58 protein-coding genes (2 of these 58 only partly in view) are annotated in these 54,134 nt (G+C 64.7%); 33 read left to right on the top strand and 25 right to left on the bottom strand.

Annotated features, from left to right (window positions below; all coding sequences use genetic code 11):
* Positions 1-316, top strand: partial view of a CHASE2 domain-containing protein gene (locus tag BTN82_RS27860; protein ID WP_075122281.1) — the final stretch only. It extends 2,000 nt beyond the left edge of the window; only the last 316 of its 2,316 coding nucleotides appear in the window; the start codon falls outside the window, past its left edge; its stop codon occupies positions 314-316.
* A 170-nt stretch (positions 317-486) separates the two neighbouring features.
* Here the strand turns inward: BTN82_RS27860 and BTN82_RS27855 are convergent, their stop codons facing one another.
* From BTN82_RS27855 to glyQ, 4 genes are all read right to left on the bottom strand, one after another.
* Positions 487-1,257, bottom strand: coding sequence for a lysophospholipid acyltransferase family protein (locus BTN82_RS27855; RefSeq protein ID WP_075122234.1), 771 nt, complete (start codon positions 1,255-1,257; stop codon positions 487-489).
* 84 nt (positions 1,258-1,341) lie between these two features.
* Positions 1,342-1,881: a D-glycero-beta-D-manno-heptose 1,7-bisphosphate 7-phosphatase gene (gene gmhB, locus BTN82_RS27850; RefSeq protein WP_186828462.1), complete on the bottom strand. Its 540-nt coding sequence runs from the start codon at positions 1,879-1,881 to the stop codon at positions 1,342-1,344.
* Positions 1,882-1,894: 13 nt separating this feature from the next.
* Entirely contained in the window at positions 1,895-3,949 is a 2,055-nt protein-coding gene (gene glyS, locus BTN82_RS27845) for a glycine--tRNA ligase subunit beta (RefSeq protein ID WP_075122232.1), read from the bottom strand.
* Entirely contained in the window at positions 3,946-4,899 is a 954-nt protein-coding gene (glyQ, locus tag BTN82_RS27840) for a glycine--tRNA ligase subunit alpha (protein WP_062824136.1), read from the bottom strand. The genes glyS and glyQ overlap by 4 nt, the downstream gene beginning before the upstream one ends.
* Positions 4,900-4,980: 81 nt before the next feature.
* Here glyQ and BTN82_RS27835 point away from each other — a divergent pair, with 81 nt between their 5' ends.
* The 3 genes from BTN82_RS27835 to BTN82_RS27825 all read left to right on the top strand — a co-directional run bounded on the left by BTN82_RS27835 (position 4,981) and on the right by BTN82_RS27825 (position 6,787).
* Positions 4,981-5,544 (top strand): DNA-3-methyladenine glycosylase I, encoded by a 564-nt coding sequence (locus tag BTN82_RS27835; RefSeq protein WP_075122231.1) that lies wholly within the window; start codon positions 4,981-4,983, stop codon positions 5,542-5,544.
* Between the two features lie 44 nt (positions 5,545-5,588).
* Positions 5,589-6,476, top strand: coding sequence for a lysophospholipid acyltransferase (locus tag BTN82_RS27830; RefSeq protein ID WP_075122230.1), 888 nt, complete (start codon positions 5,589-5,591; stop codon positions 6,474-6,476).
* Positions 6,477-6,547: 71 nt separating this feature from the next.
* On the top strand, positions 6,548-6,787 hold the full coding sequence (locus BTN82_RS27825) for a pilus assembly protein PilZ (protein WP_075122229.1): 240 nt from the start codon (positions 6,548-6,550) through the stop codon (positions 6,785-6,787).
* Positions 6,788-6,925: 138 nt separating this feature from the next.
* On the opposite strand, the gene BTN82_RS27820 is transcribed toward BTN82_RS27825, so the two are convergent.
* The 5 genes from BTN82_RS27820 to def all read right to left on the bottom strand — a co-directional run bounded on the left by BTN82_RS27820 (position 6,926) and on the right by def (position 11,635).
* The gene (locus BTN82_RS27820) at positions 6,926-7,243 is read right to left on the bottom strand and encodes a tetratricopeptide repeat protein (protein WP_075122228.1); all 318 of its coding nucleotides are present in this window, start codon (positions 7,241-7,243) and stop codon (positions 6,926-6,928) included.
* 136 nt (positions 7,244-7,379) lie between these two features.
* Positions 7,380-8,753 (bottom strand): Trk system potassium transporter TrkA, encoded by a 1,374-nt coding sequence (trkA, locus tag BTN82_RS27815; protein ID WP_075122227.1) that lies wholly within the window; start codon positions 8,751-8,753, stop codon positions 7,380-7,382.
* Positions 8,754-8,777: 24 nt separating this feature from the next.
* The gene (gene rsmB / locus BTN82_RS27810; RefSeq protein ID WP_075122226.1) at positions 8,778-10,103 is read right to left on the bottom strand and encodes a 16S rRNA (cytosine(967)-C(5))-methyltransferase RsmB; all 1,326 of its coding nucleotides are present in this window, start codon (positions 10,101-10,103) and stop codon (positions 8,778-8,780) included.
* Positions 10,100-11,059, bottom strand: coding sequence for a methionyl-tRNA formyltransferase (fmt, locus tag BTN82_RS27805; protein WP_075122225.1), 960 nt, complete (start codon positions 11,057-11,059; stop codon positions 10,100-10,102). Before fmt ends, rsmB begins: the two co-directional genes overlap by 4 nt.
* 69 nt (positions 11,060-11,128) lie before the next feature.
* Entirely contained in the window at positions 11,129-11,635 is a 507-nt protein-coding gene (gene def / locus BTN82_RS27800; RefSeq protein ID WP_075122224.1) for a peptide deformylase, read from the bottom strand.
* Positions 11,636-11,788: 153 nt separating this feature from the next.
* Here def and BTN82_RS27795 point away from each other — a divergent pair, with 153 nt between their 5' ends.
* The 3 genes from BTN82_RS27795 to BTN82_RS27785 all read left to right on the top strand — a co-directional run bounded on the left by BTN82_RS27795 (position 11,789) and on the right by BTN82_RS27785 (position 14,613).
* A complete protein-coding gene (locus BTN82_RS27795) occupies positions 11,789-12,814 on the top strand; it encodes a LysM peptidoglycan-binding domain-containing protein (RefSeq protein WP_075122223.1) in 1,026 nt (341 codons plus the stop codon).
* Positions 12,815-12,894: 80 nt separating this feature from the next.
* Entirely contained in the window at positions 12,895-14,001 is a 1,107-nt protein-coding gene (gene dprA / locus BTN82_RS27790; protein WP_075122280.1) for a DNA-processing protein DprA, read from the top strand.
* A 54-nt stretch (positions 14,002-14,055) separates the two neighbouring features.
* Entirely contained in the window at positions 14,056-14,613 is a 558-nt protein-coding gene (locus BTN82_RS27785; protein WP_075122222.1) for an L-threonylcarbamoyladenylate synthase, read from the top strand.
* A 93-nt stretch (positions 14,614-14,706) separates the two neighbouring features.
* Here the strand turns inward: BTN82_RS27785 and BTN82_RS27780 are convergent, their stop codons facing one another.
* Positions 14,707-15,684: an NADPH:quinone reductase gene (locus tag BTN82_RS27780; RefSeq protein WP_075122221.1), complete on the bottom strand. Its 978-nt coding sequence runs from the start codon at positions 15,682-15,684 to the stop codon at positions 14,707-14,709.
* Between the two features lie 171 nt (positions 15,685-15,855).
* Here BTN82_RS27780 and hemF point away from each other — a divergent pair, with 171 nt between their 5' ends.
* Together hemF and aroE are read left to right on the top strand one after the other, a co-directional pair.
* Positions 15,856-16,773, top strand: a complete 918-nt coding sequence (gene hemF / locus BTN82_RS27775; protein ID WP_075122220.1) for an oxygen-dependent coproporphyrinogen oxidase — start codon at positions 15,856-15,858, stop codon at positions 16,771-16,773.
* Positions 16,774-16,847: 74 nt separating this feature from the next.
* Complete coding sequence (gene aroE / locus BTN82_RS27770) at positions 16,848-17,669, top strand: shikimate dehydrogenase (protein ID WP_075122219.1); 822 nt, start codon at positions 16,848-16,850, stop codon at positions 17,667-17,669.
* Positions 17,670-17,801: 132 nt separating this feature from the next.
* On the opposite strand, the gene BTN82_RS27765 is transcribed toward aroE, so the two are convergent.
* The 3 genes from BTN82_RS27765 to betC form a co-directional block, all read right to left on the bottom strand.
* The gene (locus BTN82_RS27765; RefSeq protein WP_075122218.1) at positions 17,802-19,370 is read right to left on the bottom strand and encodes a SulP family inorganic anion transporter; all 1,569 of its coding nucleotides are present in this window, start codon (positions 19,368-19,370) and stop codon (positions 17,802-17,804) included.
* A 197-nt stretch (positions 19,371-19,567) separates the two neighbouring features.
* Entirely contained in the window at positions 19,568-20,500 is a 933-nt protein-coding gene (gene choX / locus BTN82_RS27760) for a choline ABC transporter substrate-binding protein (protein WP_075122217.1), read from the bottom strand.
* Between the two features lie 19 nt (positions 20,501-20,519).
* Complete coding sequence (gene betC / locus BTN82_RS27755; RefSeq protein WP_075122216.1) at positions 20,520-22,034, bottom strand: choline-sulfatase; 1,515 nt, start codon at positions 22,032-22,034, stop codon at positions 20,520-20,522.
* Positions 22,035-22,148: 114 nt separating this feature from the next.
* Here betC and BTN82_RS27750 point away from each other — a divergent pair, with 114 nt between their 5' ends.
* Both BTN82_RS27750 and BTN82_RS27745 read left to right on the top strand, forming a co-directional pair.
* A complete protein-coding gene (locus BTN82_RS27750) occupies positions 22,149-23,099 on the top strand; it encodes a choline sulfate utilization transcriptional regulator (protein ID WP_075122215.1) in 951 nt (316 codons plus the stop codon).
* A gap of 97 nt (positions 23,100-23,196) precedes the next feature.
* The gene (locus BTN82_RS27745) at positions 23,197-23,523 is read left to right on the top strand and encodes a DOPA 4,5-dioxygenase family protein (RefSeq protein WP_075122214.1); all 327 of its coding nucleotides are present in this window, start codon (positions 23,197-23,199) and stop codon (positions 23,521-23,523) included.
* Positions 23,524-23,667: 144 nt separating this feature from the next.
* Here BTN82_RS27745 and BTN82_RS27740 read toward each other — a convergent pair whose 3' ends face one another.
* From BTN82_RS27740 to trpB, 3 genes are all read right to left on the bottom strand, one after another.
* Positions 23,668-24,123: an anti-virulence regulator CigR family protein gene (locus BTN82_RS27740; RefSeq protein WP_075122213.1), complete on the bottom strand. Its 456-nt coding sequence runs from the start codon at positions 24,121-24,123 to the stop codon at positions 23,668-23,670.
* 120 nt (positions 24,124-24,243) lie between these two features.
* On the bottom strand, positions 24,244-25,056 hold the full coding sequence (gene trpA, locus BTN82_RS27735; protein ID WP_075122212.1) for a tryptophan synthase subunit alpha: 813 nt from the start codon (positions 25,054-25,056) through the stop codon (positions 24,244-24,246).
* A complete protein-coding gene (gene trpB / locus BTN82_RS27730) occupies positions 25,056-26,291 on the bottom strand; it encodes a tryptophan synthase subunit beta (RefSeq protein WP_075122211.1) in 1,236 nt (411 codons plus the stop codon). The genes trpA and trpB overlap by 1 nt, the downstream gene beginning before the upstream one ends.
* A 119-nt stretch (positions 26,292-26,410) precedes the next feature.
* On the opposite strand from trpB, the gene BTN82_RS27725 reads away from it, so the two are divergent.
* The gene (locus BTN82_RS27725) at positions 26,411-27,304 is read left to right on the top strand and encodes a LysR family transcriptional regulator (RefSeq protein WP_075122210.1); all 894 of its coding nucleotides are present in this window, start codon (positions 26,411-26,413) and stop codon (positions 27,302-27,304) included.
* On the opposite strand, the gene BTN82_RS27720 is transcribed toward BTN82_RS27725, so the two are convergent.
* Positions 27,301-27,627, bottom strand: a complete 327-nt coding sequence (locus tag BTN82_RS27720) for a YqjD family protein (protein ID WP_075122209.1) — start codon at positions 27,625-27,627, stop codon at positions 27,301-27,303. The genes BTN82_RS27725 and BTN82_RS27720 overlap by 4 nt on opposite strands.
* 154 nt (positions 27,628-27,781) lie before the next feature.
* On the opposite strand from BTN82_RS27720, the gene BTN82_RS27715 reads away from it, so the two are divergent.
* Together BTN82_RS27715 and BTN82_RS27710 are read left to right on the top strand one after the other, a co-directional pair.
* Positions 27,782-27,997: a dodecin gene (locus BTN82_RS27715; RefSeq protein ID WP_032857113.1), complete on the top strand. Its 216-nt coding sequence runs from the start codon at positions 27,782-27,784 to the stop codon at positions 27,995-27,997.
* A 129-nt stretch (positions 27,998-28,126) separates the two neighbouring features.
* Positions 28,127-28,351, top strand: a complete 225-nt coding sequence (locus BTN82_RS27710) for a DUF1161 domain-containing protein (RefSeq protein WP_075122208.1) — start codon at positions 28,127-28,129, stop codon at positions 28,349-28,351.
* A 140-nt stretch (positions 28,352-28,491) separates the two neighbouring features.
* Here BTN82_RS27710 and BTN82_RS27705 read toward each other — a convergent pair whose 3' ends face one another.
* Positions 28,492-29,493 (bottom strand): LLM class flavin-dependent oxidoreductase, encoded by a 1,002-nt coding sequence (locus BTN82_RS27705; protein WP_075122207.1) that lies wholly within the window; start codon positions 29,491-29,493, stop codon positions 28,492-28,494.
* Between the two features lie 242 nt (positions 29,494-29,735).
* On the opposite strand from BTN82_RS27705, the gene BTN82_RS27700 reads away from it, so the two are divergent.
* Together BTN82_RS27700 and BTN82_RS27695 are read left to right on the top strand one after the other, a co-directional pair.
* On the top strand, positions 29,736-30,167 hold the full coding sequence (locus BTN82_RS27700; RefSeq protein WP_075122206.1) for an OsmC family protein: 432 nt from the start codon (positions 29,736-29,738) through the stop codon (positions 30,165-30,167).
* A gap of 232 nt (positions 30,168-30,399) precedes the next feature.
* Positions 30,400-30,639, top strand: coding sequence for a DUF1161 domain-containing protein (locus BTN82_RS27695; RefSeq protein ID WP_075122205.1), 240 nt, complete (start codon positions 30,400-30,402; stop codon positions 30,637-30,639).
* Here BTN82_RS27695 and BTN82_RS27690 read toward each other — a convergent pair whose 3' ends face one another.
* Both BTN82_RS27690 and BTN82_RS27685 read right to left on the bottom strand, forming a co-directional pair.
* Positions 30,640-31,059, bottom strand: coding sequence for a hypothetical protein (locus BTN82_RS27690; RefSeq protein ID WP_075122204.1), 420 nt, complete (start codon positions 31,057-31,059; stop codon positions 30,640-30,642). It lies immediately after the preceding gene.
* Positions 31,060-31,100: 41 nt separating this feature from the next.
* The gene (locus BTN82_RS27685) at positions 31,101-31,514 is read right to left on the bottom strand and encodes a hypothetical protein (protein ID WP_007926170.1); all 414 of its coding nucleotides are present in this window, start codon (positions 31,512-31,514) and stop codon (positions 31,101-31,103) included.
* A gap of 59 nt (positions 31,515-31,573) precedes the next feature.
* Between BTN82_RS27685 and BTN82_RS27680 the strand changes: the two genes are divergently transcribed.
* The gene (locus BTN82_RS27680; RefSeq protein ID WP_075122203.1) at positions 31,574-32,653 is read left to right on the top strand and encodes an aminopeptidase; all 1,080 of its coding nucleotides are present in this window, start codon (positions 31,574-31,576) and stop codon (positions 32,651-32,653) included.
* Positions 32,654-32,735: 82 nt separating this feature from the next.
* Here the strand turns inward: BTN82_RS27680 and BTN82_RS27675 are convergent, their stop codons facing one another.
* Positions 32,736-33,386, bottom strand: a complete 651-nt coding sequence (locus BTN82_RS27675) for an HAD family hydrolase (protein ID WP_075122202.1) — start codon at positions 33,384-33,386, stop codon at positions 32,736-32,738.
* Positions 33,387-33,413: 27 nt separating this feature from the next.
* Complete coding sequence (locus BTN82_RS27670; RefSeq protein WP_075122201.1) at positions 33,414-33,959, bottom strand: gamma carbonic anhydrase family protein; 546 nt, start codon at positions 33,957-33,959, stop codon at positions 33,414-33,416.
* A gap of 102 nt (positions 33,960-34,061) precedes the next feature.
* Between BTN82_RS27670 and prlC the strand changes: the two genes are divergently transcribed.
* Positions 34,062-36,113, top strand: coding sequence for an oligopeptidase A (gene prlC / locus BTN82_RS27665; RefSeq protein ID WP_075122200.1), 2,052 nt, complete (start codon positions 34,062-34,064; stop codon positions 36,111-36,113).
* A complete protein-coding gene (locus BTN82_RS27660; RefSeq protein ID WP_075122199.1) occupies positions 36,110-36,397 on the top strand; it encodes a YheV family putative zinc ribbon protein in 288 nt (95 codons plus the stop codon). Before prlC ends, BTN82_RS27660 begins: the two co-directional genes overlap by 4 nt.
* A gap of 43 nt (positions 36,398-36,440) precedes the next feature.
* On the opposite strand, the gene BTN82_RS27655 is transcribed toward BTN82_RS27660, so the two are convergent.
* Positions 36,441-37,097 carry a tyrosine-protein phosphatase gene (locus BTN82_RS27655; protein ID WP_075122198.1) on the bottom strand — a complete coding sequence of 219 codons (657 nt, stop codon included), beginning with the start codon at positions 37,095-37,097 and terminating at the stop codon, positions 36,441-36,443.
* Positions 37,098-37,402: 305 nt separating this feature from the next.
* Between BTN82_RS27655 and BTN82_RS27650 the strand changes: the two genes are divergently transcribed.
* From BTN82_RS27650 to BTN82_RS27625, 6 genes are all read left to right on the top strand, one after another.
* On the top strand, positions 37,403-38,146 hold the full coding sequence (locus tag BTN82_RS27650; RefSeq protein WP_075122197.1) for a gluconate 2-dehydrogenase subunit 3 family protein: 744 nt from the start codon (positions 37,403-37,405) through the stop codon (positions 38,144-38,146).
* Between the two features lie 2 nt (positions 38,147-38,148).
* Positions 38,149-39,933 carry a GMC family oxidoreductase gene (locus tag BTN82_RS27645; protein WP_075122196.1) on the top strand — a complete coding sequence of 595 codons (1,785 nt, stop codon included), beginning with the start codon at positions 38,149-38,151 and terminating at the stop codon, positions 39,931-39,933.
* A 12-nt stretch (positions 39,934-39,945) separates the two neighbouring features.
* Positions 39,946-41,268, top strand: coding sequence for a cytochrome c (locus tag BTN82_RS27640; RefSeq protein WP_075122195.1), 1,323 nt, complete (start codon positions 39,946-39,948; stop codon positions 41,266-41,268).
* A gap of 100 nt (positions 41,269-41,368) precedes the next feature.
* Entirely contained in the window at positions 41,369-42,427 is a 1,059-nt protein-coding gene (locus BTN82_RS27635; protein WP_075122194.1) for a PA0069 family radical SAM protein, read from the top strand.
* A gap of 321 nt (positions 42,428-42,748) precedes the next feature.
* Positions 42,749-43,483 (top strand): carbonic anhydrase, encoded by a 735-nt coding sequence (locus BTN82_RS27630; protein WP_075122193.1) that lies wholly within the window; start codon positions 42,749-42,751, stop codon positions 43,481-43,483.
* A gap of 91 nt (positions 43,484-43,574) precedes the next feature.
* Positions 43,575-45,143: a SulP family inorganic anion transporter gene (locus BTN82_RS27625; RefSeq protein WP_075122192.1), complete on the top strand. Its 1,569-nt coding sequence runs from the start codon at positions 43,575-43,577 to the stop codon at positions 45,141-45,143.
* Positions 45,144-45,273: 130 nt separating this feature from the next.
* On the opposite strand, the gene BTN82_RS27620 is transcribed toward BTN82_RS27625, so the two are convergent.
* Positions 45,274-45,924 (bottom strand): hypothetical protein, encoded by a 651-nt coding sequence (locus BTN82_RS27620; RefSeq protein ID WP_075122191.1) that lies wholly within the window; start codon positions 45,922-45,924, stop codon positions 45,274-45,276.
* Between the two features lie 373 nt (positions 45,925-46,297).
* Between BTN82_RS27620 and coxB the strand changes: the two genes are divergently transcribed.
* The 4 genes from coxB (at position 46,298) to BTN82_RS27600 (ending at position 50,708) form a co-directional block, all read left to right on the top strand.
* A complete protein-coding gene (gene coxB, locus BTN82_RS27615; protein ID WP_075122190.1) occupies positions 46,298-47,425 on the top strand; it encodes a cytochrome c oxidase subunit II in 1,128 nt (375 codons plus the stop codon).
* An 82-nt stretch (positions 47,426-47,507) separates the two neighbouring features.
* Complete coding sequence (gene ctaD, locus BTN82_RS27610; RefSeq protein WP_075122189.1) at positions 47,508-49,103, top strand: cytochrome c oxidase subunit I; 1,596 nt, start codon at positions 47,508-47,510, stop codon at positions 49,101-49,103.
* Between the two features lie 135 nt (positions 49,104-49,238).
* A complete protein-coding gene (locus BTN82_RS27605; protein WP_075122188.1) occupies positions 49,239-49,793 on the top strand; it encodes a cytochrome c oxidase assembly protein in 555 nt (184 codons plus the stop codon).
* A 27-nt stretch (positions 49,794-49,820) separates the two neighbouring features.
* The gene (locus BTN82_RS27600; protein ID WP_075122187.1) at positions 49,821-50,708 is read left to right on the top strand and encodes a cytochrome c oxidase subunit 3; all 888 of its coding nucleotides are present in this window, start codon (positions 49,821-49,823) and stop codon (positions 50,706-50,708) included.
* 9 nt (positions 50,709-50,717) lie between these two features.
* On the opposite strand, the gene BTN82_RS27595 is transcribed toward BTN82_RS27600, so the two are convergent.
* Complete coding sequence (locus BTN82_RS27595) at positions 50,718-50,921, bottom strand: twin transmembrane helix small protein (RefSeq protein ID WP_075122186.1); 204 nt, start codon at positions 50,919-50,921, stop codon at positions 50,718-50,720.
* A 69-nt stretch (positions 50,922-50,990) separates the two neighbouring features.
* Between BTN82_RS27595 and BTN82_RS27590 the strand changes: the two genes are divergently transcribed.
* The 4 genes in view from BTN82_RS27590 to cyoE are tightly spaced (at most 10 nt apart) and all read left to right on the top strand, a layout consistent with a single transcriptional unit that may run on beyond the window.
* Positions 50,991-51,731 carry an SURF1 family protein gene (locus BTN82_RS27590; protein ID WP_075122185.1) on the top strand — a complete coding sequence of 247 codons (741 nt, stop codon included), beginning with the start codon at positions 50,991-50,993 and terminating at the stop codon, positions 51,729-51,731.
* The gene (locus tag BTN82_RS27585; RefSeq protein ID WP_075122184.1) at positions 51,697-52,290 is read left to right on the top strand and encodes a hypothetical protein; all 594 of its coding nucleotides are present in this window, start codon (positions 51,697-51,699) and stop codon (positions 52,288-52,290) included. The genes BTN82_RS27590 and BTN82_RS27585 overlap by 35 nt, the downstream gene beginning before the upstream one ends.
* A 10-nt stretch (positions 52,291-52,300) precedes the next feature.
* Positions 52,301-53,380: a COX15/CtaA family protein gene (locus BTN82_RS27580; protein WP_075122183.1), complete on the top strand. Its 1,080-nt coding sequence runs from the start codon at positions 52,301-52,303 to the stop codon at positions 53,378-53,380.
* On the top strand, positions 53,368-54,134 hold the 5' portion of the coding sequence (gene cyoE, locus BTN82_RS27575) for a heme o synthase (RefSeq protein ID WP_075122182.1). It continues 133 nt past the right edge of the window; the window shows 767 of its 900 coding nt (coding positions 1-767); the start codon lies at positions 53,368-53,370; its stop codon lies off the right edge, out of view. Before BTN82_RS27580 ends, cyoE begins: the two co-directional genes overlap by 13 nt.

Here is a 54,134-nt window from a genome sequence, read left to right as displayed (position 1 = left end):
GGCGTTGTTCAACCTGCTGGAAAACGCCGTCAAGTACAGCCCCGCGGGTTCGACCGTGCGGGTGCAGGTCGCCTGTACGGAGGGTTGGCTGACCTGCGAGATCAGTGACCAGGGCAAAGGCATTGCGGCTGACGATCTGCCGCAGTTGTTCGTGCAGTACCAGCGCTTCGCCTCGGCCCAGGGCAGTGAAGGCCTGGGGCTGGGCTTGTCGATGGTCAAGGCGGTGGTCGACCGGCATGAGGGGCGGATTCTCTGCCGCAGCGTGGTCGGCCAGGGCACCACGTTCAGCCTCCAGTTGCCCCTGCTCGCAGACTGAATATCGGCTCAAAAAAAAGACCGGCCGCAAGGGCCGGTCTTGAGCGTCCGAAAAACTTATGCACGTTTTCCGGACTTTTATGGCTTTATGAAATATGTATATAAATCATAAGGTTGTGAAATCGATATAGCGATTTTCAATAAAACGGTACACAGGTTATCCACAGATCTTCAGCTCGCCAGCTGGTCCGGTTTCACCGCGACCGGAGGCAGCGAACCCATGTCCCGTTGCGCCTGTTCGTTCCAGGCCGCGACCCGGTCGTTGAGCTCGGCGATGGCGCGGGGGCCGGAGCCTTCGGCGTACATCGGCGCGCCGATCATCACAGTGATGGTGCCGGGGTGCCTGATCCAACCCGTCTTTGGCCAGAACTTGCCGGCGTTGTGCGCCACCGGCAGCACCGGCAGATCGGCGTTCACCGCCAGGGCGCTACCGCTGCGGGAGAACTTGCCGATCTGGCCATAGGGCACTCGGGTGCCTTCCGGGAAGATCAGCACCCAGACTTTATCCTTGAGCAGCTCGTCGCCTTTGCTGGCCACTTGCTTGAGCGCGGCCTTGGGGTTGTCGCGGTCGATGGCGATCGGCCGCAGCATGGCCATGGCCCAGCCGAAGAACGGCACGTACAGCAGTTCGCGCTTGAGCACCTGGCTCAGCGGCTCGAAATAGGCCGAGAGAAAGAACGTCTCCCAGGTGCTCTGGTGGTTCGAGACAATCACGCAAGGACGCTCGGGGATGTTTTCTGCCCCCTTCACTTCCACGTGGATGTTCAGGAATACCTTGGTCAGCCACAACGCGCAGCGGCACCAGTAGACGTTGATAAAGCGATAACGCGCCTTGAACGGCAGGAAGGGCGCGATAAAAAAGCTCAGGGAGCACCACAGCAACGAACTGGTGCCCAGCAGCAGGTAAAAGAAGAAGGTTCTGATTGCCTGCACGATCGACATAGTGGCGTTTACCGTTGCGGGCACTGCCCGCCTCTAAAAAAGCGCACTCCCGAACAGTCCTTGGCCAGGATGTCAGAAGAAACTCTAATTGTGGATAAGTTCAGCGGCAACAGCCGCCAGGTCGTCAAAAATCAAGGTACCTACCGGCAGGGTTTTCCCCAGGGTCTTTTCGCCTTTCCCGGTCTTTACCAAAACTGGCTGAGAGTCGACGGCTTTTGCGGCTTCCAGGTCACCGAGACTGTCACCGACAAACCATAGCCCCGCAAGATCCGCCTGGTAGTGCCGGGCAATGGTCTGCAGCATGCCGGGCTTGGGTTTGCGGCAGGCGCAGCCTTCGTCCGGGCCGTGCGGGCAATAGACGACAAGGCCGAGTTCGCCGCCCTGCTCGGCCACCAGCGTGCGCAGGCGCTCGTGCATGGCGTCCAGGGTGGCGACATCGTAGTAGCCGCGAGCGATGCCGGACTGGTTGGTAGCGACCGCTACCGTCCAGCCGGCCTTGCTCAACTGCGCGATGGCTTCGATCGAGCCGGGGAGCGGAATCCACTCCGCCACCGATTTGATGTAAGCGTCGGAGTCGTGATTGATCACGCCATCCCGATCGAGAATCAGCAGTTTCAAAAGCACTTCCTTACGTGAATCAGCTCAGGACCGAAATGTCGGCCACACCCAGGAACAGGCCCCGCAGGCGCGCCAGCAGCGCGTAGCGGTTGGCCCGTACCTTGGCGTCTTCGGCATTGACCATCACCGCCTCGAAGAAGGCGTCGACCGGCTCGCGCAGGGCCGCCAGGCGGGCCAGGGTCTCGCTGTACTGACGCGCCGCGGCCATTGGCTGTACGGCCTGGTCCGCTTGCTGGATCGCCGAATACAGGGAGAACTCGTTAGCGTTGTCGAAGTACTTGGCTTCCACGGTGGTCGGCACGCTGCCTTCGACCTTGCTCAGCAGGTTCGAGACGCGCTTGTTCACCGCGGCCAGCGCGGCGGCTTCCGGCAGCTTGCGGAAGGCCTGGACGGCCTGCACGCGCTGGTCGAAGTCCAGGGCCGAACCCGGCTTCAGGGCGCGGACCGACAGGTAGGTGGCGACATCCACGCCTTCGTCTTCGTAACGCGCGCGCAGGCGGTCGAAGATGAACTCCAGCACCTGGTCGGCGAGGCCCGCGTTCTTGACCTTGCTGCCGAACGCACCGACGGCGAACGCCACGGCTTCGGTCAGGTCCAGGTCGAGCTTCTTGTCGATCAGGATGCGCAACACGCCCAGCGCGGCGCGACGCAGCGCGTACGGGTCCTTGCTGCCGGTCGGCAGCATGCCGATGCCGAAGATGCCGACCAGGGTGTCGAGCTTGTCGGCGATGGCCACGGCGGCACCGGTGACGGTGCTTGGCAGTTCGGCGCCGGCGCCGCGCGGCATGTACTGCTCGTTCAGCGCCAGGGCGACATCTTCCGGCTCACCGTCATTGAGGGCGTAGTAGTAACCGGCGATACCTTGCATTTCCGGGAACTCGCCGACCATTTCGGTGGCCAGGTCGCACTTCGACAGCAGGCCCGCGCGGGCTGCGCGCTGGGCGTCGCCGCCGATGCGCGGGGCAATGAACGCAGCCAGCTTCGAAACGCGCTCGGCCTTGTCGTAGACGCTGCCCAGCTTCTCCTGGAACACCACGTTCTGCAGGCGCTGGTTGAAGTCTTCGAGCTTCTGCTTCTTGTCCTGCTTGAAGAAGAACTCGGCGTCGGTCAGGCGTGGGCGAACGACTTTCTCGTTGCCTTCGATGATCTGGCGCGGGTCCTTGCTTTCGATGTTGGCCACGGTGATGAAACGCGGCAGCAGCTTGCCGTCGACGTCCAGCAGGCAGAAGTACTTCTGGTTGTCCTGCATGGTGGTGATCAGGGCTTCTTGCGGCACTTCGAGGAAACGCTCCTCGAACGAGCACACCAGCGGCACCGGCCATTCCACCAGGGCGGTCACTTCGTCCAGCAGGTCGGCCGGAACGATGGCGGTGCCTTCCTGCAGGCGCGCCAGTTCTTCGGTGCGCTTGCTGATCAGCTCGCGACGCTCGGTGGCGTCGGCCAGCACGTAGGCGGCGCGCAGGTCGGCCAGGTAGTTGGCCGGCGAGGTGATACGCACGTTTTGCGGGTGATGGAAGCGGTGGCCGCGGGAGTCGCGACCGGCTTTCTGCGCAAGGATGGTGCAGTCGATGACGTCATCGCCCAGCAGCATCACCAGCCATTGGGTCGGGCGCACGAACTCTTCCTTGCGCGCGGCCCAGCGCATGCGCTTGGGAATCGGCAGGTCGTTCAGCGAGTCTTCGACGATGGTCGGCAGCAGGCTGGCGGTCGGCTTGCCCTGGATGCTCTGGCTGTAGCGCAGCTTTGGCCCGCTCTGGTCGATTTCGCTCAGGTCCACGCCACATTTCTTGGCGAAGCCCAGGGCGGCCTGGGTCGGGTTGCCGTCGGCGTCGAAGGCGGCCTGGCGCGGCGGGCCGTCGAGGTTGATGCTGCGGTCCGGCTGCTGGGTGGCCAGGCCGCTGATCAGCACGGCCAGGCGGCGCGGCGCGGCGTATACATGCTTGGCCTTGAAGTTCAGGCCGGCGGCCTGCAGGCCTTTTTCGATACCGCCCAGGAAGGCTTCGGCCAGGGTGTTCAGGGCTTTGGGTGGCAGTTCTTCAGTGCCCAGTTCAACCAGAAAATCTTGCGCACTCATTGTGCCGCCTCCAACTTAGCCAACACTTCATCACGCAAATCCTCGGTCGCCATCGGGAAGCCCAGCTTGGCGCGAGCCAGCAGGTAGGCTTGTGCGACGGAACGCGCCAGGGTGCGCACACGCAGGATGTACTGCTGGCGCGCGGTCACGGAGATGGCGCGACGGGCATCCAGCAGGTTGAAGGTGTGCGAGGCCTTGAGGACCATTTCATAGCTCGGCAACGGCAGCGGCTGATCCAGCTCGATCAGGCGCTTGGCTTCGCTTTCGTAGAAATCGAACAGCTCGAACAGCTTCTCGACGTTGGCGTGTTCGAAGTTGTAGGTCGACTGCTCCACTTCGTTCTGGTGGAACACGTCGCCGTAGGTGACCTTGCCGAACGGGCCGTCGGCCCAGACCAGGTCGTACACTGAATCCACGCCCTGCAGGTACATGGCCAGGCGCTCCAGGCCGTAGGTGATCTCGCCGGTCACCGGGTAGCACTCGATGCCGCCCGCCTGCTGGAAGTAGGTGAACTGGGTCACTTCCATGCCGTTGAGCCAGACTTCCCAGCCCAGGCCCCAGGCGCCCAGGGTCGGCGATTCCCAGTTGTCTTCGACGAAACGAATGTCGTGCACCAGCGGGTCGAGGCCGACGTGCTTGAGCGAGCCCAGGTACAGTTCCTGGAAGTTTTCCGGGTTCGGTTTCAGGACCACCTGGAACTGGTAGTAGTGCTGCAGGCGGTTCGGGTTTTCGCCGTAGCGGCCGTCAGTCGGGCGACGACTGGGCTGCACATAAGCGGCGTTCCAGGTTTCCGGGCCAATGGCCCGCAGGAATGTAGCGGTGTGGAAAGTGCCGGCGCCTACTTCCATATCGTAGGGCTGAAGTACCACACAACCTTGCTCGGCCCAGTATTGCTGGAGGGCGAGGATCAAGTCTTGGAAGGTACGCACGGCTGGCGTAGGCTGGCTCACGAAATTCACCTGTTACTTGGGCTGCGATTTAAAGAGCGGGAGTATACCCGATTCAGTTGTGCGCACGCCCACTGGAGCCTTATGCCACGCTGCTTTTGGTGCAACGAAGATCCCCTGTACATGGCTTACCACGACCAGGAGTGGGGCGTGCCGCTGCGCGATGCACAGCGCTTGTTCGAGTTGTTATTGCTCGAAGGGTTCCAGGCCGGCCTGTCCTGGATCACGGTGCTGAAGAAGCGCGAGCGTTATCGCCAGGTGCTGTTCGGCTTCGATGTGCAACGCGTGGCGCAGTTGAGCGACGCGCAAATCGACGCGTTGATGCTCGACCCGGGGATCATCCGCAACCGGCTGAAACTCAATGCCGCCCGGCGCAACGCCCAGGCCTGGATGGCGCTGGAAGACCCGGTGGGGTTCCTCTGGTCGTTCGTCGGCGGGGTGCCCAGGGTCAATCATTTCAAGGATCGCAGCGAAGTCCCGGCGGTGACCCCCCAGGCCGAAGCGATGAGCAAAGGATTGAAAAAGGCCGGCTTCACCTTTGTCGGACCGACCATCTGCTACGCGCTGATGCAGGCTTCGGGCATGGTCATGGATCACACCCGTGACTGCGATCGCTACGCCATCCTCACAAACGGCCGGTTAGAATAGCCGGCTCGCGACAAGGTTCATGACCCGGATATCAGGAGTCACCTGTGGAAAAGTTTAAAGGCGCCCTGCTGGTGGGCGCTCTGCGATTGTTCGCCCTGCTGCCCTGGCGCGCGGTGCAGGCGGTCGGTTCGGCCATCGGCTGGATCATGTGGAAGACCCCCAACCGCTCCCGCGACGTGGTGCGGATCAACCTGGCCAAATGCTTTCCGCAGATGGACGCCGCCGAACGCGAGCGTTTGGTGGGGCAGAGCCTGAAAGACATCGGCAAGTCGCTGACCGAAAGCGCCTGCGCCTGGATCTGGCCGGCCGAGCGCTCGATCGCCCTGGTGCGGGAAGTCGAGGGCCTGGAGGTGCTCAAGGAAGCCCTGGCCTCGGGCAAGGGCGTGGTCGGCATCACCAGCCACCTGGGCAACTGGGAAGTGCTCAACCACTTCTATTGCAGCCAGTGCAAACCGATCATTTTCTACCGTCCGCCGAAGCTCAAGGCGGTGGACGAGCTGCTGCGCAAACAGCGAGTCCAGCTGGGCAACCGGGTGGCGGCCTCGACCAAGGAAGGCATCCTCAGCGTCATCAAGGAAGTGCGCAAAGGCGGTGCGGTGGGTATTCCCGCCGACCCGGAACCGGCCGAATCCGCGGGGATCTTCGTGCCCTTCTTCGCCACCAAGGCGCTGACCAGCAAGTTCGTGCCGAACATGCTCGCCGGCGGCAAGGCGGTCGGGGTGTTCCTGCATGCCCTGCGCCTGCCCGACGGTTCCGGCTACAAAGTGATCCTGGAAGCCGCGCCGGAAGCGATGTACAGCACCGATACCGAGACGTCCTGCGCGGCGATGAGCCAGGTGGTCGAGCGCTATGTGGGGGCGTATCCGAGCCAGTACATGTGGAGCATGAAGCGTTTCAAGAAACGTCCGCCCGGCGAAGAACGCTGGTACTGACCCGTCTGGCACGATCTGTGGATAACCTTGGGCCCAAGGTTATCCACAAAGGCTGAAGCAGAGCACAGCATATGCCCGATTCGCGCAAATCCCTGAGGATCAAGATCCAGCACGAAAGCTTCGGCGAGTGTCTGGGGCAGACGCGCAACCTGTCGGCCAGCGGGGTCTACGTCCAGCACCCGGTGCTGGCGGCGTTGCCCAAGGGCGCGGTGGTCTATGGCCAGGTGCAAGGCCTGCCGATGACCGCGCCGCGAGTGAAGATGGAGGTGGTGCTGGTGGATGCCGAGGGGATTGGCCTGCGTTACCTGTGAAACCGTGCGGTGCGCTGGGCGCCTGCCTGTAGCCGCTGCCAAAGGCTGCGATCGGCTCCGCAGGAGACGTGCTCTTGAAGCCCTTGGAAGGCCCTTCGGGCCTTATCGCAGCCTGCGGCAGCGGCTACAGGGAATGCCTTAACCTTGAGCCTGGCGCCCGAGCTTCTTGAGAAACACCGTCATCTCTTTTTCCGCCTGCTTGTCGCCATGCCCGCGGGCCGCTTCCAGGCCCTGCTCCCAGGCGCCGCGCGCCGCCGGGTAATCCTCCAGCCCCAGCCAGGCCTTGCCCAGCAGCTTCCACGCCGCCGAGTACTTCGGGTCGAACGCGACGCAACGTTGCAGGTGCTCGGCGGCCTTGGCGTATTCGTGCAGATCCAGATAACCCTTGCCCAGGCCGAAGCGCAGCAGCGAGTTATCCACACCCTTGGCGAGCATTTTTTCCAGGGATTCGAGCATGAGCGGGTTCCTTCGGTGGTGATGTGGCGTGTTCGAGAGAGCTATCGCGAGCAAGCTCGCTCCTACAAGTACGGTGCAATCCTTGTAGGAGCGAGCTTGCTCGCGATTGGCCGGCCCCGGCAACGCAGGCCCGGGATCAGAAGAAACTCAATCCCACGTGGAACAACTTCTCCACATCGCGGATATGTTTTTTATCCACAAGGAACAGGATCACGTGGTCGCCGGCTTCGATCACCGTGTCGTCGTGGGCGATCAGCACTTCCTCGTCGCGGATGATCGCGCCGATGGTGGTGCCCGGCGGCAGCACGATGTTTTCGATGGCGCGGCCGATGACCTTGCTCGACTTCGCGTCGCCATGGGCAATCGCCTCGATGGCTTCCGCCGCACCGCGCCGCAGCGAGTGCACGCTGACGATATCGCCGCGGCGCACGTGGGCCAGCAGGGTGCCGATGGTGGCCAGTTGCGGGCTGATGGCGATATCGATGTCGCCGCCCTGGATCAGATCGACATAGGCCGGGTTGTTGATGATGGTCATCACCTTTTTCGCCCCCAGGCGCTTGGCCAGGAGCGAAGACATGATGTTGGCCTCGTCGTCGTTGGTCAGGGCCAGGAAGATGTCGGCGTCGGCGATGTTTTCTTCCAGCAGCAGGTCGCGGTCCGAGGCGCTGCCCTGCAAGACCACGGTGCTGTCCAGGGTGTCCGAGAGGTAACGGCAGCGCGCCGGGTTCATCTCGATGATCTTGACCTGGTAGCGGCTTTCGATGGCCTCGGCCAGGCGTTCGCCGATTTGTCCGCCGCCGGCGATGACAATGCGCTTGTACGACTCGTCGAGGCGGCGCATCTCGCTCATCACTGCGCGGATATGGGCCTTGGCGGCGATGAAGAACACTTCGTCGTCGGCTTCGATCACCGTATCGCCCTTGGGCATGATCGCTCGGTCGCGCCGGAAGATCGCCGCGACGCGGGTATCGCCGTTGGGCATGTGTTCGCGCAGCTGGCGCAGTTGCTGGCCCACCAGCGGCCCGCCGTAATAGGCCTTGACCGCCACCAGTTGGGCCTTGCCCTCGGCGAAGTCGATCACCTGCAGGGCACCGGGGTGTTCGATCAGGCGCTTGATGTAGTGGGTCACCACTTGCTCGGGGCTGATCAGCACGTCGACCGGAATCGCGTCGTTGTCGAACAGCCCAGCGCGGGTCAGGTAGGCCGCTTCGCGCACGCGGGCGATCTTGGTCGGGGTGTGGAACAGGGTGTGGGCGACCTGGCAGGCGACCATGTTGGTTTCGTCGCTGTTGGTCACCGCGACCAGCATGTCGGCGTCGTCGGCGCCGGCCTGGCGCAGCACCGTCGGGAACGAAGCACGGCCCTGGACGGTGCGGATGTCCAGGCGGTCGCCGAGGTCGCGCAGGCGTTCGCCGTCGGTGTCGACCACCGTGATGTCGTTGGCTTCGCTGGCCAGATGCTCCGCCAGGGTACCGCCCACCTGCCCTGCTCCGAGGATGATGATTTTCATCCGCTCACTCCCTTAAAACCTTTCTTAACCGCGCGCGGCGGCGATCTTGATCAGCTTGGCGTAATAGAACCCGTCGTGGCCGCCCTCTTGCGCCAGCAGCTGGCGCCCGTGGGGCTGCTTCAGGCCGGCCGCAGGCTGACCCAGTTGCCCGGCGATGTCCAGTTCGCGAGCGCCCGGGGTGCGTCCCAGGAACGCTGCGATGACCTCGGTGTTTTCAGTCGGCAGGGTCGAGCAGGTGGCGTACAGCAGGATGCCGCCGACCTCCAGGGTCGACCACATGGCGTCCAACAGTTCGCCTTGCAGGGTGGCCAGGGCGACGATGTCGTCGGGCTGACGGGTGAGCTTGATGTCCGGGTGGCGGCGGATTACCCCGGTGGCCGAACACGGCGCGTCCAGCAGGATGCGCTGGAACGGCTTGCCGTCCCACCAGGTGGCGGTGTCGCGGCCGTCGGCGGCGATCAGCTCGGCGTCCAGCCCCAGGCGGTCGAGGTTTTCCCGCACCCGCACCAGGCGCTTGGCTTCCAGGTCCACCGCCACCACGCCGGCCAGCGCAGGCTCGACTTCGAGGATGTGGCAGGTCTTGCCGCCGGGCGCGCAGCAGGCATCCAGCACCCGCTGCCCGGGCGCCAGCTCCAGCAGCTCGGCGGAAAGTTGCGCGGCTTCGTCCTGCACGCTGATCCAGCCTTCGGCGAAGCCCGGCAGGCTGCGCACATCGGCGGCCTCGTCGAGCACGATGCCGTCCTGGCTGTAGACGCAGGCCTTGGCCGCCACGCCGGCGTCGGCCAGCAGTGCCAGGTAGGCGTCCCGGGTGTGGTGACGGCGGTTGACCCGCAGGATCATCGGCGGGTGGGCATTGTTGGCGGCGCAGATGGCTTCCCACTGTTCGGGCCAGAACGCCTTGAGGGATTTTTGCAGCCAGCGCGGATGGGCGGTGCGTACCACCGGATCGCGCTCCAGTTCGGCCAGTAGCGCTTCGCTCTCGCGCTGGGCGCGGCGCAGCACGGCGTTGATCAGGGCCTTGGCCCAGGGCTTTTTCAGCTTGTCGGCGCAGCCCACGGTTTCGCCGATGGCGGCGTGGGCCGGGACACGGGTGTAGAGCAACTGATAGAGGCCCACCAGCAGCAGGGCCTCGACGTCGGCGTCGGCGGCCTTGAACTGTTTCTGCAACAGCTTGGCCGCCAGCGCCGCCAGCCGTGGCTGCCAGCGCGCGGTGCCGAAGGCCAGGTCCTGGGTGAGGCCGCGATCGCGCGCGTCGACCTTGTCCAGCTGGGTCGGCAGCGAGCTGTTGAGCGAGGCTTTGCCGTTGAGGACCGAGGTCAGGGCCTTGGCGGCGGCCAGACGCGGGTTCATTGGGCGTCCGCCGCTTGGCCGAGCACGCTGCCGATGGCGAACTTCTCGCGACGGCTATTGAACAGGTCGCTGAAGTTCAGCGCCTTGCCGCCGGGCAGTTGCAGACGGGTCAGGCACAGCGCCTGTTCGCCACAGGCAACCAGCAGGCCGTCCTTGCTGGCGCCGAGGATGGTCCCCGGTACGCCCCGGCCTTCGCCAAGGCTGGCGGCCAGCACCTTCAGGGCTTCGCCGTTCAGGCTGCTGTGGCAGATCGGCCAGGGGTTGAAGGCCCGCACCAGGCGTTCCAGTTCCACCGCCGGACGGTTCCAGTCGATCCGCGCTTCGTCCTTGTTCAGCTTGTGGGCGTAGGTGGCCAGGCTGTCGTCTTGCACTTCGCCTTGCAGCGTCCCGGCGGCGAGGCCAGCGATGGCCTGCACCACGGCCGGTGGGCCCATCTCGGCGAGACGGTCATGCAGGCTGCCGCCGGTGTCGTCGGCGCTGATCGGGGTGCTGACCTTGAGCAGCATCGGCCCGGTGTCCAGGCCGGCTTCCATACGCATCACGGTCACGCCGCTTTGCGCGTCGCCGGCTTCCACGGCGCGCTGGATCGGCGCCGCCCCGCGCCAGCGCGGCAGCAGCGACGCATGGCTGTTGATGCAGCCCAGGCGGGGGATATCCAGCACCGCCTGCGGCAGGATCAGGCCGTAGGCGACCACCACCATCAGGTCCGGCTTGAGGGCCGCCAGTTCGGCCTGGGCCTCGGGATTGCGCAGGGTCGGCGGTTGCAGCACCGGGATGGCGTGTTCCAGCGCCAGCTGCTTGACCGGGCTCGGCATCAGCTTTTGCCCGCGCCCGGCCGGCCGGTCCGGCTGGGTGTAGACCGCGACGATCTCGTAGGGGCTGGCGAGCAGGGCCTTGAGGTGTTCGGCGGCAAATTCCGGGGTGCCGGCAAAGACGATGCGCAGTGGCTCAGTCATGGGGAATTCTCGGTAGTCATACGCGGAAAAGAAAAAGGCTTGCCGCTGCAAGCCTTTGGAAGAAGAGGATCAAGCCTGCTGGCGATGCTGCTTTTCCAGTTTCTTCTTGATCCGGTCGCGTTTGAGCGTGGACAGGTAATCGACGAACAATTTGCCGTTCAGGTGGTCGCATTCGTGCTGGATGCACACCGCGAGCAGGCCCTCGGCAATCAGCTCGTAAGGCTTGCCGTCACGGTCCAGGGCCTTGATTTTCACGCGTTGCGGGCGATCGACGTTTTCGTAGAAGCCCGGCACCGACAGGCAGCCTTCCTGATACTGGCCCATTTCGTCGGTCAGCGGTTCGAACTCGGGGTTGATGAAAACCCGCGGCTCGCTGCGGTCTTCGGACAGGTCCATGACCACGATGCGCTTGTGCACGTTGACCTGGGTAGCGGCCAGGCCGATGCCGGGCGCCTCATACATTGTTTCAAACATGTCGTCGACCAACTGACGCACTTCGTCGTCCACTACGGCCACTGGTTTGGCGATAGTGCGCAGGCGCGAGTCGGGGAATTCGAGGATGTTTAAAATGGCCATAAGCGTAATTGCTGCACGTGTGAAGTGAGTTCGGAGTCGGAGGCCTTGCGGGTTGTGGACCGGGCAACCGTTGTAAAACGTGCTCGGTCAGGAGCAGTGAGCCCGCGGGCTCTGGCGTTTCACGCGAACGCACATGATAAAGGGATTCACCGCATGAGGAAATCACTACTCGCCTTGCTGCTCATGGGCTGGGCCGGTATCGGCCAGGCCCAGGTGCCGCTCCGGGAGGACCATCCACAGCGCTACACGGTGGTGGCGGGCGATACCCTGTGGAGCATCGCCAGCCGCTTTTTGCGCGATCCCTGGCAATGGCCGGCGCTCTGGCAGGCCAATTCCAATGTTGCCGACCCCTCGCGGATCTACCCCGGCGATTCCCTGGCGCTGGTGCGGGTCGCCGGCGAACCGCGCCTGACCCTGGAGCGCGGCGCCTCGCACGGCACCCTCAAGCTGTCGCCGCAGGTGCGTCGCACGCCGCTGGCCGAGGCGATCCCGAGCATTCCATTGCAGGCCATCGACAGTTTCCTGCTGGGCAACCGCATCCTCGAAGGGGCCGACGCGTTCGCCAGCGCGCCCTACGTCGTCGCCGGCGATGCCGAGCGGGTGCTCAGCGGGACTGGCGACCGGATCTTCGCCCGCGGCCGCTTCGACCCGGAACGACCCGCCTACGGCATCTTCCGCCAGGGCAAGACGTATACCGACCCACAGAGCGGCGAGCTGCTGGGGATCAACGCCGACGAGATCGGCGGCGGCGAGGTGGTTGCGGTCGAAGGCGATATCGCCACCCTGCGATTGCAGCGCACCACCCAGGAAGTGCGCCTGGGCGACCGCTTGTTCGGTGGCGAGCCGCGGGCGGTCAACGCCACCTTCGCCCCGAGCCCGCCGAGTCAGGCGGTGGACGGCTTGATCATCGACGTACCGCGGGGCGTCACCCAGATCGGCGCGCTGGATGTGGTGACGCTGAACAAGGGACGGCGCGATGGCCTCGTCGAAGGCAATGTGCTGGCGGTGATGAAAACCGGCGAAACCGTGCGCGACCGGGTGGCCGGCGGTTCGCTGAAAATGCCGGACGAACGCGCCGGTCTGCTGATGGTTTTCCGTACGTACGACAAGCTCAGCTACGGCCTGGTGCTCAATGCTTCGCACTCCCTGGCGGTGCTGGACAAAGTACGCAACCCGTAAAACCCTCAACAAGTTACCAACAGAGTTATCCACAGCTTGTCCCGGTCGCCACTGGGCTTATGAAGATCAAGGACGATCCCATGTCACTGCCTGCCCGGGCTCCGGTTTCCCCCGCGGAACTGGAAGCCCGTCTACGTTTGCAGCGCTTACCGGAGCTGGGGCCGAAGCGCTTCTTGGTCCTGCTCGAAGCGTTCGGTTCGGCCTCCCGGGCCCTCAGTGCGCCGGCCAGTGCCTGGCGTGCCTTGGGCTTGCCCGCGATCGCGGCCGAGTCGCGCCGCAATACCCTGGTTCGCGACGGCGCCAGCCATGCCCTGGCCTGGCTGACGCGCCCGGGCCAGCATTTACTGATGTGGGACCAGCCCGACTACCCGGCGCTGCTGCGTGAAATCGCCGACGCGCCGCCGCTGCTGTTTGTCGCCGGCGACCCGCGGATCCTGGAAAAACCGCAACTGGCAGTGGTCGGCAGCCGCCGTGCTTCGCGGCCCGGCATGGACACCGCCGCGGCGTTTTCCCGCAGCCTGGCCGCGGCCGGTTTTGTCATCACCAGCGGCCTGGCGCTGGGTATCGATGGCGCGGCGCACCAGGCCGCGCTGGACGTCGGCGGGCAAACCGTGGGCGTGTTGGGCACTGGCCTGGAAAATTTTTATCCACAGCGCAACCGGCGGCTGGCCGAGGCAATGATTGCCCAGGGCAGCGCGGTGGTTTCCGAGTTTCCGCTGGAGACCGGCGCCCACCCCAGTCACTTTCCCCGGCGCAACCGGATCATCAGCGGCCTGTCCCTCGGTGTGCTGGTGGTGGAGGCCAGTGTCGCCAGCGGTTCGCTGATCACCGCCCGGCTGGCCGCCGAGCAAGGCCGTGAGGTGTACGCGATTCCGGGGTCGATCCATCACCCCGGGGCCCGGGGTTGCCACCAGTTGATTCGCGATGGCGCGGTGCTGGTGGAAACCATCGAACATATCCTCGAAGCCCTGCGGGGCTGGCAACGGCTGCCGTTATCCACAGCTCCGTCCCCGGTCGCACCCGTTCATCCGTTGCTGGCGCTGTTGCATGCCGCGCCGCAGACCAGCGAGGAGTTGGTTGGTGCCAGCGGCTGGGGGCTCGCCAAAGTGCTGGCGGCGCTCACCGAACTGGAGCTGGAAGGCTGCGCGGTCAGCGAAGGCGGCCGCTGGTTTGCGAGGCTGAGCTAGGTTTTATAAGCAAGATCGGTAAACTGCGCACAGCCTTAATCCGGAGAGTCAGCAATGGTCAGCAGTTGGCGTGTGCAACAAGCCGCACGAGAAATTCGCGCAGGGGCGGTGATTGCCTATCCAACCGAAGCGGTCTGGGGGCTGGGGTGCGACCCGTGGAACGAAGAGGCGGTGGATCGCTTGCTGGCCATCAAGTCGCGGTCTGTGGATAAAGGCCTGATCCTGATCGCCGACAACATCCGCCAGTTCGACTTCCTGTTCGAGGACTTCCCCCAGGAATGGCTCGACCGCATGGCCAGCACCTGGCCGGGGCCGAATACCTGGCTGGTGCCCCATCAGGACCTGTTGCCGGAGTGGGTCACCGGGGTCCACGACACCGTGGCGCTGCGGGTCAGCGATCATCCGCAGGTGCGTGAGTTGTGCGCGTTGGTGGGGCCGCTGATTTCCACCTCGGCCAACCCCCAGGGCCGCCCTGCCGCTCGTACGCGGATTCGGGTCGAGCAGTATTTCCGCGGGGATCTGGACATGGTCCTGGGCGGCAGCCTGGGCGGGCGCAAGAACCCGAGCCTGATCCGCGACCTGGCGACCGGCAAGATCGTTCGTCCGGCCTGATACCTCCCGTCACGGTGTAGGAGCGAGCTTGCTCGCGATAGATCCAGCGCGTTGCCTGGATCGCCAGCAAGCGGGCTCCTACAGCGATAGCCGTTACGGCAACAGGATGGTCGACCCCGTGGTGCGTCGCGCCGCCAGTTCGGTCTGCGCCGTCGCCGCGTCCGCCAGCGGATAGCGCCGGCCGATCTCGATCTTCAGCTTGCCGCTGGCGACCATGGCGAACAGGTCGTCGGCCATGGCCTGCAGGTTTTCGGCATTGTTGGCGTAGGCCGCCATGGACGGGCGCGTCACGTACAGCGAGCCCTTGGCCGCCAGGATCCCCAGGTTGACTCCGTCCACCGCGCCCGAGGCATTGCCGAAGCTGACCATCAGGCCCCGCGGTTGCAGGCAGTCCAGGGACGTCAGCCAGGTGTCCTTGCCCACGCCGTCGTAGACCACCGGGCATTTCTTGCCGTCGGTCAGTTCCAGCACGCGCTTGGCCACGTCTTCATGGCTGTAGTCGATGGTTTCCCAGGCACCGAGGGATTTGGCCAGGGCGGCCTTTTCCGGCGAACTGACGGTACCGATCAGTTTCACGCCCAGGGCCTTGGCCCATTGGCAGGCGATCAGCCCGACGCCGCCGGCCGCGGCGTGGAACAGCACGGTTTCGCCGCCCTTGAGCACATAGGTCTGGCGCAGCAGGTACTGCACGGTCAGGCCCTTGAGCATCATCCCGGCGGCTTGTTCGAAGCCGATGCTGTCGGGCAGGTGCACCAGGTTGTCGGCGGGCAGTACATGCACATCGCTGTAGGCGCCCAGCGGGCCGCTGCCGTAGGCCACGCGGTCGCCGACCTTGAAGCGGGTCACGGCGCTGCCCACGGCCTCGACCACCCCGGCACCCTCGGCGCCCAGGCCGGACGGCAAGGCCGGCGGCGCATAGAGGCCGCTGCGGAAATAGGTGTCGATGAAGTTCAGGCCGATGGCCTTGTTGCTGACGCGGACCTGTTGCGGGCCCGGCTCGGCGGGTTGGTAGTCCACATATTCGAGCACTTCGGGGCCGCCATGGGCTCGGAACTGGATACGCTTGGCCATCTGCACTGCTCTCCTCAGGTCATGTCGCGAAAGTGCCTTATCGGACTCCTATGCTTGACCGTCGTCAACTGCGACCGGCCCCCGCGCAGTGTTATGCTACGCGCCCGTTTGCGCAGGCCCCCTGGCTGCACCCCTGGCGCCGCGTAGCTTTGCCCGATTCAAGGTGATGCCATGACAACCCGCACCGAGGCCGTAAAAGCCTACCTGCTCGACCTGCAAGATCGCATTTGCGCCGCCCTGGAAGCCGAAGACGGCGGGACGCGCTTCGTCGAAGACGCCTGGACCCGGCCAGCTGGCGGTGGTGGGCGTACCCGGGTGATTGCCGACGGCACCGTGATCGAGAAAGGCGGCGTCAACTTTTCCCATGTGTTCGGCAGCGGCCTGCCGCCGTCCGCCAGCGCCCACCGGCCCGAGCTGGCCGGCCGTGGTTTCGAGGCGCTGGGGGTGTCGCTGGTGATCCATCCGCACAACCCCCATGTGCCGACGTCCCACGCCAACGTGCGGTTCTTCATCGCCGAAAAAGCCGGCGAGGAGCCGGTCTGGTGGTTCGGCGGCGGCTTCGACCTGACCCCCTACTACGGCAACGTCGAGGACTGCGTGCACTGGCACCGAGTTGCGGAAAAGGCCTGCGCGCCCTTCGGCCCGGACGTCTACCCGCGCTACAAGGCCTGGTGCGACAGCTACTTCCACCTCAAGCACCGCAACGAGCCGCGCGGCATCGGCGGCCTGTTCTTCGACGACCTCAACGAGTGGGACTTCGACACCAGCTTCGCCTTCATGCGCGCCATCGGCGATGCCTACATCGAGGCCTACCTGCCGATCGTCCAGCGCCGCAAGGCCCAGGCCTATACCGAGAAGCAGCGCGAGTTCCAGGAATACCGCCGCGGCCGCTACGTCGAGTTCAACCTGGTCTACGACCGCGGCACCCTGTTCGGCCTGCAATCGGGCGGGCGTACCGAGTCGATCCTCATGTCCCTGCCGCCGCAGGTGCGCTGGGGCTACGACTGGAAAGCCGAGCCGGGCAGCGAAGAAGCGCGCCTGACCGAATATTTCCTGCAGGACCGCGACTGGCTGGCAGGCTCGGCCTGATCTGGAAGAAAGACGCCCCCTATCGCCAGCAAGCTGGCGCCTACAGGGGGAGGTGTGTGCATGAGGGTTGATAGATGGATCAGTACGTCGTTTTTGGTAATCCGATCGGCCACAGCAAGTCGCCGCTGATTCATCGGCTGTTTGCCGAACAGACCGCGCAACAGCTGGCCTACACCACCCTGCTGGCGCCCCTCGACGATTTCGTCGGTTGCGCCCGCGACTTCTTTGTCGAAGGGCGTGGCGCCAACGTCACCGTGCCGTTCAAGGAAGACGCCTATCGCCTGGCCGACAGCCTGACCGCCCGCGCCCAGCGCGCTGGCGCGGTGAACACCTTGAGCAAACTCGCCGACGGTAGCCTGCTGGGCGACAACACCGACGGCGCCGGCCTGGTGCGCGACCTGATGGTCAACGCCGGCTTCGGCCTCAAGGGCAAGCGCATCCTGCTGCTGGGGGCCGGCGGCGCGGTGCGCGGCGCGCTGGAACCGTTGCTGGCGGAGCAGCCGGCATCGGTGATCGTCGCCAACCGCACGGTGGAAAAGGCCGAGCTGCTGGCCGAGCTGTTCGACGATCTGGGCCCCGTGTCCGCCAGCGGTTTCGACTGGTTGCGCGAGCCGGTGGACCTGATCATCAATGCCACTTCGGCCAGCCTCACCGGCGACGTGCCGCCGATTGCCGCCAGCCTGATCGAGCCGGGCAAGACCCTCTGCTACGACATGATGTACGGCAAGGAGCCGACGGTCTTCTGCCGTTGGGCCAGCGAGCACGGCGCGGCGATGGCCATCGACGGCCTGGGCATGCTCGCCGAACAGGCGGCGGAAGCCTTCTTCCTGTGGCGCGGCGTGCGCCCGGACACCGCCCCGGTGCTGGCCGAACTGCGGCGCCAGCTGGCGGTCTGACGCCGCATCTCTTCCCCTGTAGGAGCGAGCTTGCTCGCGATAAACGTCAACGATGATGCGGTGTGGTTGATATACCGCCGCTTCGCGGCTATCGCGAGCAAGCTCGCTCCTACAAGGGATATGCGGCGCGGCTCAATCCTCAAAGCGGATCGGGCAGTGCTCCGCGCCGTCGAGTTTCCTCAACTCCTCGACCACCGACGCCCGTGCGCGGCGCAGGGTCAGGCTGCGGTTCTGGCGCAGCAGGCGGCGCGCTTCCTGGTGCAGCATGGCGACCCCGGAATAGTCGATGAAGTTGATCTGCCGGGCGTCGATCACCAGGCGCGGGGCGTGGCAGCGCTGCATGCGTACTTGCAGGTAATGGCTGGCGCCGAAAAAGATCGAGCCGCCGACCCGCAGGATATCCTCGTCGCCTTCGCGGCCATGCTGCACCCGCGGTTGCGAGGTGCGCTTGAGGTAGAAGAACAGCGACGCCAGGACCCCGGCGTAGATCGCCGTCTGCAACTCCAGCAGCAAAGTGGCGACGCAGGTCAGGCTCATTACCACGAACTCGGCGCGGCTCACGCGAAACAGCGCGCGAATGCCGCGGTGGTCCACCAGGCCCCAGCAGATCAGCAAAATGCTCCCGGCCATGGCCGGGATCGGGATATGGGCGATCAGCGCCGCGCCGGCCACCGCGAACAAGGCCACCCACAGCGCCGAGAACACCCCTGCCAGGGGCGAACAGGCGCCGGCCTCGTAGCTCAGGCCGGAACGGGTGAAGGAGCCGGACGACAGGTAACCGGAGAAGAACGCGCCGACGATGTTCGACAGGCCCTGGGCGCGTACTTCCTGGTTGGCGTCAAGCAGCTGTTCGGAGCGCGCCGACAGCGAGCGGGCGATCGACAGGCTGGTCACCAGCCCCAGCATGCCCACGGCCACCGCGCTGGGCAGCAAGCGCAGGATCATGTCCAGGTCCAGAGGCAGCGGGCTGAACGGCGGCAGCCGGCCGGTGAAGGCGCTGACCAGCTGCACATGGCCGAACATCGCCGGCCACAGCCATACCACCAGCGCGCTGAGGACCAGGGTGAGCAGCAGCGAGGGCCAGCGTGGCACCAGCAGTTTCAGGGCCACGCCGACCAGCAGCGTGCCCAGGCCCAGGATCAATGAGGGGTTATCCACCGCGTCGAGATGGGCGATCAACGAGGTCAGGCTGTTCAGCGCCGTGGCTTCGCTCGGCAAGTCCAGGCCCAGCAGGTTGGGCAACTGCCCGAGGGCGATCACCACCGCGGCGCCGAGGGTGAAACCGAGCACCACCGAATGCGAGACGAAGTTCACCAACGCGCCGAAACGCAGCAGCCCCAGCAACCACTGGAAGATCCCGGCGAGCAGGGTCAGCAGCAGGATCAGGGTGATGTAGTCCTGGGACCCGGGCACTGCCAGGGGGCTGACGCTGGCGTAGAGGACGATGGAAATCGCCGCGGTCGGGCCGCAGATCAGGTGCCAGGAAGAACCCCACAGGCAGGCGATCAGCACCGGGACGATGGCGGCGTACAAGCCGTATTCCGGCGGCAGGCCGGCGATCAGCGCATAGGCGATCGATTGCGGCAACGCGAGGATGGCGCCGCTCAGGCCCACCAGCAGGTCGCGCCCCACGCTGGCGCGGGTCTGCCGCGGCAGCCAGCTCAGAAAGGGCAGGAGTGAACGGCGATTGGGCCAGGCCATGGGTCCTCGCGGATGGGCGGGTTCGAGGCGTCAGGGTAAAGCATTGCCGGAAGGCTTGCGCCATTCCGGCAGGGTTCCTGTAGGAGCGAAGCTTGCTCGCGATGCGGGCGACACGCTCCTTCAGGAGGAACGCGTGCGCAGGTTTTTGCGGCTACTGCGTAGCCGATCGCGGGCAAGCCTCGCTCCTACAGTGGGCGTTACAGCTTGGCTTTCACCGCGGCCAGCGCATCCTGGCCATCGACGGTCTTGACCCCGTCCAGCCATTTGTCGAGCACGGCCGGGTTGGCCTTGATCCAGGCCTTGGCCGCATCCAAGTTGCTGACTTTCTTGTTCGCCACCTCGGCCATGATGCTGTTCTCCATGTCCTGGGTGAAGCTCAGGTTGGTCAGCAGCTTGCCGACGTTCGGGCAGGCCTGGGCGTAACCCTTGCGGGTCAGGGTGTAGACGCTGCCGGTGTCGCCGAAGTACTTCTCGCCGCCCTTGAGGTAGCGCATTTTCAGCTGCACGTTCATTGGGTGCGGGGTCCAGCCGAGGAAGACCACGAACTTCTGCCGTTTCACCGCCCGCGAGACTTCCGCGAGCATCGCCTGCTCGCTGGACTCGATCAGCTTCCACTGGCCGAGGTCGAAGTCGTTCTTCTTGATGATCTCCTGCAACGACAGGTTGGCCGGGGCCCCGGAGCCGATGCCGTAGAGTTTCTTGTCGAACTTGTCCGCGTGTTGGTTCAGGTCGGCGAAGTCATGCACACCGGCGTCCCAGACGTAGTCCGGCACCGCCAGGGTGAACTCGGTGCCTTCCAGGTTCTTCGCCAGCTGGGTGACGTCGCCGTTGGCCACGAACTTGTCGTAGAAGCCTTGCTGCGCCGGCATCCAGTTGCCGAGGAACACATCCACCTGGCCGTCCTTCAGCCCGCCGAAGGTGATCGGCACCGCCAGGGTGTCGACCTTGGCCTTGTAGCCCATGCCGTCCAGCAGGAAACCGGCGATGGCATTGGTGGCGGCGATATCGCTCCAGCCCGGATCGGCCATCTTCACGGTCTCGCAACCCTGCTCGGCCGAGGCCAGGACCGCGAATGAAACGCTGCCCAGCGCCAGGAGCGTGGCGGCGACGGTTGTGGATAACTTCTGCATGCTCTCTTCCCCTTACGTTTTATTGGTTTTGGCAGGGTTGTGGATAACGAGCCTTGCGCTCCAGGTCGTCGAGGTCGATGTGGTTGCGCATGTATTGCGCACTGGCGTCGACCAGCGGCTGGTGGTCCCAGCTCTTGAGTGTGCCCAGGCTCAGCGCGCCTGCGACGAAGCGACGGCGGCGCTGGCTGGCGAGTACCTGTCGGTGAATCTGCGGAATATCCCATTTGGCCCGGGCTTCGCGAAGAAAGTCCTCGAACAGCTGGCGATGGTGTGGCGATTGGCTGAGTTCTTCCTGCTCGCGCGGATCGTTGGCCACGTCGAACAGCAGGCACGGATCGTCTTCGCTGTAGATGAATTTGTAGGGGCCGCGGCGAATCATCATCAGCGGACCGATGGTGCCTTCGGCCATGTACTCGCCGAAGACTTCGTCATGGCCGCCCTGCCCTTGCAGGTGCGGCACCAGGGAGCGGCCATCCAGCGGCAGGCCCGCTTCCAGCTGGCCGCCAGCCAGTTCCACCAGGGTCGGCAGCAGGTCGGCGGTGGAGACCGCCTTGGCCACGCGGCCGGCCGCGAACTGCCCCGGGGCGCTGATCAGCAGCGGCACCCGCGCGGCCATCTCGAACCAGTGCATTTTGTACCAGAGGCCACGCTCGCCGAGCATGTCGCCATGGTCGCCGGAGAAGACAATGAGGGTGTCGTCGAGCAGCCCGGTTTCCTCCAGGGTTTCCAGGAGTTTGCCGACGTTGCTGTCGATATAGCTGCACGCGCCGAAATAGGCGCGCCGCGCGTCGCGGATCTTGTCCGCGGGCAGCGGCTTGCCCCACAGGTCGTAGACCTTGAGCAGACGCTGGGAGTGCGGGTCGAGCTCGGCCTGGGGTGGGGTCTGCGGCAACGGGATGTCCTCGTCGCGGTACAGGTTCCAGAAGGCCTTGGGAATGGTGTACGGGTCGTGCGGGTGGGTCATCGACACGGTCAGGCAGAACGGCCGGTCGCCGTCTTCGCGCACATGGTCGAACAGGTACTGGCGGGCCTTGAACACCACCTCTTCGTCGAAATCCAGCTGGTTGGTCCGCACGCACGGCCCGGCCTGCAGCACCGAGGACATGTTGTGGTACCAGCTGGGGCGCACATCCGGCTCGTCCCAATTCACCGCCCAGCCATAGTCGGCCGGGTAGATATCGCTGGTCAGGCGCTCTTCGTAGCCGTGCAACTGGTCGGGGCCGCAGAAGTGCATCTTGCCCGACAGCGCGGTGCGGTAGCCCAGGCGGCGCAGGTAGTGGGCGTAGGTGGGGACGTCGGCGGGAAAGTCCGCGGCGTTGTCGTAGGCGCCGATCTTGCTCGGCAGCTGGCCACTGACCAGGGTGAAACGCGAAGGCGCGCACAGCGGGCTGTTGCAGTAGGCGGCATCGAATACCATTCCCTCGGCGGCGAGGCGGCTCAGGTGCGGCAGCTTGATCGGCGACGGGCCGTAGAACGGCAACATTGGCGCGGCCATCTGATCGGCCATGATGAAAAGAATGTTCTTGCGCTTCATGTCTTCGCGGCATTCCATAGTGGGCAGTTATGCGAAAGTGCTGCAATCGAGCATGTAACCCACGGCTTTTACGGTAAAGCCCCTGTACGGCAATGACTAGGATAAGCACAGCTTATGTATGAAGCGCTTGGCGACCTGTCCCTGGACCTGTTCCGCGTATTCGAGGCGGCGGCGCGCCAGCGCAGCTTTACCGCCGCGGCGGTGGAACTGGGCACCACCCAGCCGGCCATCAGCCAGCAGATCAAACGCCTGGAGGAACAGCTCGGCACCCGACTGTTCGACCGTATCTACCGCGGCATCGAGCTGACCGAGGCCGGCAGCCTGTTGTTCGAGCAGGTGCAGGTCGGCTTGCAGAGCATCGACAGCGGCCTGAGCGCCATCACCGCCCAGCACCAGCACGAGGTGTTGCAGGTGGCCACCGACTTCGCTTTCGCCGCTTATTGGCTGATGCCGCGCCTGCACCGTTTCCACGCCGCCAACCCGCAGGTGGATGTGAGCCTGGTCACCAGCGAGCGTAGTCACAACATGCTGCGCAGCGATATCGACATCGCGGTGCTGTTCGGCGACGGGCGTTTCCGGCAGGGCGAAAGCCATTGGCTGTTCAGCGAGGAAGTGTTTCCGGTTTGCAGCCCGCTGCTGCTCAAGGAGCGGCCGCTGCCCCTGCCGGTCCCTACCTTGCTGGAGTTTCCGCTGCTGCACCTGCGGGGCGAAAGTAGCAGCCACTGGTTCGACTGGAGCGGCGTGTTCCGCGAGCTGGGTATCGCCACCCCGCCGGCGCCGGGGCCACTGCGTTTCGACAATTACACCCTGCTGATCCAGGCGGCGATCGGCGGCCAGGGCGTGGCGATCGGCTGGCGCCACCTGGTGGATAACCTGCTGGCGCAAGGCCTGCTGTGCCGGCCGATCAATGAAACGGTGATTTCCCGCTACGGCTATTACGTGGTCCTGCCCCAGCGCAAACGCCGCGGACCGCTGATCCAGAGGTTCTTCGACTGGCTGATGACGGAACAAGCCGACAGCGCGCAATCCCTGGCCGGGCTGGCCTTGCCGTCGATTGCCGTCTGAGGCCGGCATTTTTCATGGGCCGGCCGGTTTCTTTACACTGGCTGGCAGATGACCCTTGGGCTGTCGCCAGGGTTCGACTTTGTCATGAGGGTTTTCCATGCAACGTATCAAGGGCTACCACGCCCACGTCTATTTCGACGCCGGCACCATCGACCAGGCACGGGCCTTGTGCGAGCAGGCGGCGCAGTTGTTTCCCTTGAAAATGGGGCGGGTGCACGAGCGGCCGGTCGGCCCGCACCCCGACTGGAGTTGCCAGCTGGCGTTCGAGCCGCAGTACCTGGGCGTAGTGCTGCCGTGGCTGGCGCTCAATCGCAATGGGTTGGTGGTGTTTCTGCACCCGGATACCGGCGACGACCTGAAGGACCACACCGAGCACGCGGTGTGGATGGGGGCGATCAGGCCGCTGGATCTGTCGATTTTCTAAGTAGGAGGCCTCTGAAAAAACCTTTCGCGAGCAAGCTCGCTCCTACCGCGATGAGGGTGTTTTCGCGAGGTATTGCCACGCAATCCCCCCTGTAGGAGCGAGCTTGCTCGCGAGGGCGTCCTCCCAGGCGCCATCAACAGCCGATCAATACAGCACGCCGTCGAGAATCTGGTAGACGATCCCCGTGCCTACCGCGATCAGCACGATATCGGCTCCCGTGCGCCGCCATTCATAGCCCTGGTAGTACGGCAGGTGTGCCAGCGCGCGGTTGTCCAGGCGTTCGCCGTAGTAACCGCGCGGCAGCGGTTGGCCGCGGACCAGTTGGATGCCGCGGGGCGGCGGCGCGCCGCGCACGAAGTAGGCGCGATTGTCGCGAATGGTCTGGCGCACCGGGCCGAAATCCTGGGGCGGGCCGCCCCGCCGGTCGGCCTGGGGGCCGCGATGCTCGTCGCCACGGTTGTCCCCGCGGTTGTCGTAGCGACCCTGTTGCGGGCCGCCACGATCGCGGTCGTCGCGCGGGTCCGCTACCGCATGCAGCAACGGGGTGGCGCTGAGCATCAGCACGCCGAGGCCGGCAATCAGGCGTTTGGGCATTTTCATCGGGTCTTCCTCAGAGCACGAACAACAAAAAGGGGCCCGGAACCTGGTTCCGAGCCCCTGGGTCTTGCTGGTTAGTCTGTGGATCCCGAGGCTAATTCCTCTGTATCAGGATCTTTACCCTCAGCTGACGCGGGCTTGACGCACGCCCTCGGCCAGCGACGCGCAGAGGCTCAGCACACCGTCCACCGCCTGCTCCGGGCTGGCGGCATTGGCGATCTGGTCGATCAGCGCCGAGCCCACCACCACACCGTCGGCGAGGCGCGCGATGGCCGCGGCCTGCTCCGGGGTACGGATGCCGAAACCGATGCTGATCGGCAGGTCGGTATGGCGCCGCAGGCGGGTCACCGCCTCTTCCACGTGCTCCAGGGTGGCGGAGCCGGCGCCGGTCACGCCGGCCACCGATACGTAGTAGACGAAGCCCGAACTGCCGTTCAGTACTTTCGGCAGGCGCGCGTCGTCGGTGGTCGGCGTGGTCAGGCGGATGAAATCGATGCCGGCGGCCTGGGACGGGTCGCACAGCTCGGCGTTGTGCTCGGGCGGGATGTCCACCACGATCAAGCCGTCGACCCCGGCTTCCTTGGCCTCGGCGATAAAGCGCGGCACGCCGTAGTGGTGGATCGGGTTGAAGTAGCCCATCAGCACCAGCGGCGTGTCGTGGTTGCCGGCGCGGAACTCGCGAACCATCTGCAGGGTTTTCGCCAGGTTCTGCTTCGCCGCCAGGGCACGGATGTTGGCCAGCTGGATCGCCGGGCCGTCGGCCATCGGGTCGGTGAAGGGCATGCCCAGCTCGATCACGTCGGCGCCGGTCGCCGGCAAGCCCTTGAGGATCGCCAGGGAGGCGTCGTAGCCGGGGTCGCCGGCGGTGACGAAGGTCACCAGGGCGGCGCGGTTCTGTTGCTTGAGTTCGGCAAAACGCGTTTGCAGGCGGCTCATCAGTGTTTCTCCTGCTGGGCTGGCTCGTGTTGAGAGTGTTCCATGTGGTGCATCACGGTCTGCATGTCTTTGTCGCCGCGGCCCGAGAGGTTGACCACCATCAGGTGATCCTTGGGCAGGTTCGGCGCGCGCTTGAACACTTCGGCCAGGGCGTGGGCGCTTTCCAGGGCCGGGATGATGCCCTCCAGGCGGCAGCACTGGTGGAACGCGGCCAGGGCTTCATCGTCGGTCACCGAGGTGTATTCGACCCGGCCGATATCGTGCAACCAGGCGTGTTCAGGGCCGATGCCGGGGTAGTCGAGGCCGGCGGAAATTGAGTGGGCGTCGATGATCTGGCCGTCGTCGTCCTGCAGCAGGAAGGTGCGGTTGCCGTGCAGCACGCCGGGCAGGCCGCCGTTCAGGCTGGCCGCGTGCTTGCCGGTCTCGATACCGTAGCCGGCCGCTTCGACGCCGATGATCTGCACGCTCTGGTCGTCGAGGAACGGATGGAACAGGCCCATGGCGTTGGAGCCGCCGCCGATGCACGCCACCAGGCTGTCCGGCAGGCGGCCTTCCTGGGCGTGCAGCTGTTCGCGGGTTTCCTTGCCGATCACCGCCTGGAAGTCGCGAACCATCGCCGGGTAAGGGTGCGGACCGGCCACGGTGCCGATCAGGTAGAAGGTGCTGTCGACGTTGGTCACCCAGTCGCGCAGGGCTTCGTTCATCGCGTCCTTCAGGGTGCCGGTGCCGGCGACCACCGGGATCACCTCGGCGCCCAGCAGCTTCATGCGGAATACGTTGGCCTGCTGGCGCTCGATGTCGGTGGTGCCCATGTAGATCACGCAGTCCAGGCCGAAGCGCGCGGCCACGGTGGCGGTGGCCACGCCGTGCATACCGGCGCCGGTCTCGGCGATGATGCGTTTCTTGCCCATGCGCCGGGCCAGGAGGATCTGGCCGATGCAGTTGTTGATCTTGTGCGCGCCGGTGTGGTTCAGCTCTTCGCGCTTGAGGTAGATCTTGGCGCCGCCGCAGTGTTCGGTCAGGCGCTCGGCGAAGTACAGCGGGCTTGGACGGCCGACGTAATCGCGCTGGAAGTAGGCCAGCTCCTTGAGGAATTCCGGATCTTCCTTGGCTTTCTCGTATTCGCGGGCCAGGTCGAGGATCAGCGGCATCAGGGTTTCTGCCACATAACGGCCGCCGAACGCGCCGAACAGGCCGTTGTCGTCAGGACCGTTGCGCAGGTTGGTCTGGGTCATTGGGGCGCTCCCGGTAATGGGTCAAAAGGGGAAAGACAATGGCGTTCACTCTACCCCTGACGCCCGGGGCTGAAAACCGATAAGATCGCCGCAACCTGTCAGGAAAACTCACCTATCCCATGAGCCGCGACCTGCCCCCGTTGAACGCCCTCCGGGCCTTCGAAGCCACCGCCCGCCTGAACAGTGTCAGCCAGGCCGCCGAACAGCTGCACGTTACCCACGGCGCGGTCAGCCGGCAGTTGAAGCTGCTCGAGGAGCATCTGGGGCTGAGCCTGTTCGTCAAGGAAGGCCGCGGCCTGAAACTCACAGATGCCGGGGTGCGCCTGCGCGATGCCAGCAGCGATGCGTTCGAGCGCCTGCGCACGGTCTGCGCCGAACTGACCCAGAGCACCGCCGACGCGCCGTTCGTGCTCGGCTGTTCCGGCAGCCTGCTGGCGCGCTGGTTCATCCCGCGCCTGGGGCGGCTGAATGCCGACCTGCCGGACTTGCGCCTGCACCTGTCGGCCGGCGAAGGCGATCTTGATCCGCGCCGGCCGGGGCTGGACGCCCTGCTGGTGTTTGCCGAGCCGCCGTGGCCGGTCGACATGCAGGTCTACGAGTTGGCCAGCGAACGTATCGGCCCGGTGCTCAGCCCGCGCTACGGTCGTTACGAACAGCTGCGCGAAGCCCCGGCCAGCGCGCTGCTCGGCGAGGCGTTGCTGCAGACCACGTCGCGCCCGCAGGCCTGGCCCAGCTGGGCACGGCAAAACGGCATCGACGCCGGGGCGTTGAAGTTCGGGCAGGGTTTCGAGCATTTGTATTACTTGCTGGAGGCCGCGGTGGCCGGGCTGGGCGTGGCGATCGCGCCGCAGCCGCTGGTGGCCGAGGACCTGCGCGCCGGACGCCTGGTTGCCCCGTGGGGCTTCTGCGAAACCCCGGGGCAACTGGCGTTGTGGCTACCCAAGCGCGCCGCGGACGGGCGCGCCCGGCAGTTGGCGCAGTGGCTCAGCAACGAGCTGCGCCAGAGCGCTTAATGACCGCGCTTGCACAGCAGGTAAGCGGCCAGCAGGCCCAACGCGCCGACCGCCACGCCGGCCGTCGTCCAGGGGTGCTGCTGGGCGTAATCGCGGGTGGCGATCCCGGTTTCACGGGTTTTCACTTTGACTTCTTCGTAGGCGTCGCTGAGCAGGCTGCGCGAATGTTTCAGCGCGCTCTCGGCGTTGCTTTTCAGCGCCTTGAGGGTTTTGCGCGACTCGTCCGACGCGTCGTCCTTCAGGCTTTCCAGCGACTTGAGCAGACTTTCGATCTCGGCTTCCATGCTTTCCAATGAGGCTTTGCGTAGCGAGGTGTTGGCCATGGTGGCTCTCCTGCATTGTGGATGAGGGGTCTGTAGGGTCCGACTGCGCGGCCTGGCGAAAGTGCATTAAATCTGAACTTGCCAGGGCAGGAGCCCACCCAAGTGTTACCTGCAATCGCTGCTAGGCTTTGATCTACCTCATAAGGAGAACGCCATGTCTGATCATCACACCTACAAGAAAGTCGAGCTGGTCGGCTCGTCCCCCACCAGCATCGAAGACGCCATCAACAATGCGTTGGCCGAGGCCAGCAAGAGCATCAAGCACCTGGAATGGTTCGAGGTCACGGAAACCCGCGGGCATATCAAGGATGGCAAGGCCGCGCATTTCCAGGTCACGCTCAAGGTTGGTTTCCGGATTGCCAACAGCTGAACCTGAACCAGGCTGTTGAACTTGTGCGCTGGCGGATTGCCATAGGAAATGGCAAAGCGCTATATCTGCCCAGACCCAAGCGGGCCGGGGTTTGACGCTTTTTTTTGATTCGCCCAGGGAATGTGACCGATGAAAAAACTGGTTATGGCTTTAGCGTTGTTGGGTGTTGCGGGATCAGCCTTTGCTGCCGGCAAACCCTGCGAAGAGTTGAAAAGCGAAATCGCCGCGAAGATCGACGCCAAAGGCGCGTCGGGTTATTCGCTGGAAATCGTCGGCAAAGGCAGCGCGGCTGACGGCAAAGTGGTCGGTACCTGCGAAGGCGGTACCAAGGAGATCGTCTACAAGCGCGGCTGAGCCTTTGTAGAAATGAACAAAGCCGACGCGTGCGTCGGCTTTTTTGTGCCCGGCGATTGTAGCCGCTGCCGTAGGCTGCGATCGCGGCCGAAGGGCGCGCAAGGCTCTGGATCACAGAGGCCTTGCGCCCGATTGCAGACTCAGCCCTTCATGACCTGCGCCAGCAGCTCATAAGAATGCAGGCGGTCGGCATGTTCGTACAGATCGCAGGTGAAGATCAGCTCGTCGGCGCCGGTCTGTTCGATCAGGACTTCGAGCTTGGCGCGGATTTTCGCCGGGCTGCCGATCATGGCCAGGCCGAGGAAACTGCTCACGGCTTCTTTTTCATGGGGCAGCCACAGGCCATCCATGCTCTGCACCGGTTTGCGCTGCACCAGGCTCTGGCCGCGCATCAGCGCGAGGATGCGCTGGTACACCGAAGTCGCCAGGTAATCGGCCTGTTCGTCGGTATCGGCCGCCACTAGCGGCACGCCGAGCATCACGTAGGGTTTGTCGAGCACCGCCGAAGGCTTGAAGTGGTTGCGGTATACGCGAATCGCTTCGTGCATGTAGCGCGGGGCGAAATGCGAGGCGAAGGCGTACGGCAAGCCGCGTTCGCCCGCCAGCTGCGCGCTGAACAGGCTCGAACCCAGCAGCCAGATCGGCACCTGGGTGCCGGTTCCCGGTACGGCGATCACCCGTTGTTCCGGGGTACGCGGGCCGAGGTAGGCCATCAGCTCGGCGACGTCCTCGGGGAAGTCGTCGGCGCTGCCGGAACGTTCGCGGCGCAGGGCGCGCGCGGTCATCTGGTCCGAGCCCGGCGCGCGGCCCAGGCCCAGGTCGATACGCCCCGGGTACAGGCTTTCCAGGGTGCCGAACTGTTCGGCGATCACCAGCGGCGCATGGTTGGGCAGCATCACGCCGCCGGAGCCGACGCGGATGCTCGAGGTGCCGCCGGCCAGGTAGCCCAGCAGCACCGAGGTTGCGGAGCTGGCGATACCGTCCATGTTGTGGTGCTCGGCGACCCAGAAGCGGGTGTAGCCGAACTTTTCTACATGCCGCGCCAGGTCCAGGGAGTTGCGCAGCGACTGCGCCGGGCTGCCGTCCTCGCGTACGGGGACCAGGTCGAGGGTGGAAAACTTTACGTCGGACAGTGGTTTCATGAACCTGCTTCTCCTGTGGGTGTGCAGGCCTTTGTCATGAGCCAAAACCTGCCGAGTGCTGTAAGCCTGTTTCATGCAATGTGGGCATATACCCGAGTTTCAATAGCCAGGGTGAATTTGCTGATCGGATAAACGGCGGATTCAGACAGGATGAACTTCGCCGGCCCTTCTATCCTCTAGAACCCTGAGGCACAGAAAACCCTGAGGGTGCGGCGTGCGCACCCGTTCTCGAGGAGGCAGACATGAGCATCATCAAGAAAGCATCGGCTCACTGGGAAGGCGACCTGAAAACCGGCATCGGGTCGATTTCCACCGAAACCGGGGTGCTGCGCGAAGCGCCTTACGGCTTCAAGGCCCGTTTTGAAGGCGGCCGGGGCACCAACCCCGAAGAACTGATCGGCGCCGCGCACGCCGGGTGTTTCTCCATGGCCTTCTCGATGATTCTCGGCGAGGCCGGGCTCAAGGCCGACAGCATCGACACCAACGCCGAAGTGACCCTGGACCAGGTCGACGGCGGTTTTGCGATCACCGCGGTGCACCTGATTCTCAAGGCGAAGATCCCCGGCGCCAGCCAGCAGCAGTTCGACGAGTTGAGCAAGAAGGCCAAGGAAGGTTGCCCGGTGTCCAAGGTGCTGAACGCCAAGATCAGCCTGGACGCGACGCTGCTCGGCTGAGGGTGGCTTAACCTGTCAGATCGCTTCGCGAGCCAGCTCGCTCCTACAAGGTGAACGTCGTCCGCCTGTAGGAGCAGCCGGTCGACGTTCGATGGCTCGCGATGGCGTGCTTCCTGACACCGGCGTGCCAGAGATGCGCGGGATCAGAACTCGCTTCATGAAAATGTGGTCGAATAGATGACTGCAGGCTCAGCCCATGACCTTGGGCGCTGCATCAAGGGAGCTCCACATCATGAAACGTTTTGTCCTGGCAGTTGTTTGTAGCGTGCTGGCCACCTCGGCCCTGGCGGCTCCGAAGGATTGCGAAGAACTCAAGAAAGAGATTGAAATCAAGATCCAGGCCAACGCCGTGCCCTCCTACACCCTGGAGATTGTCAGCAAGGAAGAAGCCGAAAAGCATGACGTGGCCATGGTGGTCGGTTCCTGCGAAAACGGCACGAAGGCGATTATCTATCAGCGCAACGACAGCTGATCAGATCACGCAGTTGACCATGCGGTCTTCGGCCAGCAACTCGCGCTTGGCGTTGTACAGCCGGGCGCTGGGGGTGAACCCCAGCGAGCGGGCCTCCAGCAGATAGCGCTGGCCCGCTTCGAAATGGTCGTAGCGGATGCTCAGGTAGCACAGGCGCTCCGCCGGATCGTTCAGCAGGCCGGGGCGTCCGCCGAACACCTCGAAATCGAAACGCACCATCAACTCATGACTGCCCGGGGTGACCTGGAAGTAGCGGCCGTCGCTCAGGCGCTGGTTGTCCAGGCGCTCGGCCATCAATATCTTGCCGCCTGGCGTCGGCGTGGAAAAATCCACCCAGGCCTGTTGCGGGTCCACCGCCGGCAGGGGGCTGGTACAGGCAGCGAGGCCAGTCAGGGCAAGCAGCAGCAAGGGTTGGCGCATGGCGTCGGCCGTCCGGGGAGAAGCCGCAAGCATAGCGCCGATCAGGTGCGCTGGCAGCCCGCGGGTTGGCCGGTGCCCACCAGATTGCGCTGCTGGTCGTAGAGCTTGGCCCAGGGCCGGAAGCCGATGTTGCCGGTCTGCAGTTGGTAGCGCTGGCCGGCGTTGAAGTCCTTGTACTTCACGTTCAACTGGCAGTCACGCCACAAGGGCTCGCTGTCCGGGCCGATATTGGTGGGCTCCACGGCGAACTGATAGCGCACCTTCAGCTCATGGTTGCCGGGCTGGACCTCGAAATAGCGGCGGTCCACCCAGGCCTTTTCGTCGACCTCCAGCGCTTGCAAGGCGGTGTCCTGGTGGGTGTCGAGGTCGATCCAGGCTTGCGTCGGATCGGGGGCGGGCAATCCGGCGCAACCGCTCAGGGTCAAGAGTCCGGTGGTCAGCAACAACACGCGCATAGCGAAACTCCAGGCTGGCGAGATAGTCTTGTGGGCAGACTCTCGAAGGATGATTCGATTTGATTAGGCCGCGTTCAAGCCATGGGTTACTTGATCGTCTTTTGCGCTTTTTGTTTCCGGGCCTGCTGCTTTTGTCGCTCAACGGTTGTTCCAGCATCGGCTATTACGGCCAGCTGGCCAGCGGCCAGTGGCAGCTGCTCCAGGCGCGTACCCCGGTCGAGCAAGTGATCGCCGACCCGGCTCGCGACCCGCAACTGCGCGCCCGTCTGGCCCAGTCGCAGAAAGCCCGGCTTTTTGCCAGCCAGCACCTGCACCTGCCGGACAACCAGAGCTACCGCCTCTACGCCGACATCGGCCGGCCCTATGTGGTGTGGAATGTGTTCAGCACCCCGGAGTTTTCCCTGAGCCCCCAGACCCACTGCTTTCCGATTGCCGGCTGCGTGGCCTATCGCGGTTACTACAGCCAGGGCGCGGCCCGGGGCGAGGCGGCCTTGCAGCGGCAGCAGGGCATGGACGTGGCCATCGGCGGGGTCGAGGCCTACTCGACCCTGGGCTGGTTCAACGACCCGATCCTCAGTTCGATGCTGCATTGGGGCGACGAACGCCTGGCGACCCTGATCTTTCACGAACTGGCCCACCAACGCTTCTATGTGCAGGACGACACCGAATTCAACGAGTCCTTCGCCACCTTCGTCGAGCAGGAAGGCACCCGGCAATGGCGCGCGGCCCGCGGCCTGCCGCCGGCCAGCGATGCCCAGGTGAAGCAGCGCGACCAGTTCATCCAGCTGATTCTCGATACCCGCCAGCGCCTGGAACGCCTCTATACGCTGCCGCTGCCCGCCGAGCCGATGCGCCAGCGCAAGGCCGCCGAGTTCGAACAACTGCGCCGGGATTACCAGCAGATGAAGGACAGCCAATGGCACGGTGACTCGCGCTACGACTTCTGGATCAACGCCCCGTTGAACAATGCCCGGCTGCTGCCCTTTGGCCTGTACGACCAGTGGGTACCGGCGTTCGCCGCGCTGTTCAAGCAGGTGGGCGGCGAGTGGCCGGCGTTCTATCAGGCGGTGGAGAAGCTGGGCGGGTTACCGGCGATGGAGCGCAAGGCGGCGCTGAAAGCCTTGATGGGCAGCGCCTGAGAGGGCGCCATCGCGAGCAAGCTCGCTCCTACAGAAGCACACCGATCACTGTAGGAGCGAGCTTGCTCGCGATCCGCTCGGATCAACGCCGCAAAAACGCTTGATGCAATTCATCCAGGGTCCGGAAGTGATACGCCGGCGCCTCGGCGCTCAGTTCTTCGTGGCTGCCGAAGCCGTAACCCACTGCCGCCGCGTCCAGGCCGTTGCGGCGGGCGCCGATCAGGTCGTGCTTGCGGTCGCCGATCATCAGGGTGTCGCGCGGGTCCAGGCCTTCCTCGCTCACCAGGTGGCGGATCAGCTCGACCTTGTCGGTGCGGGTGCCGTCCAGTTCGCTGCCGTAGATCACCTTGAAGTGCCGGGCGAAATCGAAATGCCGGGCGATCTCGCGGGCGAACACCCAGGGCTTGGAGGTCGCGATATACAGCTGGCGGCCCTGCCCGGCGAGGGTTTCCAGCAGGGGCGTGACGCCGTCGAACACGCGGTTTTCATACAGGCCGGTAACCTTGAACCGCTCGCGGTAGAAATTCACCGCCTCCCAGGCCCGGGCTTCGTCGAAGCCGTAGAACTGCATGAACGCCTGCAACAGCGGCGGGCCGATGAAGTGCTCCAGTTTGCTCAGGTCCGGTTCGTCGATGCCCAGCTTGCCGAGGGCGAACTGGATCGAACGGGTGATGCCTTCGCGCGGGTCGGTCAGGGTGCCGTCGAGGTCGAAGAGTACGGTTTGGTAATGCATGGGAATTCCTGGGCAGTGGGGCGGGGCTCAAGCCTGGTCGTAGCCTTCGGCCAGATGCAGGTCCTTGAGCTTCACGTAGTTGGCGGCGCTGTAGGTGAAGAAGGCGCGCTCCTTGTCGGTTAGCGGGCGCGCCTGTTTCACTGGGCTGCCGACGTAGAGGAAGCCGCTTTCCAGGCGCTTGCCCGGCGGCACCAGGCTGCCGGCGCCGACGATCACGTCGTCCTCCACCACCGCGCCGTCCATGACGATGCTGCCCATGCCGATCAGCACCCGGCTGCCGATGCTGCAACCGTGGAGCATGACTTTGTGGGCGATGGTCACGTCGTCGCCGATCAGCAGCGGGAAGCCGTCCGGGTTGAAGGGGCCGGCGTGGGTGATGTGCAGCACGCTGGCGTCCTGCACGCTGGTGCGTGCGCCGATGCGGATGCGGTGCATGTCGCCGCGGATTACCGTCAGCGGCCAGACCGAGCTGTCGGCGCCGATTTCGACGTCGCCGATGACCACCGCCGAGCGGTCGACGAAGGCCCGGGGACCCAGGGCGGGCGTGTGGTGCTGGTAGCTGCGAATGGCCAAGTTGGATACCTGCTCTGATATTTATTAATGGAGTCGATAGCTGCGGTGTGCGTCGATTGTAATTAAGATGGGGCCACGTTTCTTCCTGCCAAGGTGCCCACCGTGAGTGTGAACAACCCTCTTCTGCAGCCCTACGACCTGCCGCCATTTTCGGCGATCCGCGCCGAGCACGTACAGCCGGCCATCGAACAGATCCTGGCTGACAACCGCGCCGCCATCGCTGATATCCTCAAGCACCAGGGCGCGCAACCGACCTGGGCCGGCCTGGTCCTGGCCATGGATGAACTCAACGATCGCCTGGGCGCGGCCTGGAGCCCGGTCAGCCACCTCAATGCCGTGTGCAACAGCGCCGAACTGCGCGAGGCCTACGAGGCCTGCCTGCCGGCCCTGAGCGCCTACTCCACCGAACTGGGGCAGAACCGCGAGCTGTTCCAGGCCTTCGAGGCCCTGGCCAATAGCCCGCAAGCCGGCGGTTTCGACGTGGCGCAGAAAACCATCCTGGAACACTCCCTGCGCGACTTCCGCCTGTCGGGTATCGACCTGCCGCCGGAGCAGCAGAAGCGTTACGCCGAAGTACAGAGCAAGCTTTCCGAACTGGGCAGCCGTTTCTCCAACCAACTGCTCGACGCCACCCAGGCCTGGACCAAGCACGTCACCGACGCCGCGGCGCTGGCCGGCCTGACGGCTTCGGCCAAGGCGCAGATGGCTGCCGCGGCCCAGGCCAAGGGCCTGGAAGGTTGGCTGATCACCCTGGAATTCCCCAGCTACTACGCGGTGATGACCTACGCCGAAGACCGCGCGCTGCGCGAAGAAGTCTACGCCGCCTACTGCACCCGCGCCTCGGACCAGGGCCCGAACGCCGGCCAGAACGACAACGGTCCGGTCATGGAAGAGATCCTCGACCTGCGCCAGGAGCTGGCCCGCCTGCTGGGCTACGCCAACTTCGCCGAACTGAGCCTGGCCACCAAGATGGCCGAGTCCAGTGACCAGGTGCTGAGTTTCCTGCGCGACCTGGCCAAGCGCAGCAAGCCGTTCGCCGTCCAGGACCTGCAACAGCTCAAAGCCTATGCCGCCGAACAGGGCTGCCCGGACCTGCAGAGCTGGGACAGTGGTTTCTACGGCGAGAAGCTGCGCGAGCAGCGCTACAGCGTGGCCCAGGAAACCCTGCGCGCCTACTTCCCGATCGACAAGGTACTCGGCGGCCTGTTCGCCATCGTCCAGCGCCTGTACGGCATCGAGATCGCCGAGCTGAAGGGCTTCGACAGCTGGCACCCTGACGTGCGCCTGTTCGAGATCAAGGAAAACGGCCAGCACGTGGGCCGCTTCTTCTTCGACCTGTATGCCCGCGCCAACAAGCGCGGCGGTGCCTGGATGGACGGCGCCCGCGACCGGCGCCGCACCGCGGGCGGCGTGCTGCAAAGCCCGGTGGCCAACCTGGTGTGCAACTTCACCCCGGCCGACAGCGGCAAGCCTGCCCTGCTGACCCACGACGAAGTCACTACCCTGTTCCACGAATTCGGCCATGGCCTGCACCACCTGCTGACCCGCGTCGAGCATGCCGGCGTTTCCGGCATCAACGGCGTGGCCTGGGACGCGGTGGAGCTGCCGAGCCAGTTCATGGAGAACTGGTGCTGGGAGCCCGAGGGCCTGGCGCTGATCTCCGGCCACTATGAAACCGGCGAGCCGCTGCCCCAGGACCTGCTGGAAAAAATGCTCGCGGCGAAGAACTTCCAGTCCGGCCTGATGATGGTGCGCCAGCTGGAGTTCTCGCTGTTCGACTTCGAGCTGCATGCCACCCACGGCGACGGCCGCGGCGTGCTGCAGGTGCTCGAAGGCGTGCGCGACGAGGTTTCGGTGATGCGTCCGCCGGCCTACAACCGTTTCCCCAACAGCTTCGCGCACATCTTCGCCGGCGGTTACGCGGCGGGTTACTACAGCTACAAGTGGGCTGAAGTGCTGTCGGCCGACGCCTTCTCGAAGTTCGAGGAAGAAGGCGTGCTGAACGCCGCGACCGGTCGCGCCTTCCGCGAGGCGATCCTGGCCCGCGGCGGTTCCCAGGAGCCGATGGTGCTGTTCGTCGATTTCCGCGGCCGCGCGCCGTCGATTGACGCACTCTTGCGCCACAGCGGCCTGACCGAGGACGCAGCGGCATGAGCGAAGGGCCTGTGAAGACGAAAAAACGCTTTATCGCCGGGGCGGTCTGCCCGGCGTGCAGCGAGCAGGACAAGTTGATGATGTGGAGCGAAGACGACGTTCCCCATCGCGAGTGCGTGGCGTGCGGTTACTCCGACACCCTGAACGAGCAGGGCCTGTCGGTGCCCAAGGAGCTGGGCACGCGGGTCAACACCACGGCCCTCAAGGCGCCGGACGCCAAGGTCCAGTCGGTGCAGTTTTTCCCCAACCCCAAGTTGAAGAAAAAAACCGACGAACCCCAGTAATCCGCAGGTATCCGGGGCATCGATCCGATGCCCCGTCCCGCATTCAATTCGCCGGCTTGCTGGCGCTCACCGTCTCGAACCAGCTTTTCACCGAACAGGTGGCGAACACGCTGGTGCTGCAATCGCCATTGGCCAGGGCGGTGCGCAGTTTGTCGATATCGGCCTGCATCATGTAGCGAATGCCGTCCTTGAAGTGGGAACTGTCGCCAAACCCGCCGGCGGTCATTTCATTCAGCGCCTCATCCTTGCTCCAGCCCTGCACCACCACTCGATACATCGCCGACATCAGGCCGGTGCGGTCCGAGCCGTGCTTGCAGTGCATCAACACCGGGCCTTCGCTTTCGGCGGTCTGGATCGCCCGCAAGGCCGCCAGCACGTCGGCGTCGTCCACGTGGTTGGTCCGGTAAGGCAATTGCACCTGCTTGATCCCCGGAGTCTTCAACCAGCTGGCGTCGGACTCCGGCAGGAAGTTGATCACTGTTCCCACCTTGAGCTGCTCCAGCAGGGGCACCGCACCGCTATCCGGCAAGGCGCTGCGGTAGAGCGTCGGCGACATCTGGAACAGGTTGTAGCGGGTTGCCACGGGCTGGGCCCACTGCGCCGGGCGGGTCGAACCGGCGTCGGCGGCCTGCGCCTGGGGCCAGGCAAGCAGTGTCAGCAGGGACAGGCAGAGGGCTGGAAGGACGCGAGAGTTGTGCATGCAGGGGCCGTGACCGGGGATGAGGATGGAAAGCGCGTAGCTTCCGTCCGGCCCGGTCAAAGCCCTGTGAGGGGTATGTCAAAGAAACGTGAAGCACAGGCAATGACGGTTGTTTTCCCGCCAATTGCGACTTTTTTCCTGCGCAAACGATTCATTTGAATACTTAGGCTGCTATCATTTGTAACCAGATTTTGCTGAACTGTGCTTTTTCCGGTGTCGGGGTCGACCCCTGTCGCCGCCAGAACGACAAGCCACGCCATGACGTCGGCTGCCCAACCCGTGAATGCCTAGTGAGGTGCACCCCCATGTCTGATCACGAGCAAGACAACCCGCGGCGTGAGTTTTTGCGCAAATCCCTGACCTTGATCCCGGTGGTCACGGTCGCCAGTACCGGCCTTGGCAGCTCGATGCTGATGGCCGCTCCCGAAGCGGCCAAGCCCGCCGAACCGGCTCGGGCCCCGGCCAGTACCGAGGCATATCAGCCGACCTATTTCACCGCCGAAGAGTGGGCTTTTATCCAGGCGGCGGTCGCGCGCCTGATCCCGGCCGACGAACAAGGCCCGGGCGCCCTGGAAGCCGGGGTGCCGGAATACATCGACCGGCAGATGAACACCCCCTACGCCGCCGGCGCCCTGTGGTACATGCAAGGCCCGTTCAATGCCGATGCCGCGCCGGAGATGGGCTGGCAGAGCAAGCTGGTGCCCAAGGAGATCTATCGCCTGGGCATTGCCGCGACGGACGCTTGGTCGAAAGCCTTCAACGGTAAAACATTTGCCGCGCAAGACAGCGCTACCCGAGACGATTTGCTCAAGCAGCTTGAAGCCGGAAAACCCCAGTTCGACAGCGTTCCGCCGAAGATTTTCTTCAACCTGCTGCTGCAAAACACCAAGGAAGGGTTCTTCTGCGACCCGATCCACGGCGGCAATAAAGGCATGGTCGGCTGGACGATGATCGGCTTCCCCGGCGCGCGCGCCGATTTCATGGACTGGGTGGAACGCAACGAGCAATACCCTTTCCCGGCAGTGTCGATTCGCGGCGAGAGGGCTTGAGCATGGCAACGGTAATGAAGAAGGTCGACGCGGTGATCGTCGGGTTTGGCTGGACCGGCGCGATCATGGCCAAGGAACTGACCGAGGCCGGACTCAACGTGCTGGCGTTGGAGCGCGGGCCGATGCAGGACACCTACCCGGACGGCAACTACCCGCAGGTGATCGACGAACTGACCTACAGCGTGCGTAAAAAGCTGTTCCAGGACATTTCCCGGGAGACGGTGACCATTCGCCACAGCGTCAACGACGTGGCCCTGCCGAACCGCCAGCTCGGCGCGTTCCTGCCGGGCAACGGCGTCGGCGGCGCCGGCCTGCACTGGTCCGGCGTGCACTTTCGCGCCGACCCGATCGAGCTGCGCATGCGCAGCCACTATGAAGAGCGCTACGGCAAAAACTTCATCCCCAAGGACATGACCATCCAGGACTTCGGCGTTACCTACGAAGAGCTGGAGCCGTTCTTCGACTACGCGGAAAAAGTCTTCGGCACCTCGGGCCAGGCCTGGACCGTGAAGGGCCAGCTGGTGGGCGAAGGCAAGGGCGGCAACCCCTATGCGCCGGACCGTTCGGAGCATTTCCCGCTGGAGTCGCAGAAGAACACCTACTCCGCCCAGCTGTTCCAGAAAGCCGCCAGCGAAGTCGGCTACAAGCCCTACAACCTGCCGTCGGCCAACACCTCGGGGCCCTACACCAACCCCTATGGCGCGCAAATGGGCCCGTGCAACTTCTGCGGGTTCTGCAGCGGCTACGTCTGCTACATGTACTCCAAGGCCTCACCGAACGTGAACATCCTGCCGGCCCTCAAGCCGCTGCCGAATTTCGAGTTGCGCCCCAACTCCCACGTGCTCAAGGTCAACCTCGATAGCACCAAGACCCGCGCCACCGGCGTTACTTATGTCGACGGCCAGGGTCGCGAGATCGAGCAGCCGGCGGACCTGGTGATCCTCGGCGCGTTCCAGTTCCATAACGTGCGCCTGATGCTGCTGTCCGGCATTGGCAAGCCGTACGACCCGATCACCGGCGAAGGCGTGGTGGGCAAGAACTTCGCCTACCAGAACATGGCCACCATCAAGGCCTACTTCGACAAGGACGTGCACACCAACAACTTCATCGGCGCCGGAGGCAACGGCGTGGCGGTGGACGACTTCAACGCCGACAACTTCGACCACGGCCCCCACGGCTTCGTCGGCGGCTCGCCATTCTGGGTCAACCAGGCCGGCAGCCGGCCGATCGCCGGTACCTCCAACCCGCCGGGGACCCCGGCCTGGGGCAGCGCCTGGAAGAAGGCCACCGCCGACTACTACACCCACCAGGTGTCGATGGACGCCCACGGCGCCCACCAGTCCTACCGCGGCAACTACCTCGACCTCGACCCGGTGTACCGCGACGCCTACGGCCTGCCGCTGCTGCGCATGACCTTCGACTGGCAGGAAAACGACATCAAGATGAACCGCTTCATGGTCGAGAAGATGGGCAAGATCGCCGAGGCGATGAACCCCAAGGCCATCGCCCTGCTGGGCAAGAAGGTCGGCGAGCACTTCAACACCGCGTCCTACCAGACCACCCACCTCAACGGCGGCGCGATCATGGGCACCGACCCGAAGACCAGTGCCCTGAACCGCTACCTGCAGAGCTGGGACGTGCACAACGTGTTCGTCCCGGGCGCCTCTGCCTTCCCCCAGGGCCTGGGCTACAACCCGACCGGCCTGGTGGCCGCGTTGACCTACTGGTCGGCCCGCGCGATTCGCGAGCAGTACCTGAAGAACCCCGGCCCGCTGGTCCAGGCATAAGGAGCGATGACCATGAAAAACCTCGTTATCGCGACCCTGGCCCTGCTCGGCAGCGCGTCCCTCAGCGCCGCGGAAATTGATCAGCAAGCCTTGATCAAGCAAGGCGAATACCTGGCTCGCGCCGGTGACTGCGTGGCCTGCCACACCGCCAAGGACGGCAAGCCGTTCGCCGGCGGCCTGCCGATGGAAACCCCGATCGGCGCGATCTATTCCACCAACATCACCCCGGACAAGACCGGCATCGGCGACTACAGCTTCGAGGACTTCGACAAGGCCGTGCGCCATGGCGTGGCCAAGAACGGCGGCACGCTGTACCCGGCCATGCCCTACCCGTCCTATGCGCGGGTCAGCGACGCCGACATGCAAGCGCTGTATGCCTACTTCATGAAAGGCGTAGCGCCGGTGGCCCAGGAAAATCGCGACAGCGACATCCCCTGGCCGTTGAGCATGCGCTGGCCGCTGGCGGGCTGGCGCTGGCTGTTCGCGCCGAGCGTGGCGGACCTGCAAGGCAGCACCCCGGCCAAGGCTGAAGACCCGGTGGTCAGCCGCGGCGCCTACCTGGTGGAGGGCCTCGGCCACTGCGGTGCCTGCCACACGCCACGGGCCCTGACCATGCAGGAGAAAGCCCTGAGCGCCGGCGACGGCAGCCAGTTCCTGGCCGGCAGCGCGCCGCTGGAGGGCTGGATCGCCAAGAGCCTGCGCGGCGACCACAAGGACGGCCTCGGCAGCTGGAGCGAAGAGCAGCTGGTGCAGTTCCTCAAGACCGGCCGCAGCGACCGCAGCGCGGTGTTCGGCGGCATGAGCGACGTGGTGGTGCACAGCATGCAGTACATGACCGATGACGACCTGACGGCTATCGCCCGTTACCTCAAGTCGCTGCCGGCGGTGGATACCAACGACCAGCCGCACCAGTACGACAAGGCCGTGGCCGAGGCTTTGTGGAAAGGCGACGACAGCAAGCCGGGGGCGTCGGTGTACATCGACAACTGCGCGGCCTGCCACCGCACCGATGGCCATGGCTACACCCGGGTGTTCCCGGCGTTGGCGGGCAACCCGGTGCTGCAAAGCGCCGATGCCACCTCGTTGATCCATATCGTGCTCAAGGGCGGCACCCTGCCGGCCACCCACAGCGCGCCGTCGACCTTCACCATGCCGGCGTTCGCCTGGCGCCTGTCGGACCAGGAGGTGGCCGATGTGGTCAATTTCATCCGCACCAGCTGGGGCAACCAGGGTTCCGAGGTGAAAGCCGCGGACGTGGCGGGGCTGCGCAAGGGCGACCTGCAAAGTACCTCCAACGACGACCTGGGGCAGGTGACGAAGCACAGCGGCGGCTGATCGACCGCTATCGGCGCCGAAGGCGCGCTCCGCCAGGCGGCGCTTTGCAGAAGCCCAAACCTCCATTACTGTATATAAATACAGTAATGGAGCGCCTCCCATGTTCACCCCTCTCCCCCCACGCGGCCGTGGCACCGCGACCAACCCGCACAACCGTTTCGCACCCCGGCGCTCGGTGGCCTTCGACGACGGCTGGTACCAAGAGGCGCCACTGACCCAGGGCACCGAGGTCATGCTGGAGACGGCGAAATCCATCATCACCCGCAACAGCTCGCCGGACCTGCCCTTCGACCGCTCCATCAACCCCTATCGCGGTTGTGAGCACGGCTGCATCTACTGTTATGCGCGGCCCAGCCACGCCTATTGGGACATGTCGCCGGGGCTGGATTTCGAAACCCGGTTGATCGCCAAGACCAACGCCGCGGCGATGCTCGAGCAGCAGCTGTCCAAACCCGGCTACCGGTGCGCGCCGATCAACCTGGGCTCCAATACCGACCCCTATCAGCCCATCGAACGCGAACACCAGCTGACCCGTCGGACCCTGGAAGTGCTGCTGCGTTACCGGCATCCGGTGACCATCGTCACCAAGGGCTCGCTGATCCTGCGCGATCTCGACCTGCTGGCGGAGCTGGCCGAGCAGCGGCTGGTGGCGGTGATGATCAGCCTGACCACCCTGGACGACGAGCTCAAGCGCATCCTCGAACCCCGGGCGGCGGCGCCCAAGGCGCGGCTGCGGGCGATCCGGGTGATGCGCGAGGCGGGGATTCCGGTGGGCGTGCTGTGTTCGCCGATGATCCCGATGATCAACGACAGCGAGCTGGAAAACCTGCTGGCCGAAGCCCATGCCGCGGGGGCGCAAAGCGCGGCCTACATGATGCTGCGCCTGCCCCTGGAAGTGGCGCCGCTGTTCGAGGAGTGGCTCAACGCCCACTATCCGCAACGCGCGGCCCATGTCCTGAGCCTGATCCGCCAATGCCGCGGCGGCGAGCTGTACGACAGCCGATTCGGCAGCCGGATGCGCGGCGAGGGACCATTCGCGGCGCTGCTGGCGCAACGTTTCACCAAGGCCAGCAAACGCCTGGGGCTCGACCGGCGTGAAGGCTACAACCTCGACTGCACGGCCTTTTGTCCGCCGGGTGGGCAGATGTCGTTGCTGTAGGAAGTATTGGCCTATGGTTGAGTGGTGCCGATGCGTCGGGCTGTATAGGCTGGTCGCCTTTTGGCATCGCCAATAGTGGCGTTTTAGAGCGCTCGGTTCAGTTTGAGTTAAGTTTGCAAGGCTACCGTGTTCATCGAGCGACCTGTGGGTCGCTGTCAGCGGGCTGGTTGTTTTTTAATCAAGCGCTGGCGTCGTGCCGGATAAAACTGGAAAATTCACCGAAAGGTCTGAGCGAAAAGTCGGTATGGCCTGCATAGCGCCGAAGGCGCCCAACGCGCAGCCACTTTTCGACAGCGCCTAATCCGTCAAAGAGGATGAATCATGAGTGACAAGGATAAACAGCCGTTGGCTGCGTCGGTTTCAGCGACCACAGAGGTCGCGGAAAGCGCCGATGCAGCGCTGCAGATCATCGTCGACGGCTTTTTGCATTTTCATCACGAGGTCTTCCCGCAACAGGAAGAACTGTTCAAGAAACTCGCCACCGCCCAGCGGCCACGGGCGATGTTCATTGCCTGCGCGGATTCGCGCATCGTCCCCGAACTGATTACCCAGAGCTCCCCCGGCGACCTGTTCGTGACCCGCAACGTCGGTAACGTCGTACCGCCCTACGGACAGATGAACGGCGGCGTGTCCACGGCCATCGAATACGCGGTCATGGCCCTGGGGGTGCATCACATCATCGTCTGCGGCCACTCCGACTGTGGCGCCATGCGGGCGGTGCTCAACCCGCAGAGCCTGGAAAAGATGCCGACGGTCAAGGCCTGGCTGCGTCACGCCGAAGTAGCCAAGACCATGGTCGACGAGAACTGCGACTGCGCCGACGAGAACGCCAGCATGCATGTGCTGACCGAAGAGAACGTCATCGCCCAGTTGCAGCATCTGCGCACCCACCCTTCGGTGGCCTCGCGCATGGCCAACGGGCAGTTGTTCATCCATGGCTGGGTCTATGACATCGAAACCAGTTCGATCAAGGCCTACGACGCGGACCAAGGGTGTTTCCTGCCGCTGGACGGCAGCCATCCGATCCCGGTGGCGACGCCTAAAGCGCGTTTCTAAACCCTCTTAAATCCCTGTGTGGTTCTGCCATGGCTGCCGTCAGCGCGGCCAGGCTTTGCCACGCCCTGAAGAAAGCTTCGGGAGAATCGTCATGCGTGCTGCACAACTGAAAGCTGTTTTGCCGCGGGAGCTATTGGCGTCCGTGGTGGTGTTCCTGGTGGCCCTGCCCTTGTGCATGGGAATCGCCATCGCGTCCGGCCTGCCGCCGGCCAAGGGCCTGATCACCGGGATCATCGGTGGCCTGGTGGTGGGCTGGCTGGCCGGCTCGCCCTTGCAGGTCAGCGGCCCGGCCGCGGGCCTGGCGGTGCTGGTGTTCGAGCTGGTACGCCAGCACGGCATCGCCATGCTCGGGCCGATCCTGTTGCTGGCGGGGTTGCTCCAGCTGGTGGCCGGGCGCTTGCGCCTGGGTTGCTGGTTCCGGGTCACGGCACCGGCTGTGGTCTACGGCATGCTCGCCGGGATCGGGGTGTTGATCGTGCTCTCCCAGGTGCATGTGATGCTCGACGCCCAGCCCCAGGCATCCGGCCTGGATAACCTCGCGGCTTTCCCGGCGGCGGTGGTGCAGGCCCTGCCGAGCCTGGGCGGCGGTCTGGGTTGGCAGGCCGGGTTGCTCGGCCTGTCGACCATGGCGGTGATGTTCCTCTGGGACAAACTGCGTCCGCATTCACTGCGCTTCATCCCTGGCGCGCTGCTAGGGGTGGGCCTGGCGACCTTTGCCAGCCTGGCCCTGGCGCTGCAGGTCAAGCGGGTCGAGGTGCCGGACAACCTCGCCGAGGCCATTGACTGGCTGCGTCCGGCCGACTTGCTCAACCTGGCGGACCCGACGCTGCTGATCGCGGCCTTTGCCGTGGCCTTTATTGCCAGCGCCGAAACCCTGCTGTCTGCGGCGGCGGTGGACCGCATGCACAGCGGCGTGCGCTCGGATTTCGACCGCGAGCTGTCGGCGCAAGGTATCGGCAATATGCTCTGCGGCTTGCTCGGCGCCTTGCCGATGACCGGGGTGATCGTGCGCAGCTCGGCCAACGTCCAGGCGGGCGCGACCACCCGGTTGTCGGCGATTTTCCACGGCCTGTGGCTGCTGGCGTTCGTGCTGTTGCTGTCCAGCGTGTTGCAGAGCATTCCGGTGGCCAGCCTGGCGGGCGTGCTGGTGTACACCGGTTTCAAGCTGGTGGACCTCAAGTCGTTCCGCAAGCTGGGCCGTTACGGGCCGATGCCGATGCTGACCTATGGCGTGACCGCGTTGGCGATAGTCTTCACTGACCTGTTGACCGGGGTGTTGATCGGTTTTGGCCTGACCCTGGTGAAGTTGGCGTGGGGCGCTTCGCGGCTGAAAGTCAGCCTGACCGACCTGCCGGCCGCAGGCGAAATGGAACTGCGCCTGGTGGGTGCCGCAACCTTCCTCAAGGTGCCGGCCCTGACCCAGGCGCTCGGCGGCATTCCGCCGGGCACCACGGTACACGTGCCGCTCAACCACTTGGGCTACATCGACCATGCCTGCCTGGAGTTGCTCGAGGAATGGGGGCGGGCCAACGCCGCCAAGGGGTCGAAGCTGGTGATCGAGTCGCGCGGCTTGAAGCGCCGGTTGGAAGGGCGCTTGCACACCAACGTGGGCGTCAGCCCGGCCTCGAAGATGGATGTGAAAGGCTGGAGTCGGGCGTAGAGGTCACCCTGTAGCCGCTGCCGCAGGCTGCGCAAGGCCCGCAGGGCCTCCAGCGATCTTGAGATATTGCGCGTCCTTCGGCCGCGATCGCAGCCTGCGGCAGCGGCTACAGGGCCGCTGCCCGTCGGCTTCAGGCCGCCGGTTGGTCGAGCTCCAGCTCCACGCCGAGCTGGCGCGACAGGCACGGCCAGCGCTTCCACGCGGCGTCGGTGTCGGGGCTGTTGAGCTTTTCGCGGTAGGCCTCGACCGACTCCAGGGCGAAGCTTTCTTCGTCGAGCAGGGTGTCGACGGCGTGGTGCACCGCTTCGTCCAGCTGGTTGGCGAAGGTTTCGCCGATCAACTGGTGGGCGATCAGGTTGGCGACCGTGGTATCCAGCGGGATCAGCGGCTGGCCGAAGTGCGTGATGTACAGGTCGTTGACCTCTTCCACCAGGCGATGGGCCAGGTAGGCCTCGTCCAGCAGGCCGTCCAGGCCTTCGTGGCCGGCCATGATGGCGGGCGGCTGGAGGAAGAACTGTTCGGCGATCTTCAGCACCGGCTTGATCTGCGACTCGATGCCGGCCTCGCGCGCCACCTGGTTGGCGGCGTCCAGCATGTCCGGGACCTGCTCGATATAAGCGGCGACAAAACGGGTCATCACCCCCTGGGCGTCCACTTCGGGGAGCTGGATGGCGGGGTGCAGGTGCGGCAATTGGGTTTCCAGCTGGCGGCGCAGATGGCCGGTGCCGGACTCATGTTGGTGGGCTCGTTGGATCTGCTCGCGCAATGCGGCGGTGTTCATGAATACTCCAGGAAACAAGGGCAATTAAATAGGGAAGACATAAGTTAGCCTGCTCACGAAAACGCTTAAGACGCATTTTTCATAATCACGTCACAGTTAGACGCCGAAGTTATATCGCTTGGCCACCATTGCTCCCCAATCCCTTTCCAGACGCGGCCTATAAGGCAGCGACAAACTGTTTCAGCAGATTTACGACCCCGCGTTGCGAGGTCGAAGTCGCTGTCTATACTCGGGTCTGTATGAAGTTAGCTGATGACGCCCAACTGCATGTGCAGCGAGGGCTCGGCGGTTTAAGTTCGTAGTCTAGGCAGCCGCTCCCTTGGCCGCAGGCGTTAAGCCTACGGGATAACAAGAACGATAAGGGGAACCCGCAATGATGCGACATCCACAAGTCTGGATGGGCCTCCTGTTGTGGTCGGTATTCAGCCAGGCGCAGGCTGCCTGGACCGTGAATATGGCGCCTGGAGCGACTGAAATCAGTCACGCGGTATTCGACCTGCACATGACCATCTTCTGGATCTGTGTAGTGATCGGCGTCATCGTCTTCGGCGCCATGTTCTGGTCGATGATCGTGCACCGCCGCTCCACCGGCCAGATCGCCGCCAGATTCCACGAAAGCACGACGGTAGAGATCCTCTGGACAGTGGTGCCGCTGCTGATCCTGGTGGCCATGGCCGTGCCCGCCACTGCGACCCTGATCAAGATGTACGATGCCAGCGAGCCGGACGTGGACATCCAGGTCACCGGCTACCAGTGGAAATGGCATTACAAATACCTGGGCCAGGACGTCGAGTTCTTCAGCAACCTGGCCACTCCCGCCGAGCAGATTCATAACAAGAGCGCCAAGGGCGAGCATTACCTGCTGGAAGTCGATCAGCCATTAGTGCTGCCGATCGGCGCCAAGGTGCGCTTTCTGGTGACCTCCGCCGACGTTATCCATTCCTGGTGGGTGCCAGCCTTCGCGGTCAAGCGCGATGCGATCCCCGGTTTCGTCAACGAAGCCTGGACCCGGGTCGACAAGCCCGGCCTGTATCGCGGCCAGTGCGCCGAGCTGTGCGGCAAGGACCACGGTTTCATGCCGATCGTGGTCGACGTGAAGACCCAGGCCGACTACGACACCTGGCTGGGCGAACGCAAGGCCGAGGCGCTCAAGCTCAAGGAACTGACCAGCAAGGAATGGACCCTCGAAGAGCTGGTGGCCCGTGGCGACAAGGTCTACCACACCACCTGCGTGGCCTGTCACCAGGCCGAAGGCCAGGGCCTGCCGCCGATGTTCCCGGCGCTCAAGGGCTCGAAGATCGCCACCGGTCCCAAGGAAGGTCACCTGAATCTGGTGTTCCACGGCAAGCCCGGCACCGCCATGGCGGCCTTCGGCAAGCAGCTGTCGGAAGTCGACCTGGCCGCGGTGATCACCTACGAACGCAACGCCTGGGGCAACAACAAAGGCGACATGGTGACGCCCAAGGATGTCCTGGCTCTGAAACAGGCGGAAAGCAAATGACCCGGTCTATTGCGTGTTCCCGCAACCGCTCGGGGCGTATCGCCCTCGATCGTCCAGCCCACCCGTTCACAGGAGACAGGTCATGAGCGCTGTGATCGACGACCACGGCCACGCCGGCCATGACGACCATGCCCATGGCCCGGCCAAGGGCCTGATGCGCTGGGTGCTGACCACCAACCACAAGGACATCGGCACCCTCTACCTGTGGTTCGCCTTCTGCATGTTCCTGCTCGGCGGCTCGTTCGCCATGGTGATCCGCGCCGAGCTGTTCCAGCCCGGGCTGCAGATCGTCGAGCCGGCGTTCTTCAACCAGATGACCACCATGCACGGCCTGGTGATGGTTTTCGGTGCGGTGATGCCGGCCTTCGTCGGGTTGGCCAACTGGATGGTGCCGCTGATGATCGGCGCGCCGGACATGGCCCTGCCGCGGATGAACAACTTCAGTTTCTGGCTGCTGCCGGCGGCGTTCCTGATGCTGGTCTCGACCCTGTTCATGCCCGGCGGCGGGCCCAACTTCGGCTGGACTTTCTACGCCCCGCTGTCGACCACCTACGCCCCGGAAAGCGTGACCTTCTTTATCTTCGCCATCCACCTGATGGGCATCAGCTCGATCATGGGCGCGATCAACGTGATCGCCACCATCCTCAACCTGCGCGCCCCCGGCATGACCCTGATGAAAATGCCGCTGTTCGTCTGGACCTGGCTGATCACCGCCTTCCTGCTGATCGCGGTGATGCCGGTGCTGGCCGGCTGCGTGACCATGATGCTGATGGACATCCATTTCGGCACCAGCTTCTTCAATGCCGCGGGCGGCGGCGACCCGGTCCTGTTCCAGCATGTGTTCTGGTTCTTCGGCCACCCCGAGGTGTACATCATGATCCTGCCGGCCTTCGGCGCCGTCAGCTCGATCATCCCGGCCTTCTCGCGCAAACCGCTGTTCGGCTACACCTCGATGGTCTACGCCACGGCGAGCATCGCCTTCCTGTCGTTCATCGTCTGGGCGCACCACATGTTCGTGGTCGGCATTCCGCTGGTGGGCGAGCTGTTCTTCATGTACGCGACGATGCTTATCGCGGTGCCGACCGGAGTGAAAGTCTTCAACTGGGTCAGCACCATGTGGCAGGGCTCGCTGACCTTCGAGACGCCGATGCTGTTCGCCGTGGCCTTCGTGATCCTGTTCACCATCGGCGGTTTCTCTGGGCTGATGCTGGCGATCGCGCCAGCGGACTTCCAGTACCAGGACACCTATTTCGTGGTCGCGCACTTCCACTATGTGCTGGTGCCGGGCGCGATCTTCGGCATCTTCGCCTCGGCCTATTACTGGCTGCCGAAGTGGACCGGGCACATGTACGACGAAACCCTGGGCAAGCTGCATTTCTGGCTGTCCTTCATCGGCATGAACATGGCGTTCTTCCCGATGCACTTCGTCGGCCTGGCGGGCATGCCGCGGCGGATTCCGGACTACAACCTGCAGTTCGCCGATTTCAACATGGTGTCGTCCATCGGCGCGTTCACCTTCGGTGCGACGCAGATCTTCTTCCTGTTCATCGTCATCAAGTGCATCCGCGGCGGCCCGCCTGCTCCGGCCAAGCCATGGGACGGCGCCGAAGGCCTGGAGTGGAGCGTGCCGTCGCCGGCGCCATACCACACCTTCACCACGCCGCCGGAAGTCAAATGAACAGCCTGACCCTTCTCCGCGGCTGTAGGCGCGAGCTTGCTCGCGATAGCCGCGCAGCGGCGATCCGTCAGCCAGCGCGGATTTTCGTCGGCGATTTTTTCGCGAGCAAGCTCGCTCCTACAGGGAGATGGAGTCATGGCTGAGGTCTCGTTGAAGAAACTGGTCACCCGGCTGCTGCTGGTGGTGGTGGCGATGTTCGTCTTCGGCTTTGCCCTGGTGCCGATCTACGACGTGATGTGCAAGGCGCTGGGCATCAACGGCAAGACCGGCGGGCAGTATTCCGGCGAGCAGCAGGTCGACGCCTCGCGCCAGGTGCGCGTGCAGTTCCTGTCGACCAACGCGATCGACATGGTCTGGGATTTCTACCCCAAGTCCGACGACATCGTGGTTCATCCAGGCGCGGTGAACGAGATGATCTTCATCGCCCGCAACCCCAGCGACCATCCGATGAGCGCCCAGGCGATCCCGAGCATTTCGCCGAGCAGCGCCGCGGTGTATTTCCACAAGACCGAATGTTTCTGCTTCACCCAGCAAGTGCTGCAGCCCGGTCAGCAGATCGAGATGCCGGTACGTTTCATCGTTGACCGCGACATGCCCAAGGATGTGAAGCACCTGACGCTGGCTTACACGCTGTTCGATATCACCGCGCGTCATCCACCGGTGGCCGTGAGCACCAATACCGGCGGTTAAGACAGTGCCCGATAAGGAGAACAATAAATGGCAACTCATGAGCATTATTACGTTCCCGCCCAGAGCAAGTGGCCGATCATCGCCACGCTGGGCATGTTCGTTACCGTGTTCGGCCTGGCCACCTGGTTCAACGATCTCAAGGCCGCGCGTCCGGAATCCCATGGCCCGCTGATTTTCTTCGTCGGCGGCCTGCTGCTGGCGTACATGCTGTTCGGCTGGTTCGGCGCGGTGATCAAGGAAAGCCGCGCCGGGTTGTACAGCGCCCAGTTGGATCGCTCGTTCCGCTGGGGCATGAGCTGGTTCATCTTTTCCGAAGTGATGTTCTTCATCGCCTTCTTCGGCGCGCTGTTCTACGTGCGCCACATCTCCGGCCCGGCGCTGGGCGGAGAAGGCAGCAAGGGCATCGCGCACATGCTCTGGCCGAACTTCGAGTTCGTCTGGCCGTTGCTCAACAACCCCGACTCCAAGCTGTTTCCGCCGCCCAAGGAAGTCATCAGCCCCTGGGGCCTGCCGCTGCTCAACACCGTGCTGCTGGTGAGTTCCAGCGTCACTGTGACCATCGCCCACCACGCCCTGAAGAAAGGCCATCGCGGCGCGCTGAAAATCTGGCTGGCGCTGACCGTGCTGCTGGGCTGCGCCTTTCTCGGTTTCCAGGCCGAGGAATACCTGCACGCCTACCACGAGCTGGGGCTGACCCTGGGCTCGGGCATCTACGGCGCCACCTTCTTCATGCTCACCGGCTTCCACGGCGCCCACGTGACCATCGGCACGCTGATCCTGTTCGTGATGCTGATGCGGATCATGAAGGGGCACTTCGATGCCGAGCACCAGTTCGGTTTCGAGGCGGCCAGCTGGTACTGGCACTTCGTCGATGTGGTGTGGATCGGTTTGTTCGTCTTCGTCTACGTGCTCTGAGCGCGGGGGTTACCAGGGGGCGTGCGACACCAGCTGGCCGCTGAAGAAGCCCCAGGCGATCAGGCCGACGGTGATCGCGGCCAGGCACACACGGATGGTCAGCGAGGTGAGCAGGCGCCGGGAGCTGCTGTCGTCCTTGACCAGAAAGAACAGGCCGCTGAACAGGCTGACGAGCGTGGCGATCAACATCAGGACGATGGCCGCTTTAAGCATGGTGGGCTCCGGGGGAAACGCGATGCGCTTGAGTATAGCCAGTCGATCTCGCCACTTTCTGGCGTTGCCATGAACGGATTTCGCCCGGGCGTGCTGCCGACCCTGGTGGTGCTGACGCTGCTGCCGGTGCTGGTGGCGCTGGGTTTCTGGCAGCTGGGCCGCGGCGAGCAGAAGCGCGAGCTGCTGGCCAGCTACGCCGAACGCCGGGCTGCCGAGCCGCTGAGCGTGGAGCAATTGCAGGCCGCCGCCGACCCGGCGTTTCGCCGGGTGCGGCTGCACGGCCAACTCGATGCGGCCCATAGCCTGCTGCTGGACAACCGCCTGCACGACGGCAAGGTTGGGGTCGAGCTGCTGCAACCCTTTCTCGACCAGGCCAGCGGCCAGTGGCTGCTGCTCAATCGCGGCTGGCTGCCCTGGCCGGACCGGCGCACGCCGCCGGCGTTCAGCACTCCGGAACAGGCGCTGGACCTCGACGCCTGGGTCTACGTCGCCCCCGGCGCGGCCTTCCAGTTGCATGCCGACCCGGCGAACGCCCAGTGGCCGCGGCTGGTGACCGCGGTCGCCCCGATCAAGCTGTGGAGCGAGCTGGGGCGCGCCGGCTTTGCCTACGAGCTGCGCCAGGAGCGCGGCCCGGGTGCCTACATGACCGAATGGCCGGTGGTGGCCATGGGGCCGGAAAAACACCTGGGCTATGCCGTGCAGTGGTTCGCCATGGCGCTGGCCCTGTGCGCTTTGTACCTCTATCTCGGATGGCATAACGCAAGGGAGAAAAACCATGGGAGCGGCCATGAATCCACCCAACATTTCTGAGGCTCCGGCGCCCGCTGATCGGCGCCGTGGGCGCTGGCAGCTGCTGCTGATCGTCGCGGTGGTGATCGGCCCGATGATCCTCGCCACCGGCATGTACAAGTTGCAGTTCTGGGTGCCGGACAGCCGCAGCTACCACGGCGAGATGATCGGCAACGGCCAGGGCCGCGCCGACATCGGCGTACAGGCCGACGAGACGCGCTGGCAGATCCTGGTCACCGCGCCTCGCGATTGCGCCGTGGATTGCCAGCAGCTGGTGTACCTGGCGCGGCAGATCCAGATCGCCCTGGGCCGCGACGCCTCGCGGGCCAGCCATGCCCTGGCCGCCGCCCAGCCGCTGAGCGACGAATACGCCGCTCGGTTGCAACGCGAGTACCCGCAGTTGCAACGCTACCCGCTGGACCCGGCGGCCTTCGCCAAGGGCGCCAACGACCAGGGCGCGCCGCAGCTGTGGATCGTCGACCCGCACGGCAACCTGGTGCTGCGCTACGACGCTCGGGTCAAGGGCAAGGACTTGCTCAACGACCTGCGCCACCTGCTGAAACTGTCGAACATCGGATAGGGGCACCGTCATGGCCAAACCCGGATTTCGCCTCGCCCTGTTCGCCACCTTGCTGGCGCTGATCGTGGTGCTGCTCGGCGCCTACACCCGGCTGACCCACGCCGGCCTCGGCTGCCCGGACTGGCCGGGTTGCTACGGCTTTATCAGCGTGCCGAAAAGCGAAGCCCAACTGGCCCATGCCGAACTGCATTTTCCCGACACCCCGGTGGAAGCCCACAAGGGCTGGAACGAGATGATCCACCGCTATTTCGCCGGCACCCTGGGCCTGTTGATCGTGCTGTTGGCGGCCCGTTCCTGGAGCCATCGGCACCACCCGGGGCAGCCGCTGAAGCTGCCGCTGTTCCTGTTGTCGGTGGTGTTCGCCCAGGCCTTGTTCGGCATGTGGACGGTGACCCTCAAGCTGTGGCCGCAGGTGGTCACCGCGCACCTGCTGGGCGGCTTCGCCACCTTGAGCCTGCTGTTCTTGCTGACGCTGCGGCTGTCCGGAGTCCTGCCGGCGCTGGTGGTACCGCGGCGCCTGCAATACTGGGCCACGGCGGCGCTGGTGCTGGTGATCGGGCAGATCGCCCTCGGCGGCTGGGTCAGTTCCAACTACGCGGCGGTGGCCTGCATCGACCTGCCGACTTGCCACGGCCAATGGTGGCCGGCGGCGGATTTCGCCAACGGCTTCCACCTGACCCAGCACATCGGCCCCAACTACCTGGGCGGGCAGCTCGACAGCGATGCGCGCACCGCCATCCACCTGACCCATCGCATCGGCGCGCTGCTGGTGACCCTGGTGCTGCTCGGCCTGGCCTGGCAACTGAAACACGTGGGCATGACCCGCCTCGCCGGGCTGGTGCTGGTGGCGCTGGCGGCGCAAGTCGGCCTGGGCATCAGCAATGTGCTGTTCCATCTGCCGCTGCCGGTGGCCGTGGCGCACAACGCCGGCGGCGCGGCGCTGCTGCTGACCATGGTGCTGGTCAACTATCACGCCCGCACCAGCCTGGTCCGTGCTCGTTCGCACCTGCCGCTGGGCTGGCGCCTGAGCCCGCGCAGGCATGCGGCCGGGCCCATCACCATTAAAGGAGAAATGCCATGGCGACTCTGATCGGCGAACGTCACGCCCAGGCGATCTGGCGTGACTACCTGGAGCTGACCAAACCCAAGGTGGTGGTGCTGATGCTCATCACCTCGCTGGTGGGCATGTTCCTCGCTACCCGCGCCGGGGTGCCGTGGACGGTGCTGGTGTTCGGCAACCTGGGCATCGCCCTGTGCGCGGGCGCGGCCGCGGCGGTGAACCATGTGGTGGACCGGCGGATCGACGCGGTCATGGCGCGCACCCACAAGCGCCCGCTGGCCGAAGGCCGGGTCTCGCCGCTGGCGGCGCTGGCGTTCGCCCTGCTGCTGGCCATCGCCGGGCAGGCCTTGCTGTTGGCCTTCACCAACCCGGCGACCGCCTGGCTGACCCTGGCGTCGCTGCTCGGTTATGCGGTGATCTACACCGGTTTCCTCAAGCGCGCGACGCCGCAGAACATTGTCATCGGCGGCCTGGCCGGCGCCGCGCCGCCGCTGTTGGGCTGGGTCGCGGTGACCGGGCATGTGACCGCCGAACCGCTGCTGCTGGTACTGATCATCTTCGCCTGGACCCCGCCGCATTTCTGGGCCCTGGCCATCCACCGCAAGGAGGAATACGCCAAGGCCGATATCCCGATGCTGCCGGTGACCCACGGCGAGCACTACACCAAGGTGCATATCCTGCTCTACACCTTCGCCCTGCTGGCGGTCAGCCTGCTGCCCTATGCGATCCACATGAGCGGCCTGCTCTACCTGATCTGTGCCCTGGGCCTGGGCGCGCGCTTTCT

The organism is Pseudomonas chlororaphis, assembly GCF_001921865.1.
Lineage (GTDB): Bacteria > Pseudomonadota > Gammaproteobacteria > Pseudomonadales > Pseudomonadaceae > Aquipseudomonas > Aquipseudomonas chlororaphis_D.
The sequence above is the reverse complement of the archived record's forward strand: the minus strand, read 5'-3'. Positions and strand labels throughout refer to the sequence as shown.

Excerpts from the sequence above, each read along its gene's own strand:
- BTN82_RS27855 (WP_075122234.1), bottom strand. The coding sequence starts at position 1,257 with ATGTCGATCGTGCAGGCAATCAGAACCTTCTTCTTTTACCTGCTGCTG.
- glyS (WP_075122232.1), bottom strand. The coding sequence starts at position 3,949 with ATGAGTGCGCAAGATTTTCTGGTTGAACTGGGCACTGAAGAACTGCCA.
- BTN82_RS27835 (WP_075122231.1), top strand. The coding sequence starts at position 4,981 with ATGCCACGCTGCTTTTGGTGCAACGAAGATCCCCTGTACATGGCTTAC.
- BTN82_RS27825 (WP_075122229.1), top strand. The coding sequence starts at position 6,548 with ATGCCCGATTCGCGCAAATCCCTGAGGATCAAGATCCAGCACGAAAGC.
- BTN82_RS27820 (WP_075122228.1), bottom strand. The coding sequence starts at position 7,243 with ATGCTCGAATCCCTGGAAAAAATGCTCGCCAAGGGTGTGGATAACTCG.
- trkA (WP_075122227.1), bottom strand. The coding sequence starts at position 8,753 with ATGAAAATCATCATCCTCGGAGCAGGGCAGGTGGGCGGTACCCTGGCG.
- rsmB (WP_075122226.1), bottom strand. The coding sequence starts at position 10,103 with ATGAACCCGCGTCTGGCCGCCGCCAAGGCCCTGACCTCGGTCCTCAAC.
- fmt (WP_075122225.1), bottom strand. The coding sequence starts at position 11,059 with ATGACTGAGCCACTGCGCATCGTCTTTGCCGGCACCCCGGAATTTGCC.
- def (WP_075122224.1), bottom strand. The coding sequence starts at position 11,635 with ATGGCCATTTTAAACATCCTCGAATTCCCCGACTCGCGCCTGCGCACT.
- BTN82_RS27795 (WP_075122223.1), top strand. The coding sequence starts at position 11,789 with ATGAGGAAATCACTACTCGCCTTGCTGCTCATGGGCTGGGCCGGTATC.
- dprA (WP_075122280.1), top strand. The coding sequence starts at position 12,895 with ATGTCACTGCCTGCCCGGGCTCCGGTTTCCCCCGCGGAACTGGAAGCC.
- BTN82_RS27785 (WP_075122222.1), top strand. The coding sequence starts at position 14,056 with ATGGTCAGCAGTTGGCGTGTGCAACAAGCCGCACGAGAAATTCGCGCA.
- BTN82_RS27780 (WP_075122221.1), bottom strand. The coding sequence starts at position 15,684 with ATGGCCAAGCGTATCCAGTTCCGAGCCCATGGCGGCCCCGAAGTGCTC.
- hemF (WP_075122220.1), top strand. The coding sequence starts at position 15,856 with ATGACAACCCGCACCGAGGCCGTAAAAGCCTACCTGCTCGACCTGCAA.
- aroE (WP_075122219.1), top strand. The coding sequence starts at position 16,848 with ATGGATCAGTACGTCGTTTTTGGTAATCCGATCGGCCACAGCAAGTCG.
- BTN82_RS27765 (WP_075122218.1), bottom strand. The coding sequence starts at position 19,370 with ATGGCCTGGCCCAATCGCCGTTCACTCCTGCCCTTTCTGAGCTGGCTG.
- choX (WP_075122217.1), bottom strand. The coding sequence starts at position 20,500 with ATGCAGAAGTTATCCACAACCGTCGCCGCCACGCTCCTGGCGCTGGGC.
- betC (WP_075122216.1), bottom strand. The coding sequence starts at position 22,034 with ATGAAGCGCAAGAACATTCTTTTCATCATGGCCGATCAGATGGCCGCG.
- BTN82_RS27750 (WP_075122215.1), top strand. The coding sequence starts at position 22,149 with ATGTATGAAGCGCTTGGCGACCTGTCCCTGGACCTGTTCCGCGTATTC.
- BTN82_RS27745 (WP_075122214.1), top strand. The coding sequence starts at position 23,197 with ATGCAACGTATCAAGGGCTACCACGCCCACGTCTATTTCGACGCCGGC.
- BTN82_RS27740 (WP_075122213.1), bottom strand. The coding sequence starts at position 24,123 with ATGAAAATGCCCAAACGCCTGATTGCCGGCCTCGGCGTGCTGATGCTC.
- trpA (WP_075122212.1), bottom strand. The coding sequence starts at position 25,056 with ATGAGCCGCCTGCAAACGCGTTTTGCCGAACTCAAGCAACAGAACCGC.
- trpB (WP_075122211.1), bottom strand. The coding sequence starts at position 26,291 with ATGACCCAGACCAACCTGCGCAACGGTCCTGACGACAACGGCCTGTTC.
- BTN82_RS27725 (WP_075122210.1), top strand. The coding sequence starts at position 26,411 with ATGAGCCGCGACCTGCCCCCGTTGAACGCCCTCCGGGCCTTCGAAGCC.
- BTN82_RS27720 (WP_075122209.1), bottom strand. The coding sequence starts at position 27,627 with ATGGCCAACACCTCGCTACGCAAAGCCTCATTGGAAAGCATGGAAGCC.
- BTN82_RS27715 (WP_032857113.1), top strand. The coding sequence starts at position 27,782 with ATGTCTGATCATCACACCTACAAGAAAGTCGAGCTGGTCGGCTCGTCC.
- BTN82_RS27710 (WP_075122208.1), top strand. The coding sequence starts at position 28,127 with ATGAAAAAACTGGTTATGGCTTTAGCGTTGTTGGGTGTTGCGGGATCA.
- BTN82_RS27705 (WP_075122207.1), bottom strand. The coding sequence starts at position 29,493 with ATGAAACCACTGTCCGACGTAAAGTTTTCCACCCTCGACCTGGTCCCC.
- BTN82_RS27700 (WP_075122206.1), top strand. The coding sequence starts at position 29,736 with ATGAGCATCATCAAGAAAGCATCGGCTCACTGGGAAGGCGACCTGAAA.
- BTN82_RS27695 (WP_075122205.1), top strand. The coding sequence starts at position 30,400 with ATGAAACGTTTTGTCCTGGCAGTTGTTTGTAGCGTGCTGGCCACCTCG.
- BTN82_RS27690 (WP_075122204.1), bottom strand. The coding sequence starts at position 31,059 with ATGCGCCAACCCTTGCTGCTGCTTGCCCTGACTGGCCTCGCTGCCTGT.
- BTN82_RS27685 (WP_007926170.1), bottom strand. The coding sequence starts at position 31,514 with ATGCGCGTGTTGTTGCTGACCACCGGACTCTTGACCCTGAGCGGTTGC.
- BTN82_RS27675 (WP_075122202.1), bottom strand. The coding sequence starts at position 33,386 with ATGCATTACCAAACCGTACTCTTCGACCTCGACGGCACCCTGACCGAC.
- BTN82_RS27660 (WP_075122199.1), top strand. The coding sequence starts at position 36,110 with ATGAGCGAAGGGCCTGTGAAGACGAAAAAACGCTTTATCGCCGGGGCG.
- BTN82_RS27655 (WP_075122198.1), bottom strand. The coding sequence starts at position 37,097 with ATGCACAACTCTCGCGTCCTTCCAGCCCTCTGCCTGTCCCTGCTGACA.
- BTN82_RS27650 (WP_075122197.1), top strand. The coding sequence starts at position 37,403 with ATGTCTGATCACGAGCAAGACAACCCGCGGCGTGAGTTTTTGCGCAAA.
- BTN82_RS27645 (WP_075122196.1), top strand. The coding sequence starts at position 38,149 with ATGGCAACGGTAATGAAGAAGGTCGACGCGGTGATCGTCGGGTTTGGC.
- BTN82_RS27640 (WP_075122195.1), top strand. The coding sequence starts at position 39,946 with ATGAAAAACCTCGTTATCGCGACCCTGGCCCTGCTCGGCAGCGCGTCC.
- BTN82_RS27635 (WP_075122194.1), top strand. The coding sequence starts at position 41,369 with ATGTTCACCCCTCTCCCCCCACGCGGCCGTGGCACCGCGACCAACCCG.
- BTN82_RS27630 (WP_075122193.1), top strand. The coding sequence starts at position 42,749 with ATGAGTGACAAGGATAAACAGCCGTTGGCTGCGTCGGTTTCAGCGACC.
- BTN82_RS27625 (WP_075122192.1), top strand. The coding sequence starts at position 43,575 with ATGCGTGCTGCACAACTGAAAGCTGTTTTGCCGCGGGAGCTATTGGCG.
- BTN82_RS27620 (WP_075122191.1), bottom strand. The coding sequence starts at position 45,924 with ATGAACACCGCCGCATTGCGCGAGCAGATCCAACGAGCCCACCAACAT.
- coxB (WP_075122190.1), top strand. The coding sequence starts at position 46,298 with ATGATGCGACATCCACAAGTCTGGATGGGCCTCCTGTTGTGGTCGGTA.
- ctaD (WP_075122189.1), top strand. The coding sequence starts at position 47,508 with ATGAGCGCTGTGATCGACGACCACGGCCACGCCGGCCATGACGACCAT.
- BTN82_RS27605 (WP_075122188.1), top strand. The coding sequence starts at position 49,239 with ATGGCTGAGGTCTCGTTGAAGAAACTGGTCACCCGGCTGCTGCTGGTG.
- BTN82_RS27600 (WP_075122187.1), top strand. The coding sequence starts at position 49,821 with ATGGCAACTCATGAGCATTATTACGTTCCCGCCCAGAGCAAGTGGCCG.
- BTN82_RS27595 (WP_075122186.1), bottom strand. The coding sequence starts at position 50,921 with ATGCTTAAAGCGGCCATCGTCCTGATGTTGATCGCCACGCTCGTCAGC.
- BTN82_RS27590 (WP_075122185.1), top strand. The coding sequence starts at position 50,991 with ATGAACGGATTTCGCCCGGGCGTGCTGCCGACCCTGGTGGTGCTGACG.
- BTN82_RS27585 (WP_075122184.1), top strand. The coding sequence starts at position 51,697 with ATGGGAGCGGCCATGAATCCACCCAACATTTCTGAGGCTCCGGCGCCC.
- BTN82_RS27580 (WP_075122183.1), top strand. The coding sequence starts at position 52,301 with ATGGCCAAACCCGGATTTCGCCTCGCCCTGTTCGCCACCTTGCTGGCG.